Raw genomic sequence first — 54,574 nt, 5'->3', positions numbered from 1 at the left:
TGAAGGATTACCGTTCGGCCGTACAGGCGCTGCCGGCGCCAGCGACCGATGCGGCGCTCGCATCCGCCCCCGTCGCCGCCTGGATGCAGCTGCGCGCGGCAGCGACGGCGCGCAGTTGGTTGTTTCGCGGCCGAGCGCTGAAGCATCTGCGCCGCGGGATCGAGGCTCAGCTGGGCTGGCCGCAGTCAGAATCGACGGAGGCGGCGATCGAGGCCCTAGCCGCGGCACAGGCGCGGGCATCGGAGGCGAGGAAAGTACTGGCCGGGATGCCGACGAGCGTTCCCGCACATGGCCTCGATACGGATCCGGCTCGCCTGGCCCTAGTGGCTGAAGCCGGCGCGGAGGCGCGCGCAGCGCTGCTTGCGCTAGCCGGAAACGGCGGCGATCTCGTCGCGCTGCGCGAGCGACTCCGGCGCCTTCTGTCCGAAGGGCGTGAGCTGCTCGAACCGGGCATGGCGATCCCGTCTGCCGCCATGGCCTTCCGAGCGGCCGTCGGCCCATTCCTCGACGCTCTCGGGACCCTCCGGGTAGAGGCAGCGCTGGCGGAGGACGCAACCCCGGGCGATGCGGAGCGGGTTGCCGCTGCCTTGTCCGATCGGACAGCCCGGCTCAACTTCTGGTGCACCTGGATCGCCGCGCGGCGCGCGGCAGAACACGCCGGCCTCGGCCGCCTGATCGAGGCGCTGGAGGCTGGCTCGGTCGCTTCGGACCGGGCCGCCGAGGCCTTTCGTACCGCTTATTGCCGCTGGGCGGCGCCGTTGATGATCGATCAGCGGCCGGAGCTGCGTGGCTTCTCAGCGGTCGCCCACGAAGCGCTTATCCAGACGTTTCGCGCCCTTGATAGTGAGCTTGCCGACATTACCGCTGGTTATGTCCGCGCAACACTATCCCAGGCGATCCCGCGCAAGGATTCGCCGGTGACGCCGGCGGGGCTCGGCGTGCTGTCACGCGAGCTGCAGAAGAAGGCGCGCCACAAGCCCGTTCGCCAGCTCGTCTCCGAGATGCGCGACAGCCTTCTGAGCCTGTCACCCTGCCTGATGATGAGCCCGCTGTCGGTAGCGCAGTTCCTGCCCGCAGATCAGTCGATGTTTGACCTCGTGGTGTTCGACGAGGCGTCGCAAATCACAGTCCCCGACGCTATCGGCGCCATTGCGCGGGGTAGGCGGGTGATCGTGGTCGGCGATCCCAAGCAGATGCCGCCCACCAGCTTCTTCGACAAGGCGGCTGGCGACGAAGAGGGGGATGGCGACGCGCAGGACCTCGAGAGCATCCTCGATGAGGCGCTCGCCGGGCGCGCGCCGCATCACCGCCTGGTCGGTCACTACCGGAGCCGGCACGAGAGCCTGATCGCCTTCTCTAACCACGCCTATTACGACGCATCGCTGGTGACCTATCCTGCGGCCGATACGCGCGAGAGCGCCGTCAGCTTGCGTCGGGTGGAAGGCGTCTATGCCAAGGGCAAATCGCGCACAAACCCAATCGAGGCTCAGGCTCTGATCGCCGAGCTGGTCCGCAGGTTGCGAGACCCAGGGGAGGCAGGAAAGTCCATCGGCGTTGTGACGCTCAACAGCGAGCAGCAGCGGCTAATCGAGGACTTGCTCGATGCGGAACGTCGTGCCGATCCGGACCTAGAGCGTTTCTTCGGCGAGGGCGCGGCTGAGCCCGTATTCGTCAAGAATCTGGAGACGGTGCAAGGCGATCAACGCGACGTGATTCTGATCAGCATCGGCTACGGACCGACCGAGCCTGGTGCGCGGACCATGTCGATGAACTTCGGCCCGCTGAACCGGCAGGGCGGCGAGCGCCGCCTGAACGTCGCCATCACACGCGCCACCAGCGAGGTGATGATTTTCGCGAGCTTCGGGCCGGAAATGATTGACCTTACGCGTAGCTCGGCTCGCGCGGTCCAGGAGCTGAAGCACTATCTAGACTTCGCCGAGCGCGGCCCACGGGCTCTCGGCGCTTCCGTGACGGCGACAGCCGGCCTGTACGGCTACGACAGCGACTTTGAAATGGCAGTGGCCGATGGCCTGCGCCGACACGGCTGGGAGGTGCGCACGCAGGTGGGCGTATCGAAATTCCGCATTGATCTGGGGATAGTGCATCCCGATACGCCAGGTCGTTTCCTCGCCGGCATCGAGTGCGATGGGGCGACATACCATTCCTCGCCCTCGGCGCGCGACCGCGACCGGGTTCGGCACGTCATCCTAGAACAGCTAGGCTGGCACCTTTTGCGGTTGTGGTCGACTGATTGGTTCCTCGATCCCACAGCATGTCTTGTTCGGCTCGACGGCCAGTTGCATGCACTACTGGACGCCAACCGTGCGATGGCAGAGGCGGTAGCCCCGAAGGCGGATCTGCCTGCGGATGTGGTTGAACCTCGCGAGGAGCCCGGGGCGGAGATCATCGTCGTACGGGAGGCGTATGGCGATGCTCCTGCCCTTTCGACACGTATGCCCGCTGAATCGGTGCTCGTCAGTGCAGTTCGGGCTGGGGGGATCATCTCGATGGAGGAAGTCCCAGCGCCCGATCCCGCCAGGTTCTACGACCCGGAATACGCCCCCGTGCTCGCGGCCATGATCGCCCCGATCATCGCATCGGAGGCACCGGTGATGCTACGCCGCCTCGCGCGGCTAGTAGCGAGACGGCACAGCTTCCAAAGAACCGGACGGGAAATTGTCCGGGTCGTGCGCGATGTGGCGACAGAGTTGGGGCATATCGCCATTGCTGGCGATGGCGAGGAGACGGTCTGGATCGCGGGCGCAGTTGAAGCGTCAATCGTTCCATTCCGCGGTCGTGCTATTTGCGGGGAGCCGCGCCCGTGGGCGGAAACGCCTTATCCGGAAAAGCTCGGCTTTGCAAAGGCCTTCCAGGCTCAGCCTGATGCAATACGTGCCATGGCCGAGGCTCTTGGTCTTGGAAGGCTAACGGGTTCTACTCGGGAGGAACTTGAAGGGCTTCTAGCCGCGGCCCTTGAAGGGGATACGAAATAGAGAGACCGAGAACACGCCGCCGCGACCGGTGTACGGCCGCGCATGCCGCTCCCGAATGAGGATCTGCGCCACGTCGCGCCCCTGCCGATCGCACCACGGCAAGCAACCGGTCGTGGCGATCCCGGCCGTGTGGCTCCAGAATGGTGCACGAGGCTGAGAGTATGCGACGTCATTTCTTTTCGGGGTCGCACAATGTGACGGTCCACCACTCCCGTCTCTCGATCTTTTCCTCGTGCTTAATTGCTTTTTGTTCTACTTTTGTCTTTTTATGGTGCCATTGATCAATGATCGCCCAAGAATCTCCGCTGACCGAGACAAAGATCGCGACGTGGTTGCCGTGTTCCTTGCTTTCGTATTTCCCCTGGTTGCTGAAACCGTATCCCACGACGGTTCCCGGCAGGAGTTTAGCGACGTTCGCTTTGGTGACCCGTTCAAGCATGCACCAGCCCGACGAGGGACCGAGCGCCGGCACAACGGCCTTTACAAGTGCTACACATTGACGAGAACCCGCGTCTGGTCCGGTCGAAACGAAACCCGCCTTGTCCGCCATGGCGACAATTTCGTCCGCCGTCTTCGGGCTGATGAAGGGCTTGCCGGGCACGTTCAGTTCCTTGCTCACTGTCTGCTGCTGGACAGATGCGCAGTAGGAAGAGTCAAGCGTGCCCCCGACAGCTTTGAAGCTAAAACCAAAGAACATTCCAGCGCAAATAACGCTGTCCATCGTCCAGCCCATTGTCTTCGCTCCGCGCAAACTCGGCGAGTTCAAGACTATAGCGCCTCGGCACCTTGACGAAGCGAAACCTGTCGCTCTGTCACTTAACAAACTTCCTCCGCATCCTATGGTGCTCCGTCACGGAGCAATACCTGCGGATCAGCGATGTCGTGCTCTGGCAGCGCCGGCTGCCGGGCGCGCGCTCCAGGACCGTGTGATGCCGTGGCAAGCGGACGGAGGGCGGCCGCCCAATAGCGCCCGCCTCACGGAGTCCAAGGCGGCCATGAGGCGCTTGGATCGGATCGGGCCGCGCGTCGGGAACAGACCGACCGCCTCCGTCGCCGCGTCGCGCAGATCATCCAGCATCACGCCGGCCTTCATGTACCGGCCGGCGCGACATCGCTTGCTTGTTTAGGGCAGCCCAGCCTACAGTTTCCATCCAGGTTAGACCCGACAGGCAAAGAAGGTCACAATGCGCCATTCTAGGATTTTGGCGACATTAGATTTTTTGCTACTGACCTTTGCCGTCATTTGGCCAACAACTTCGAGCGCACAAGCATCGAATAGCTTGGATGGCCAATGGTCGATGGTCTTGAGTTGCGGTTCGGCGCAACTGATGGGCGGAAGCCCATTTTCCACCGGGAATCCATTACTCCCTCCAGAACTTGAGCGCACACACACCTTTTCTGTGCAAAATGGCTCCGGTTCGTGGGAAAATAGCCAGAGGAGATGGACTTTCCGAAGCGACGGAACGCGCATTTCGGTTTGGGCCGAAGATACTATGCGCGCATTTACCATAAATTTGTCCGGTAGGTCCGTGGCGTCTACCGAAATTCGCATTTCCGGAGAAGAACTTGATCGGAGTAATATTTCTCTCAGGTTGTGCAGTGCTCGACTCATGTTGAGCAGAAGCGATCCTTCGTTCCGCGGCGTAACACAGCCTTCGGCAACAGCCGTCGAAGGTACGAGCCCCGGCAGCACTCAAGTAGAACCCCGTCAGCGCATGGACACGGATGATTTGACGGCTCGGGCAAGAGAAGAGAGTCAACGTCGCATTGATGTGCAGAGGGAGCTGAGACGGGTGGGTCTGTATCGAGGTCCGTTGAATGGCACGGTCACACCACAGACTCGAACGGCGATTATCGAGTTTCAACGTCGTTCCCAAGTAACCCAGACCGGGCTTGTATCTCAAGAATTGTTAACTTCTCTGCGTAACTCGGCGCCACTGCCCGATCCTCAACGATCAGAGCATTTCGGTCAGTCGGGGACTACGGGCCGACCCGCGTTGTCCGGAGGGGCGCCTGTCTCCGGTAGGCCTCAGACGGCGGTGAACGATCAGCCAAGAGTGAATACCGAACCGACAATAAACCAGACCGCTCAAGGACCTCCCCCGGTAGTGCGGCATAGGCCACACGTTCCATCACTGCCACAGTCGTCGATACAAAATAATCCCGCGAACACCAATCCGATCCGAGTTAATCGAGTTGCGCTGGTAATCGGCAATGGGAATTACAGGTTCAGTTCCTCGCTACGAAATCCAGTTAATGATGCTCGGAGAATGGCTGGCATTATTTCATCTGCGGGCTTCGATGTTGTCACTGGATATGACACTGATCGCGCGACATTGGAATCTTTGATTCGACAGTTTATATCGAAACTGGACGGCACGGCAATTGGGCTGGTTTTTTACGCAGGTCATGGTATACAAGTGAATGGAGATAATTATTTATTGCCTATAGATGCGAAACTTGAAAGAGAAAGTGACTTGGCATTCGAGGCCGTTCCCCTCTCGGCGATACTTCGGGCCATGGAATCTTCCTCTTCTGCGAATATAATATTTTTGGATGCGTGCCGGGATAATCCTCTTGTACGAAGTTTCTCTAGGGCAATGGGGACCAGATCCGCTACAGTTGGTATCGGACTTGCTCCGGTTCAGAGCGGGCTCGGGACCTTGGTGGCCTACGCAACACAGCCCGGTAATGTCGCGCTGGATGGAAATGGCGACAATAGCCCCTTTACCAATGCTCTGGCCGATCACCTGCTTACCCCTGGGTTGGAAGTCGGCTTGATGATGCGGCGGGTGAGAGAAGCGGTAGTTTCAAACACCGGTAGCCGCCAGGTACCTTGGGATCATTCATCTTTGACGGGCGAATTATTTATGGTCCCAGCATCGCAGACGCCGGTCAACTCGGTGACCATAGAAAATCAGAATATTATAGGCAACATAAATGTCGAGGCATTGTTCTGGCAATCTGCCGTATCTGGCGGTCGGCCGTCTGACTTTGAAGCATATCTGGCAGCCTTCCCGAATGGCTTGTTCGCGCCACTCGCACGATCACGCCTAGGCCGCTAATGCACTGATGCAAAAGGCTGATTCACGCACTATTAGGGCGTGACACCGACTGGGGCGCACCTTTACCGGAGCGGTCACCGCCACCGTCCCGGAGCCGCCATCGATCCTGAGCTTCGGGATCGCCCTACCGGGTTTGCGCCTAGCGACACGTCGGCGCGCTTCGCAGTGGGTGTGGCGCTGGGGGCTATCAGAACGCCAAGATCCTGCCCGCCTATGATGCCTATAGTGCCTATGGTTTCCCGGGCGGAGCGGCCGACGTGTGCACCTGTGCGTGTGTCCGATCCTAGCTACGCCCTCTTTGCCCGCTCGGCAGCAGCGGCCCCAGCTCCCGTGCACCACCTCGCCCGAGCCTCTCCATCATCGGCCGCGGCTCCTCGTAGGGAGGGTTTTGGGGATTTTGGGGAACGCTTCCAAATCGAGAAACGCGGTCAGGCTGACGCCACCCTCTTCGCCCGCTCGACATCCAGATCGGCAAGCTGGCTCTTTGGCTCGTTGCCGGCGATAGCTGACGCCAGGATGGCCCCCCAAGCCTCCATCGCCGCCTTCCGTTCTCCCCACCGCTCCGAGCGCTGATAGACGCCCAGCACGCCCCCACGGGTGGCCGTCTGCCTGTGGTTCAGCACCGCGTCCGCGACCGCTTCCGAAAAGCCGGTCTCGCCGAGCGCCGTGGCGAAGGTTCGGCGCAGATCATGCCAAGACCATGCCGAAAAGTCCGCCAGCCTACTCAGCTCGGCGCCGATCTCGCTGAACGTGGTCAGGGCCTTTCCGCTCCTCGGCGCGGGGAACACGAGGCCTGCCCGAGGTTCGCCGGCCCGCTTATGCCGGCGGCGCAGGATTTCGAGCACAAGCACCGGAAGATGGATGCGGTGCGGATCGCCATTCTTCGTCAGCTTGTCCGGCTGGTCCCAGGTCGCCGAGTCCAAGTCGATATGTGACCAATCCATCCTGGCTGCCTCACTGCGCCGGCAGGGCACCACCAACATGAACCGCGCATAATCGCGATGTACGTCCAGATCCATGGCCTCGGCCGCTTTCCAGAGTGCGGCGACTTGGATCGGCAGCAGGAACCGGCTGCGCGCCTGCGCGGCCTTCGGGCGCTTCGCTCTGCTGACGCCAGCGCAGGGGTTCGCCTTCAAATGCCCCTCGTCCAGGCACCAGTCGAGGAAGCGGGCCGTTGCTCCGAAGCGATGAACCGCGCGAGCCTGCTGCGTCCCGCCGGCTCGCAACAGTGTCCGCAGATGAAAGGTCGATATGTCGTCGGCAGGATTGTCGCCCACTCGCATGATCGCGATGGCGGCGCGGAGGTGCGCCAACTCGTTCAATATATAGCGGGCCGATGGCGCGCCGTGTCCGCGAAGCTTTGGCCGCTTGGGCAGATCCTTGGCGTAGAGTTCAACGAGACGCGTTGTCGTAGATGCCCTGCGGGTCGCCTCCGCGGCCTGCTTGGCCTTCTTCTCCGCTGCTGGGTCAGACCCACCCTTTGCGCGTTCCTTCGCCCTATTGGCCTCCATGCGAGCCTGTTCAGGTGAGTGGGTAGCGGGACCACCGATCGTCACGCTCTTGGTCGAGAAGCGCCGTCCGGTCAGAGTGTCCACCCCGCGCGGCTTATAGCTGAAGGTCCACGACATGCTGGTCGAGTTCACCACCAAGGCCAGGCCGCGACACTCGGCGTCCCGGATCACCAGTCGGGCATTCGGCGCGCGGCGGCGCCATGCCCCCTCAATTGTCGTGCGAGTGATCCTTACAGGCCCCTCACTGACTACCTGCAGCCCCATGTCCGGCCCTCCCGACCGGACACTGACCGGACATTCGTGCCGTAGTCAACCGTTTATAGGCGTAGCTTGCCGTCCCTCTACATCCCGCCAAATCCCGGCGTATCCCGCTATGCCCGTCGTTCCTCGTATCTGAACGCGAATGACCGTAAGCGACCAATCTCTGATTCGACATCAGCGGGCGATCGGCGCGGCATCGCTGGAGGTGGCGGCGCAAGGGCTGGCGCGGCTGCACCAGGCGGCGCCGCTGCGCGTGCTCTTCCCGACGCCCGATCCGGGCCAGCCGCTGGAGGCGGTGCTGGTGAATGTCGCCGGAGGACTCGCCGGCGGCGACGCGCTGGAAGCCCGGCTCGCGCTACGGGAGGGCGCGCAGGCGCTCGTGACGACGCCGGCGGCGGAAAAGATCTACCGCAGCCTCGGCGAGAAATCCCGCATCACCGTGCGCCTCGAAGTCGCTGATGGAGCCGTGCTGGAATACCTGCCGCAGGAGGCCATCCTCTTCGACGGCGCCCGCCTCCGCCGCCGGATGGACGCGCAGGTGGCGCCTGGCGGCACCTTGCTGGCGGCGGAATCGGTCGTCCTCGGCCGCATCGCGCGCGGCGAGATCTGGAAAAGCGGTGCCCTGCACGATGCTTGGCGCCTGCACCAGGGCGGCCGCCTTCTCTGGGCCGATGCGCTGGCGCTGGACGCCGCCCGGCGCGACGCGCCCTTCGGCCTGGATGGCGCTGAGGCCCTCGGCATGGTCCTGCTGCTGGCGGAGGATGCCGCCCGCCATCGCGAGCTCGCCCGCGAGCTGACACAGGGCGCGGCCAGCCTCGTCCGCCCCGGCCTGCTGCTGCTGCGCTTCCTCGGCACGGCCGGCGGGGTGCGTGGCGCCATGGCCACGGCGATCATGGAGATGCGCTCGGCGGCGCTCGGACGCCCTAAGTCCCTGCCAAGACTGTGGACGTGCTGAGGCGCCCCGCGCCATGATGCTGCAATGCAACTCACGCCCCGCGAGAAAGACAAGCTGCTCATCGCCATGGCCGCGCAGGTGGCCCGAAGGCGGCTGGAGCGCGGCGTGAAGCTGAACCATCCGGAGGCGATCGCCCTGATCACCGACTTCGTGGTGGAGGGCGCGCGCGACGGCCGTTCCGTGGCCGACCTCATGGCCGCCGGCGGCGAGGTCATCCGGCGCGATCAGGTGATGGAGGGGATCGCGGAGATGATCCACGACATCCAGGTCGAGGCCACCTTCCCGGACGGCACCAAGCTCGTCACCGTCCACAACCCGATCCGATAGGTCAGCCAGATGATCCCCGGCGAAGTCATCTGCCCCGAAGGCGAGATCGAGCTGAACGCGGGCCAGCCCGTGACGGAGCTGGAGGTCGCCAACACCGGCGACCGGCCCATCCAGGTCGGCAGCCACTACCATTTCTTCGAGACCAACGCGGCGCTGTCCTTCGACCGTGAGGCGGCGCGCGGCCAGCGGCTCGACATCGCGGCCGGGACCGCGGTGCGCTTCGAGCCCGGGCAGTCGCGCAAGGTGAAGCTGATCCCGCTGCTGGGGCTGCGCGTGGTCCACGGGTTCCGCGGTCTCGTGGAAGGCGAAGTCTGATGGCCCGCCTCTCCCGCTCCGCCTATGCCGGCATGTACGGCCCCACCGTCGGAGACAAGGTGCGGCTCGCCGACACCGAGCTGTTCATCGAGGTCGAGAAGGACCTGACGATCTATGGCGAGGAGGTGAAGTTCGGCGGCGGCAAGGTGATCCGCGACGGCATGGGCCAGTCGCAGCTCACGCGCGCCCAGGGCTCGGCCGACACGGTCATCACCAATGCGCTGATCCTCGACCATTGGGGCGTGGTGAAGGCCGACGTGGCCCTGCGCGACGGGCTGATCGCCGCCATCGGCAAGGCCGGCAATCCGGACACCCAGCCGGGCGTGGACATCATCATCGGCCCAGGGACCGAAATCATTGCGGGGGAAGGAAAAATCCTGACCGCGGGCGGCATCGACCCGCACATCCACTTCATCTGCCCGCAGCAGATCGAGGAGGCGCTGGCCTCCGGCGTCACCACCATGTTCGGCGGCGGCACCGGCCCCGCGCACGGCACGCTCGCCACCACCTCCACGCCGGGGCCCTGGCACCTCGCGCGCATGATGCAGGCGGCCGAGGCCTTCCCGATGAATCTCGGCTTCCTCGGCAAGGGCAATGCCTCCAAGCCCGACGCGCTGGAGGAGATGATCCGCGCCGGCGCCGCGGGCCTCAAGCTGCACGAGGACTGGGGCACCACCCCCAAGGCCATCGACACCTGCCTCGACGTCGCGGACCGCTTCGACGTGCAGGTCGCCATCCACACCGACACGCTGAACGAATCCGGCTTCGTCGAGGAGACGATCCGCGCCATCGCCGGCCGCTGCATCCAGGCCTTCCACACGGAGGGCGCGGGCGGCGGCCACGCGCCGGATATTCTTCGTCTTGTCGGCGAAGCCAACGTGCTGCCGTCGTCCACCAACCCGACGATGCCCTACACGGTGAACACGGTCGACGAGCATCTCGATATGCTCATGGTCTGCCATCACCTGGACCCGCGCATCGCCGAGGACGTGGCCTTCGCGGAATCGCGCATCCGGCGCGAGACCATCGCCGCCGAGGACATCCTGCACGACATCGGCGCCATCTCGATGATGTCGTCCGACAGCCAGGCCATGGGCCGCGTCGGCGAGGTGATCATCCGCACCTGGCAGACCGCCCACAAGATGAAGGTCCAGCGCGGGCGGCTCCCCGGCGAGACCGGCGACAACGACAACCTCCGCGCCCGCCGCTACATCGCGAAGTACACGATCAACCCAGCGATCTCCCAGGGGATCGCCACGCATGTCGGCAGCGTCGAGGTCGGCAAGATGGCGGACCTCGTGCTGTGGAATCCCGCCTTCTTCGGCGTGAAGCCGGACATGATCCTGAAGGGCGGCAGCATCGCCATGGCGCCGATGGGCGATCCCAACGCCTCCATCCCCACGCCGCAGCCGGTGCACTACCGCCCGATGTTCGGCGCCTTCGGCCGAGCCAACCTGTTCAGCTCCGTGACCTTCACCTCGATCGCGGCCATCGAGGCCGGGATCGACCGCACGCTCGGGCTCACGCGGCCGCTGCTGCCGGTGTTCAACACGCGCGGCGGCATCACCAAGAAGAGCATGGTCCTGAACGATGCCACGCCCGTGATGGAGATCGACGCCGAGACCTACGAGGTCCGCGCCGACGGCGAGCTGCTGATCTGCGAGCCCGCAAAGGTGCTGCCCATGGCGCAGCGCTACTTCCTGTTCTGAGAGGAGGCCACGTGATGCACGACTCCCTCCCACGCGCCACGAAGGTGCTCCCCCCGGGCAGCTTCACGGCCGATGCCGAGGTCATGCTCGACTTCGACGACCGCTTCCGCCGCCGCAAGCGCTACGAGACCGCCGGCGGCATCCCCTTCGTGCTCGACCTCGCCGAGGCGCAGGTGTTGCGCGACGGCGACGGGCTGCTGCTCGACGACGGCCGCGCCGTGCTGGTCCGCGCCGCGGACGAGCCGCTGGTCGAGGTGCGCGCGGCCAGCACGGCGGCGCTGGTCCGCCTCGCCTGGCATCTCGGCAACCGGCATCTGCCGGCGGAGCTCCAGGCCGGCCGCATCCTGATCCGCGAAGACCATGTGATCGAGGCGATGCTGCGCGGGCTGGGCGCGCAGCTCACCCGGGTGCGCGCGCCCTTCAACCCCGAGGGCGGTGCCTATGGCGAGCACAACCGCAGCTCGCACCAGCACCACCATGAACACAGCCATCACGATGGGCATGGCCACGATCATGACCACCATGACGAGAAGCACCTGCACCACCATCATGGTGACTGACGCCGATCTCTTCCGCCTGATGGCCTGGACCTCGCCCGCCTATCCCGTGGGCGGCTTCAGCTACAGCCACGGCATTGAGATGGCGGTAGAGGAAGGGCGCATCCCGGATCGCCATGCGCTGGTGCGCTATGTCGAGGCGGCGCTGCGCCGCGGCGCCGGCCATGTGGACTCGGTGCTCTTCGCCCATGCCCATCGCGCGGCGGACGACACGGCGCTGGACGAGGTCGCCGAACTCGCCGCCGCCTGGCGCGGAACGGCGGAAACGGCGCTGGAATCCACGCAGCAGGGCGGCAGCTTCGCCAGCGTGACGGCGGCCGTCTGGCCAGACGCGCGCTTTGCCGCTTTCGCGAAGCGGCATCGCGGGCGGCTCGCGCATGCGGTCGCCTTCGGCGCGGCGGCGGGGATGGCAGGAATTCCATTGCGGCCCGCGCTGCTCGCCTATCTGCAGGGCTTTGCTGCCAACTTGGTCAGCGCCGGCGTGCGGCTGGTCCCTCTCGGCCAGACGAACGGGCAGCACGCGACATCAGCGCTTTTGCCCATCGTCGCGGAATGCGCGACCATCGCGGAGACCGCATCGCTCGACGATCTCGGCACCGCGGTCCCCCTGCTCGACATGCTCTCCATGCGTCACGAAACCCAGTACACGAGGCTCTTCAGATCATGAGCACAGGTCCCTTCCGTGTCGGCGTCGGCGGCCCCGTGGGCTCGGGCAAGACGGCACTGGTCGAGCGGCTCTGCCGCCTGCTCCGCCGCACGCACGACATCGCCGCCATCACCAACGACATCTACACCAAGGAGGATGCCGAGTTCCTCACCCGCGCCGGCGCGCTGGAGCCCGAGCGCATCATGGGCGTGGAGACCGGCGGCTGCCCGCACACGGCCATCCGCGAGGATGCCTCCATCAACCTCGCCGCCGTGGACGAGATGGCCGAGCGCTTCCCAAAGCTGGAGATTCTCTTCATCGAGAGCGGCGGCGACAACCTGGCCGCCACCTTCAGCCCCGAGCTCGCGGACCTCACGATCTACGTCATCGACGTCTCGGCCGGCGACAAGATCCCGCGCAAGGGCGGGCCCGGCATCACGCGGTCGGACATGCTGGCGATCAACAAGATCGACCTGGCGCCGCTGGTCGGCGCGGACCTCTCCGTCATGGACCGGGACGCGCGGCGCATGCGCGGCGCGCGGCCCTTCATCTTCTCCAACCTGAAGATCGACCTGGGCGTGGCCGAGATCGCGGACTTCATCCTGGCTCAGGGCGGGCTGGCCTCGCGCGAATCGCGCCTCGCTACCGCCTAGACAGGCTCGCGACCCCGGACATCACCGCCAGCACCGAGCCGCACAGGAAGGCCAGCCAGGGCCCGGCGAGCGTGAAGCAGGCCGCCGCCACGGTCGCCCCGAAGGCCTGGCCCAGCACCCGTGCCGTGGATTGCAGCCCGCCGGCCCCGCCGGCCCGCGCGCGCGGCGCGTTGATCACGATCGCCCGGTTGTTGGGCGCCTGGAAGAAGCCGAAGCCGATGCCGGCCAGCAGCAACGCCGGGCAGATCAGCTCCGGCCGTTCCGGCGGCAGGAAAGCCAGCAGCACCATCGCGACCGCCAGCGTCCCGCCGCCGATGGCGCAGGGAATCGCCGAAGGCAGCCGGTCCGACAGCCGCCCCGCGATGGGCGCTAGCAGGCCGATCGCGATCGGGTAGGGCGTGATGATCAGCCCGATCTGCACCGGCGTGAATCCCGCCGAGGAGAGATGGAAGGGCATGTTGATCGCGACCAGGATATGCACCGCGAACATGCAGGTGGAGGCGATCACCGCGAGGCGGATGGAGCGCACCCGCAGCAGGTCGAGCGGCAGCAGCGGCGTGGAGCGCGACATCTCGCGCCAGACCAGCGCCGCGCCGCAGGCGATGCCCGAGGCCAGCAGCAGCACGCCGACGGCCGGCCGGTGCAGCAGCAGGTCGAGCCCGAGGAAGGCGAGCCCGAAGGCCGCGACGTTGAGCCCGGCCGAAAGGAAATCGAAAAGCCGATGCTGCCGCGGCACGTCCGGCAGGTGCCGCACGCCGAAGACCAGCACGGCCACACCGATCGGCACATGGGCCGCGAAGACGAAGGGCCAGGGCGCCACCGCCAGCACCGCCGCGCCGATCGAAGGCCCCGCGGCCGAGCAGATCGCCACCGTCATCGCATTGTTGCCGATGGCGCGGCCGAGCTGGTTCGTTGGATAGCTATGGCGGATGAGCCCGGAGAGCAGGCTCATCACCGCCGCGGCGCCGAAGCCCTGTATCACGCGCGCCGCCAGCAGCAGGCCGAAATCCGGCGCCAGGGCCGAGCCCAGCGCGCCGAGGCTGAACATCGCGAGGCCGAAGCCCCAGACGCGCTTGAACCCCAGGATCTCGCCCAGCGCGGAGAAGGGGATCAGCATGCCGACGACGGTGATCTGGAAGGCGTTGACCACCCAGACCGCCTCGGCCGGCGTCAACCCGAGCGAGCGCGCAGCAGAGGGCAGCGCGATGTTGACCATGCTGGCGTCGAGCACCGCGATGGCGATGCCCGCCGCCAGGCAGATGGTGGCATAGGTCCGGCGCGGTTGCGGCAGGCCGTCGGGCTCGGCCCTCGCGGCTTCGGACATGTCAGTCCCTGGTCCGGTTTCGATGACCGTCGTTCGCACGCCGAAAGCGCAACGAAAAGACCCGGGCCGTCACGCCAGCCCTGCGGATCACGCGGCGCGCGACGCCTTTCGGCCGGCATCCGGCAGCGAGACGCCGACCAGGTGGTCGCGCGTGACGAGGGCGGTGAGCTGGTCCTCGCTCCAGCCCTCGGTGCCCTCGGGGCGCAGTGGCAGGACCATCCAGCGGAAGTCCGCCGTGCTGTCCACGACGCGCACCTGGATGCCCGCCGGCAGCACCGTGCCGAACTCGGCCAGCACCGCCCGCGGCTCGCGCACGGCGCGGCTGCGGTAGGCGGAGGATTTGTACCAGTGCGGCGGGTAGCCGATGATCGCACGCGGGTAGCAGCTGCAGAGCGTGCAGACCACGAGATGATGAACGCTCGCCGTGTCCTCGAGCACGCCCAGCGGCGGATTGCCGCGCATGGAGATTCCCATCGCCTCGGCGGCCGCCGTGCCGTCGCGCAGCAGCAGGGCGCGCCACTCCGGGTCGATCCAGGCCCGCGCCACCATGCGGGCGCCGGTCATGGGATTGGCACGGTCGGCGGAGGCCTGCTTCTGGGCGATCTCCTCGTCGCTGACGATCCCGCGGCGCTTCAGCGCGGCTTCCAGTTTCTCCAGCAGCGCGAGGCTTTCGGCGCGGGGCGGTTGGGTGGCCATGTCACGCTTCCTCCAGCCAGTGTTCGAAGAGCTCGATCAGCAGGGTGTCGCCTTCCTGGCCCTCGCCCCAGACGGGCTGCTGCTCGAACAGCACGTGGTAGAGCACGCGCGGCTCGGCCGGCCGGTTGAAGGCGATGTCCTCGGGATTGGGGAAGGTGCCGAGCACGCGCTCGACGCGGCCCATCCGGCCGCGCACGTAATGCGGCGTCCGCAGATGCATGCGCGCCACCCGCTCGGGCTTCGAATCCTTCACGCGCACCGCCTGGCCGGTGGAGAAGCGCGCCGTCCCGGTCTCTCCGACGCCGAGGCTCACTGGAGCTCCTCCCAGGTGACGGCGCCTTTGGCGATCATCACGGCCGCGACGGCCCGCAGCCATTTCTCATAATAGGTGAGATCGAAATATTCGGGCTCGGGCAGGCTCTCGATGTTGAAGCGCTGCTCGTCGGTGGTGATCAGGCCCTTGTCGCGCAGGACGGCGCGCAGCGCGTCCACCCGCTTGCCGAAATCATCCGGCGGCGCGTTCTCGTCCGTCTCGACGGGCGTGCAGCGGAAGCGCGGATTCCCGCCGAGGTCGTGCTGCGCCGGGAAGGGCGCGAGGTTGGGCGTGTCCATGCGGTGAGGTTAGGCCGCAAGGACACGCCGCCGCAACAGCGGCTAGTTGGTGAAGACCCGCGCCGCCAGGGCCGCCTGGAACAGCACCTGCATGATGTCCGTCGCGAGCTGAAGGTAGCGCCCGTCCAACCGAGGCAGCGCGATCACCTCGTCTCCCGGCCGCAGCGGCGCGTTCGGGTCGAGCACCACCTCGCCCGAAGCCCGGCGGATCATGATGTTGCTCAGGCTGCCGCGGGCCGTCAGGCCGCCGGCCTCGCCCACGAGCCGCTCGACCGTGATTCCCGGACGCCAGACGATAGCCCGCGGCGAGCCGATCTCGCCCGCCACCAGCACCGTGTCGCGCCGCTCGGGGATGACGATGGTGTCGCCGTCCAGCAGGCGCACGCCGGAGCAACGGCCGTCGCTGAAGACCACGACCCGGCCTTCCGGCTGGATACGTCGCGCACGCTGCAGGTAGGTCGAGACCATCTGCGCCTCGGCGGAGCGGATGGCAGCCACGCCCGCGGTGGGCGAGACCGTGAGGAAGAGGGCGCGCTCCAGCCGGTCGGCCGCCTCGTTCAGCGAGCGCGTCTGCTGTGCGGCGACGCTCGGTCGCAGCAGGTAGATGCTGGACGTGTCGGCGAGCACCGGATCGACAGCGATGTAGTCCAGCATCTCGCAGAGCTGCGTGTCGCGATCGACCACGAGCACCGAGGGTCCGATCCGGCTGCCTTCCACCGACACCTGGACCGTCTGCGCGGGCCGGTCCGTGATGAAGGTCACCACGTCCTGGTCGCCCAGCGTGACGCCGGGGAGCTCGGACAGACCCACGTAGCGCGAGTAGGGCCGGCCGCCCCGGCTGCCCTGGATGATGGCGTTGGTGGCGCTGGGGAGCGGGCGGGAATACTCGACGATCTCGCGCCCGCTCATCACCCGGTTCGGCACCTCGAACAGGAAGTTGTTGCGCACGGCTCCGCCCGCGCCCACCAGCGCGCGCTGGCGGCCGACAACGAGGGTGTCGCCTTCCTGCAAGCGAACGACCGGAAGGCGCCCGTCCAGCAGGAAGCTGTAGAGATCCACGTTGACGACCTGCCGGCCGCCGCGCAGGACCGAGATCTCCCGATAGCTGCCGCGCGAGGCATCGACGCCGCCCGCCCGGACCAGGAAGTCCAGCACGCTGTCCGCCGCGCTGCCGGCGAAGCGGCCAGGGGTCCGCACGAAGCCCGTCACGAAGACGCCGATGCGTTGGGTCGACAGCACGACCGAATAGACCTGGACCTGCTGGTTGTAGACGCGGCCCACCTCGGTCTGGACCTTGGTCTGCAGATCGCCGGACCGCGTGCCGGCCAGCGAGATCGGCCCGATATTCGGCAGGAAGAAATTGCCCGAGGGGTCGACGACGCCGTTGGCCTCGGAGTCCACCGCGCCCCAGACCCGAACCGAGACCCTGTCGCCGGGTGCCAAGATATAGTTGGGGTTGGGCGCGTCGGAGGTGATGTCCGCGCCCCGCGTGAACAACGCCGCCCCGAAGACGGCGGTGGGAGCCCCGGCCGGCCGGGACGTCTCGCCGAGCGGGGTCACGACGGTCGCGCCCGCCTCCGCCTCGGTGGTCGAGCCGAGGCGACTCGTGCCGGGGTCGCCGGGGCTGGAGCCCGAGGTTGCCGCCCCCGCCCCCCCGCCGCCGGCAGCGCCCGCATTGAAGGACGGAATGGCCTGCCTGTTGGTGAAGAGGGAGCTCATGCCCAGCAGATTCTGCGCATGGGCACCGCTGCCCGTCATGAGGAGGGTCGCCAGGGCGATCCGGATCAGCCTGTCAGCGCGCATGTTCCCTCATACCGGCCAGCATCAACCAGGCCAGACCATACAGGAGACTCAGGGAAAGAAATACATAGAGCGTCGCCCAGTAGGGCAGGGGGAAGAGCGACCGCTCCGCCAGGTTGGGCTCGACCACCCGCAGCAGGAAGATCTGCTGCCGCTGGGCGTCGCCGGCCGCGCGGTCGGAGGTCACCCGGGCCGCGGAGAGCTGCTGCGTCGCCAGGTCCACCTCCGCCTGCAGGCGCGTATAGGTCGCGAGCTGCTCGGTGACGCCCGTTCCGGCAGCGGCAAGCCGCCGCCGCTCCTCGGCCGCCTGGGCCTCGAGCGCTTCGACGCGGTTTCGGATGTTCTGAACCTGCGGGCTGTTGGGCCGCGTGAAAGCAAGAAGGGTCTGCATGTCGCTGCGCGCCCTGGCGGCATCGGCTTCGAGCTGGCCGATCGTGCCCACGGCGATGTTCGACGATTGCCCCGGATCGAGCGATTGCGAGGTCTGGCGGAACAGGGTCATCGCCGTCTGCGCGTTCACCAGCCGCTCCTCGGCGCGCTGGAGCTCGTTGCGCGAGGCGCGCAGCGCCTCCTCGCGGACGTTGAAGTTCATCTCGTTCACCAACTCCTCGCCCAGCCCCAGCAGCCGGCGGGAAATCTCCTGGCTGTCCGACGGCCTGAAGGTCCAGACGCGGAGGTCGGTGATCAGCGTGGAGGCGTCGATGTCGGCGGTGATCTGCCATCGGTAGAACATGCGCAGCCGCTCCGCCGTCGGCTGCGCCCACCAGAGGCGGAAGACAGGGTCCGCGAAGGAGGGGCGGAAGACCTCCAGCAGGTCGATCTGCTCGCGCACCCGGCGAATGGCGTCGTAGGAGAGGAGGAAGTCCTTCACCGCGGCGATGTTCTCGGGCGAGGTGATGAAGCCGGCGGAGCCCAGGACCTCGCCGCCGACCGTGTTGTTCGCCGCGCGTGGCATCTGCGAACGCACGGTGAAGCGGGATTCGCTCAGGTATTGCGGGGTTGCGACGAAGAACAGGTAGAGGCCGGCCAGCAAGGTCGGGAGCAGCACCCAGCAGGTATAGGGATGCTCGCGCATCCAGTCGCCCAAGGTGCGCCGGCGGCGCATCCCTTCGCCGATCGAGCCCAGCAGCGGGCGCTCCCGCGGCCGCTCGCGCAGCGCCGAGGGCCGCTCCCGCAGGGCGGTCGGCCGCGCGGCGGCGACCTGGCTGGGCGGCGTCGCGACGGCGGGCCGGCTAGAGGTGCTGGTATTCGGTGAAAGCCTGGTCCAGATCTTCATGGAATTTGAGCCTTCCATCGCTCAGGATCGCAGCATGGGTGCAGAGCGAGCGCACCGTCTCGATATGATGCGACACCAGGATCAGAGCGCTCCGCCCGCGCCGCGAGAGCAGCGACTGGCGGCACCGCTCCGCGAAACGCGCATCGCCCGCAGCGATGACCTCGTCGATCAGATAGCAGTCGAAATCCACCGCCATGGAGAGCGCGAAGATGAGGCGCGCCCGCATGCCGGCCGAATAGGTCTTCACCGGCTGCCGGAACTGGTCGCCGATCTCGGAATATTCCTGGACGAAGCTCTCCACCCAGTCGATGCGCCGGTCGTAGAGCCGCGCGATGAAGCGGGCATTGTCCGCGCCCGAGAGCGCGCTGTGCACCGCCCCGTCGTAGCCCATGGGCCAGGAAATGCTCATCCGGCGCCGGATCCTGCCGGAGGTCGGGTGCTCCACCCCCGCCATGATCTTGATGAGCGTGCTCTTGCCCGATCCGTTGCGGCCGAGGATGCCCACCGCGTCTCCCGGCCAGAAGGTCGCATCCACGCCCTTCAGCACCTCGCGGGTGACGCCGTTGCGCGTGAAGCTCTTGCGGACGCCGATCAGTTCCAGCATCGCGCCTCACGACTCGAAATGCGGTTTGGCCGCCTTGAGCGCGCAGAGGCCCAGGAAATTCAGGCAGAAGATCCAGAGCAGCACGTAGTTGATGCTATAGTGATATGGCACGCCCAATCCGAACTGTCCCTCACGCGTGAATTCCATGATGTGGATCAGCGGCACCCAGAGCAGCACCTCCTGATAGGGCCCAGGCATCCACCAGATCATATAGAACATGCCTGAGAATGGTAGGATCAAATATGTGAAAGGATGGATCAAGCGGTCCACCAGCTGCGATCCCATGGCCGTGGCCGAGAGCGCCAGCAGGGCCGTGCCATGGGCGACCCCGAACATCATCAGGACGCCGGCCGCCATCTGCAGCGGATCCTTGGGCCATTCGCCCTCGAACAGGCCGATCAGGACGGAGAAGACGGCCACGCAGATCATCACCGCCGCCGTGTCCAGCAGGCTGCGGGCCAGCATCACCGCCTCGACCGTCACCCTGGAATGATAGAACAGCTGGAAATTGGCCTCGATTCCGCCCGGCGAGCGGTTCACCAGCGTGCGGTAGAGATAGAACACGATGTAGCCGATGACGAAGAAGCTGAACTTGTTCAGCCCGCCCGGCATGTTGGAATCGCCGCCCGCGAGGGCCTTCCAGAGCGCAACGCCCACGCCGAGCATCGCCGGCTCCACGAAGAGCCATATGTAGCCGAGGTTCTCCCGCCCGAAGCGCGTATGGATCTCGCGCAGGATGAGGGCACCGATGACCCGTCCCCGCGCCCGGATGGCATGGAACAGGCTGACCTCATGCGGGATGTACCGCATGGAGCTCATCAGCGGAGCGACCCACGCAGCAGGGGGCGCGACGAGGCGAAGGTGCCGTCGGGCCTGCGGCAGGCCACCGCCACGCGCTCGTTGCTGCCGGAGCCGAGCGCGATCTCGCGGCACTCCCGGCCGCTCGCGGCATTGTAGGAGCGGGTGAGGCGCGCCGGCTGCCCGTTCACGATCCCGGTCTGCCCGGGCGAGGCCGAGGCCGCGAAATCCCCGAGCGGGTCCGCGCCGCGCGGCAAGGACGCCACCTGCGCCGCCGGATCCGCGATCGGGCCGGAGCCGGGCGAGGACAAGCTCGGCATCTCCATTCCGCATCCGGCCAAGGCTGCCGGGAGAAGGATCAACATCATCCGCATCAGACCCGTCAAAGGCGGAACCCCTCTTCGCTCTGCGGGCCCGGCCGAACGGGACCCACCCCCGCCGCTCTTCTATCGTGTCTGCCGCGCAGCAACAAATCATTGTCAAACGCGGGTATTAACCGCTTTCGTGCCGTGGGATCCCTTTCCGACCAGAACCTCACCGGACCGGCCATGAAGCACCGCGCCATCCTCGTCACCGGCGCCTCGCGGGGGCTCGGGGCCGCGCTGGCGCGGCGCTTCGCGGCGCCCGGCGTCACGCTGCACCTTGTCGCGCGTGATCCGGCCGGCCTGGCCCGGACGGCGGAGGCCTGCGCCGCCCGAGGGGCCGCGGCCCATATCGCCGCGCTCGACGTGCGGGAGGCCGGGCCGCTGGCCGCGCAGATCCTGGCCTGGGACGACGCGACGCCGCTCGATCTCGTCATCGCCAATGCCGGCGTGACCGGCGGCACGCCTGATGGCGGCGGGCTGGAGGGCTGGGCCAGCGCCGACCGGGTGCTCGGGGTGAACCTGCTGGGCACCGTGAACACCGTGGCGCCGCTGCTGCCGCGGCTGGTCGCGCGGCGGGCGGGGCGGCTCGCCTTCATCGCCTCCGTCGCGGCCTTCCGCGGGCTGCCGGACAGCCCGGCCTATTGCGCCTCCAAGGCGGGAATCTGGGCCTATGGCGAGAGCCTGCGCGCCCGGCTGCTCTCGGAGGGCGTCGGCGTCACGGTCTGCGCGCCCAGCTTTTTCACGAGCGACATGAGCAGGAAGTTCAGTGGCCGCCACCCCTTCGAGCTGAGCGTGGAGGCGATGGCGGAACGGCTGGCCCGCGCCATCGAGGCGGGACGCGGGCGCGCCATCGTCCCGCGCCGGATGGGCTGGCCGCTGCGGCTGCTGGAGCTGCTGCCCTCGCGTTGGGCGGACATCGCCACCCGCCGCTTCCGCTTCACCATCGCGGACTGACGCCGAGGGGGCGATTCACGGCTTCAGCGATCCCCCCGATCGGGCCTTAACGATAGGCCCGCGCCGCCTTGGCATAGCCCACGCGCCGCTCGGGCGGCGTGGGCCAGCGGCCGGCCACGCGCTCCAGCAGCAACTGCGCGTCCGAGGCCATTCCCGCCTCCACCGCGCAGTCGAGGAAGAGCTGCTCCAGCACGTCCTGCTGCGCGTGGCTGCCGCCGAGCTCGTAGAGCCCACCGATCGCCGGACGCATCGCCCTGACAGCCTCGGCATATTGCCCCCGGGCCCGGAGCAGCAGCGCCTCGCAGCACGGCACCGCGGCGTCCCGGACGATGCGGGCGTTCTCGCCGGTGTTGGCGCGGCCGTAGTCGCGCATCGCCTCCAGCATCCGTTCCGCCGCGTCGAGGCGGCCGTCGGCGGTCAGCGCCATCATCCAGTGCGGCAGGGTGAAGGCGGAGAGGCAGTCGCCGATGCGGCCCTCCGCCTTGTCCGCCAGCTCCAGCCAGCGCTCGCCCACGTCGACGCCCTGGCGCTCCAGCCGGAAGAGCATGGAGGCGGCGTTCTGGCAGTCGATATAGAGGTCCGGCTGCATCTGGGTGATCGGGCTGTCCAGGTCGCGGAAGCCGGTGTCGTAGAGCCGCAGCACCTCGTCGAACTCGCCGCGCTCCATGTGGAACATGGCCTGGTGCCAGGAGAGGTGGTGCAGCAGGTTGTTGCCGCCCGCGAAGTTCTGCGAGAGCCCGGTGATCCAGCCGATCCCCTCGGCGCGGCGGCCCTGCATCTCCAGCACATGGGCCACGGCATGCGCGGCCCAGAGGTCGGCGGGGTCGCGGCGGATGGCCTCGCGGCCGGCGGCTTCGGCAACGACCAGGCTGCCGCATTCCTCATGGGCGAAGGCGCGGCAGGCGAGGATGGAGCCATAACCGGGCACCTCGCCGTCCCAGTGCGGCAAAGCGCGCTCGACCGAGGCCATCATCTCCGGCGCCTTGCCCATCCAGAAGGCGGCGAAGTGGTGCAGGCGGAAGGCGAGGATGTCGCGCGGGTGCTCGGCGAGGAGGTCCTCCCAGATGGCGATGGCGCGGTCCTGCCCGCCCTCGGCCCAGGCGCCGAGGGCGGACATGTGCATCTGCTCGCGCGGATTGCCGCCGAGGGCCCGCGCCTGGTCCAGCGCGGCCTTGGCGGCGGGGACATGCGCCGATTTGTAGGCCAGCATGGCGAAGGCCGCCTTCATGGCGTGCAGCATCGGCGCCTCGCCGTCGAGCTTCAGCGCGGCCTTGAGGCGCAGGGGCGTGTCGGCGCGGTATTTGAGAAAGCCCTCGATGGTGTGGTCGAAGGCGCGCGCGGCCTCCTCGGAGGCGAAGGTGGCGCGGTTGCCCTGGGCGTCGTGGGCCATGGTCAGACTCCGAATTCGGCGAGGACGGCATCGGTATCCTGCCCGAGCGCCGGCGCGGGCGGCTCCCAGGCGCCGAGGCCTGGGATGGCCGGGAAGGGCAGCGGCCCGAGTCCCGGCTGCTGCAGGATCGGCGCGGCCTGGATGGCCTGGACATGCGCCTCCGCCAGGTATTCCAGCGGCGTGTTCACCCGGTCGCAGAGCAGCCGCGCGGCCTGCAGCAGCACAAGCCATTCGGATGAGGTCTTCGTGAGGAAGACCTCGCGCAGGATGGCGACCAGGGCGGGCTTGTTGGCGAAGCGGGTGGGAAAATCGGCGAAGCGCGGGTCCTGCGGCAGGTCCGGACGGCCGATCACGTCGCAGAGCGTCACCCATTCGGTCTCGCGCACCAGGGCGAACATGACGGAGACGCCGTCCTTCGCCGGATAGGCGCCGGCCGGCGTGTTCACCTCGTCCGGCATGCGGCCGAGCAGGCCGGATTCCGCGATGGGCAGCACCAGCATCGAGGCGGCGCCCTGCATCAGCGAGATGTCGAGGTGCCGGCGCTTCGGCGGCGCGCCGGAAGCGCGGTCGCGCGCCTGCTCGGCCAGCGCGGCCTGGCAGGCGGCGAAGGCGGAGAGGCCGGTGAAGACGTCCACGATCTGCGTGCCCACCCGATGCGGCAGCCCGTCCATGCCCGGATTGATCGCGACCACACCGCAATAGGCCTGGGCCACGCTGTCGGTGCAGGGGCGCTCGCTGTGCGGGCCCTGCTGGCCGAAGCCGGAGACGGAGATGCAGACGGCATCCGGCTTCGCGCTTTCCGGCCCCAGGCCGATGCGCCGGGCGACGCCGGGCCGGAAGGCCTCGATGAGCACGTCGGCCCTGGCGGCCAGCTTCGCCGTCCTCGCGCGATCTGCCTCGTCCGTCAGATCCAGCACGATGGCGCGCTTGCCGCGGTTGAAGGCGGTGTGCATGACGCTGTGACTCTCCGCCCGCGTGCTCAGCCCGCGCGACCAGTCGCCCTTGGGCGGCTCGAGCTTCACGACATCGGCGCCGCATTGCGCCAGCAGCATCCCGCAATACGGCCCCGCGATGCCCTGCGCGGCGTCGAGCACGAATAGTCCCTCGTAGGGCTTCAGCATTGCTTCCTCCTGATGGGCGGCATCATCGCGGAAAAAACCGGCGGGGCGAAGGGCACCTGGTTTCCGTGGACGTCATATTCATGAAATGGCATGATTTAGCGAAGCAACGGAGGCACGCACCATGGAACTGCTCCTCACACGGCAAGTGACCGTCGGCGAAGCCACCATCGGCACGCTCGAAGTCGACGGAAAATTCCAGTGCCACACGCTCGAGGACCTGGAGCGCGCGGAGAAGATCCACGGCAGGACGGCCATCCCGCCCGGCACGTACAACGTCACGCTGGCGGAGAGCCCGAAATTCTCGAAGCGCTACGAGCAGGCGGGCCGCAGCCGGCTGATCCCGCGCCTGCACGACGTGCAGAATTTCTCTGGCATCCTCATCCACATCGGCAACAAGGCCGAGGACACCGACGGCTGCATCCTCGTCGGCAGCTGGCGCCCAAGCATGGGCGCCTTCATCGCCAGCTCCGGCAAGGCCTATGACGCCCTGCATGTCAGGCTCTCCGAGGCCACGACGATCCGGATCACCGTGAAGAACCACATGTCCGAGGCCGATGCGCGGATGCGGCACCCACCCAAGCTGCTCTTCGACAGCGTCCGGCCCGGCTTCGGCGAGACCGAGACCCTCTCGACCTGAACCCGGCATGGCCGGCCCGGGCGGTTGCGCTATCATCGGCGCAACCACGAAGGAACGTCCATGACCGCCACCCGCCGCGCCCTGCTGGGCGCCGCCCTCGCCGCGCCCGCCGTCGCGCAAGCCCAGGACTGGCCAGGCCGTCCCGTGCGCGTGATCGTCCCCTACCCGCCCGGCGGCCCGACCGACATCGTGGGCCGCGTCACGGCGGCCGGCCTCCAGGCCGAGCTCGGCTCGCCCTTCGTGGTCGAGAACCGCGCCGGTGCCGGCGGCTCCATCGGCGCGGGCGAAGCATCGCGGGCCGCGCCCGATGGCGCGACCTTTCTGGTCAATGCCTCCGCCCATGTCATCACGCCGCACCTCATGCGCGGCCTGCCCTTCGACGCGCTGGCCGATTTTTCGCCCGTCACCGAGATCGTGAAGGTGCCGCTCATCCTGGTGGTGAACGGGGCGGTGCCGGTGCGATCCGTGCAGGACCTCATCAATCTGGCGAAGGCGCAGCCGGGGCGGATCTCCTACGCCTCGTCGTCCATCGGAGGCGCGCCGCACCTGGCGGGCGAGCTCTTCAAGCTGATGACGCGGACGGACATCACCCACATCCCCTATCGCGGCTCGGGCCCGGCGCTGCAGGATCTGCTCGGCGGCACGGTGCAGATCATGTTCGACAGCCTCGCCTCCTCCGCCGAGCACGTGCGCTCCGGCCGCCTGCGCGCCATCGCGGTGACGACGACGCAACGCCTGCCGAGCCATCCGGAGCTGCCGACCATCGCGGAGTCCGGTGTCCCCGGCTACGAGATGACCACCTGGTACGCCATGTGGGGCCCGAAGAACCTGCCGCCGGCGCTGGCCACGCGCATGCAGCAGGCGGTGGCGAAGGTCTGCCAGCGCGAGGATGCGAAGGCGCGCTTCGCCTCGATGGGCGCCGACCCCATCGCCAGCACGCCGGCCGATTTCGCGCGGTTCTCCGCAAGCGAGTATGAGCGCTTCGGACGGCTCGTCCGCGACGCTGACATCAAGGGGGAATGATGCGCGCTCTTCTCTGCGAATCCTGGCGCGAGTTCGACCAGCTCGAGATCAAGGACATCCCGCCGCCGCCGATGCGGCCCGGCGCCGTGCGGATCAAGGTGGAGGCGGTCGGCGTCTCCTTCGCGGTCCAGCTCGTCGTCGCCGGAAAATACCAGCGCAAGCCGCCGCTGCCCTTCGTGCCCGGCACCGAGGTCGCCGGCACCGTGCTGGAAGGGCCACTACCGAAGGGCACGCGCGTCTTCGCCGCGCTCGACTGGGGCGGCTTCGCGGAAGAGGCGGTGGTGGATGCGATCCACGTCACGCCCATCCCCGACGGGCTGCCGCTGGCGCCGGCCGTGGCCTTCCCGATCAGCTACCCCACCGCGGCCTCGGCACTCATGTGGCGCGGCCATGTGAAGGCCGGCGACTGGGTGCTGGTGCATGGCGCGGCCGGCGGCGTGGGGCTCGCGGGCGTCGAGATCGTGAAGGCGCTGGGCGGCAAGGTCATCGCCCGCGCGGGCGCGGCGAAGCACGCCATGCTGCACGCCCGCGGCGCGGATGCGGTGCTCGACAGCGCGGCGCCCTTCCGCGACCGGGTGCGCGAGATCACCGGCGGCGCGGGCGTGTCCTGCGTGCTCGACACGTTGGGCGGCGACATCTTCGACGACTCCCTGCGCTGCCTCGGCGACGGCGGCACGCTGGTGACGGTGGGCTACGCGGCCGGCGGGATTCCCACCGTGCCGGCGAACATCCTGCTGCTGAAGAACATCGGCGTCGCCGGGCTGAACTGGGGCACCTATATCGGCTGGTCGCCGGGCGACAATCGCGAGGTTCACGCGCCGCGGACCCGGGCGTTGTGGGACCAGCTCATGGGCTGGTGGGCGGAGGGCAAGCTGAAGCCCGAGGTCCACGCCAGCTTCCCGCTGGAAAAGTTTCGCGAGGCGATGGCCGAGGTGCGCGAGCGACGCTCGGCGGGGCGCGTCGTGCTGGTGCCTTAGGACCCGCGCGCCCGGAGCCGCCGCTGCTCGGCATCCGCCAGCTTCCGGGCGACCCAGGGCCCGGTCAGGATCACCAGGAACATGCGCGCGGTCTGCATGGCCATGATGAAGGGCAGGTCGACCTGGCTCGAGGCGGCGATGATCGCCACCGTGTCCGAGCCGCCCGGGCTGGTCGCCAGATAGGCCGTCAGCGGATCCACCCCCGCCACCAGCACCAGCCCGGCGGCGATCAGCCCGCAGAGTGCCACCAGTGCGGCATTGGCCGCCAGGAGCCGCGGCAGGGCCTTCGCAGCATGCCACAGGATCGCCCGGTCGAAGCGGGCCCCGATCTGCCAGCCCGACAGCGCATAGGCGCAGGCCAGAAACCAGGGCGGAAGCTCGATCGTCATGAGCCCCGCTGTGTTCAGCGCGGTGCCGATGACGAGCGCGACGAGCATCGGGCCGGCCGGAATCCGCGCGTAGCGGCCGATGAGCGCCGTGCCGGCGACCAGCAGCAGGGTGGCGCCGAAGGCCGGCGCATGCAGGGGCGGGAACCAGTCGACCGCCGCGACGGCGCCGCCTTCCACCCCTGTCCCGATCCTCGCCACGGCGGTCGCCACCAGCGCGACGAAGACCAGGCGAAGATATTGCATGAAGGCCACCAGGCGCATGTCGGCCCCGTAGCTCTCGGCCATCAGGATCATGGTCTGCGACGCGCCCGGCGAGGTGCCCCAGACGGCCGTGGTGCCCGGCAGGATCTGCCACCGCATCAGCACCCAGGCGACCAGCGAGCTGGCGGCGAGCACCGAGACGATCCCCACCAGGATGATCGGCCAGTCGCGGGCGAGCTCCGGCAGGGTGGAGGCCGGGATCGCGCGCGCGATCATGCTGCCGATCGCCGCCTGGGCCAGCAGGAAGGCCGGGGCAGGCACCCGGGGCATCGCCCGCGCCACTGCCATGGCGACCGCGACGATCAGCGGGCCGAGAAGCAGCGCGGCCGGCAGTTGCAGCGCCTCCAGCGCCGCGGAGACGAGGAGCGACGCCAGGATCAGCAGGGCCCATCGGGCGCGGCTGTCTAGGAGCACATCGGGATCCGCGTGAGCCCGCGTCCAGCCTTAGCGCTCATGATCTGCACGCCTCTTGGCAAGGTGAAGCACTCTCGTCAGGTCACGTTCTCTGACCTGATCCTGACCGGGATCATCGGGACCGGGAAGCCGCCGACTGCCCGACTTCCGTCAGCGCAGCGGCTCGGTCCGGAACAGAATCACGCGCAGCCCGCCATGCGGCACAGGCGCTTCGGTCGGCAGGAAGGGCAGCCGGGTCGCGCGCGCCATGGCCGGATCGCTTGCGATGAGGCCGACGCGCCAGCCGGCGAAGCGGCTCGTCAGCGTCTGCCCGAGCGCGCTGTACAGCGCCGACAGCTTCGTCTTGTCCCCGAGCCGCGTGCCGTAGGGCGGATTGACGATGACCAGGCCCGGCGGCCCTTCGGGCGGGGCAATCTCGCTGATCGTGGCCTGCCGGAACTCGGTGCAGTCGGCGACGCCGGCACGCTCGGCATTCGCCACGCTCATCGCGATGGCGCCGGCATCCCGGTCGCTGCCGTAGAAGCGGGCCGCCGGGACGCGCCGGCTCTTCACCTCGCGCATGACCTGCCACGCCTCCGGATCGAAGGTGGCGAGCTGCTCGAAGGCGAAATGGCGGAAGCGGCCGGGATTGAGCCGGCTCGCGATCTCCGCGGCTTCGATGACGAAGGTGCCGGAGCCGCACATCGGATCGAGCACGGGCTCGCTGCCGTCGAAACCGCATTGCTGCAGGAAGAGCGCGGCCATGGTCTCGCGCATCGGTGCGCGGTTCACGGCCTCCTTGTAGCCGCGCTTGTGCAGCAGCTCGCCGGAGGTATCGAGGCTGATCGTGCAGACATCGTGGTCGATGCGCACCATGACGGTGACTTCGGCTTCCTCCACATGCGGTGCGCCAAGCGTTTTCTGGATCGCCGTCACGATCCGCTCGGCCGCCGCGCCGGAGTGGTAGATCTTGGATCCCGTGCAGGAGGCCTCGACCCGGAACGGCATGTCGGCGCGCAGGATATCGCCCCAGGGCACATGGCGCGCGCGGAGATCGAGATCCCGGAGATGCTGGACGCGAAAGCTCGCGACCCGCGCCAGGACACGTCCGGCGCCGCGGACCCACAGGTTGGCGCGCCAGACTTCCGGCCAGCCCCCGCGGATGGTGACGCCGCCGGGTACGGCCTTCGCCAGCTTGAAGCCCTTGCCGCGGACCTCCGCGAAGAGCGCGGGCTCCAGGCCAGGCAGGGCGGCCAGGAAAATCTCGAAATTGTCGGCAGAGGGGAACATCGCCCCTGCCTATCACCACCGGGTGAGCGCGCCTATTTCTTGAGGAAGCTCGCGAAGGCCGCCTGCGCCTCGGCGGTGCGCAGCCGCTCGGCGAAGGCGACGCGCTCAGCCGCCATGGCCTCGGCCACCGCCGCCGCATGCGGCGCCTTGATCAGCCGCTTGGTCTCCGCGACCGAGCCTGGCGGCAGCGCGGCCAGCGTTCTCGCCATCTCCATCGCCACCGGCTCGACCTCGTTGTCCGGCACGGCGCGCGAGGCCAGCCCGGCCGAAGCGGCCTCGGCCCCCGAGATCGGTGAACCCGACAGGAACCACCAGTTCGCCCGTGCCGGGCCCACGCGCGCCGGCAGCAGGAGGGAAGAACCCGCCTCTGGCACCAGCGCCAGCCGGGTGAAGGGCATCTGCAGCCGCGCCGTCTCGCTGGCCACGACCACGTCGCAATGCAGCAGCATGGTCGTGCCGATGCCGACGGCGTAGCCGCGCACCGCCGCGACCACCGGCTTGGCGAAGCCGACGATGTTCTCCAGGAAGTTGAAGGCCGCGCCCGGCTCGGTCGCGGGACGGTCGCCCACGGCGGCGAAATCCTTGATGTCGTTGCCGGCCGTGAAGTCCGTGCCGCCGGCCAGCATCACGACCCGCACGCTCTCGTCCACCGCGGCGAGGCTCAGCGCCTCGCCCATGGCGTTGTACATCTCGCGGGTCAGCGCGTTCTTCTTGTCGGGCCGGTTGAGGCGGATGGTGAGCACGGCATCGGCGCGCTCGGTCAGCACGTGTTCGGACATGATTTCCTCCGGATTTGCGCCGATTAGATCAGAACTTCTCCGCGTGGCGTAGGGCCGCCTCGGCGACGGCCGCGATGTCGTCCAGATGCACCGAGGGCGGCGCGCCCTCCGGCACCGGCACGTCGGAGGCGACGGCGCGGATCAGCGGATCCTCGGGGTAGAGAAACGGCTTGCCGTTGGCACTCCGAAAAATCTCGATCTTCGGCACGGGGTCGCGCTTGAAGCCCTCGACCACCACGAGGTCCACCGGGCTCAGCCGCCCCAGCAGTTCCCTCAGCGGCGGCTCCGGCGCGCCGCGATGCTCGGTCATCAGCGCCCAGCGGTTGGCCGAGGAGACCAGCACCTGCGCGGCGCCCGCCTGGCGGTGCTCGAAGCTGTCCTTGCCCGGCTGGTCCACATCGAAATTGTGGTGCGCGTGCTTCACCGTGGAGACCGAGACGCCGCGCGCGATCAGCGCCGGGATCAGGCGCACGACCAGCGTCGTCTTGCCCGCTCCGCTCCATCCCGCGAGGCCGATGACCTTCATGGGACGAAGCTAGCGCCGATCGAGGCTCCACGACACCGCCCAGATGACCAGCCCGGCCAGCGCCAGCCCGACGCCGACCCAGGCCGTCGAGGTCCAGCCGTAACCGGCCGCGATCGCCATCCCGCCCAGCCAAGGCCCCAGCGCATTGGCGGTGTTGAAGGCCGAGTGGTTGAGCGCGGCCGCCAGGGTCTGCGCATCGCCCGCCACGTCCATCAGGCGGGATTGCAGGATGGTCGCGAGCCCGCCGCTGCAGCCGATGAGCAGCACCACCGGCACCAGCGTCCAGAGGCTCTGCGCGGCGGAGGGGTAGAGCGCCAGCATGGCCGCGTTGAAGACGAGGGTGATCCCTGCCGCCGGCATCAGCGCCCGGTCCGCCGCCCAGGCACAGACCAGGTTGCCGAGGGTCAGCCCCACGCCGAAGACGGCGAGCACGAGCGGCACCAGCGCCGGCGCGGCCCCCGTCACCTCGACCAGCGTGGTCGCGAGATAGGTGTAGACGGCGAAGAGCCCGCCGAAGCCGATCGCGCCCATGCCAAGCGCCAGCCACACCTGCGGCCGGCGCAGCGCGCCGAGCTCGCGAAGGGGGCTCGCGCCCCGGTCGCCGGGCGCATGCGGCATGAAGGCGAGGAGCAGCGCCGCGGTCGTTGTCGCCAGGATCGCCACCAGCCCGAAGCCCCAGCGCCAACCCACGAGCTGACCCACGCCATTGGCCAGCGGCACGCCGACCACCGTCGCGAGCGTCAGCCCCAGCATCATGCGCGACACCGCCTGGGCGCGGCGCTCGCGCGGGACCAGCGACGCGGCGACCAGCGCGCCCACGCCGAAAAAGGCGCCGTGCGGCAGGCCGCTGAGGAAGCGGAAGCCCAGCATCCAGCCGTAGTTCGGCGAAAGGGCGGAAAGCCCGTTGGCCAGGGCGAAGACCGCCATCAGCCCGATCAGCAGCGAGCGCCGCGGCAGCCGCGCGCCGAGCACCGCGATCAGCGGCGCGCCCACCACCACGCCCAGCGCATAGGCGCTGATGACATGGCCCGCCGTCGGCTCGTCGATGCCCAGCGCCGGCGCGAATTGCGGCACCAGGCTCATCGCCGCGAACTCCGTGGTCCCGATGGAGAAGCCGCCCATGGCCAGCGCGACCAGGACGAGGCGCGGATCCGCCGCCGAGCGCGGGATGGCCAAGGGGGAGGAAACGGCGGCGGGCTGGGTCATGCGCAGGTCCTCGTCGGCCGGGGAGCCCGGCCGGGATCAGGTCTGGATTTCCTGGAGGTCGCATCCCCGGGGCTTCGGCCCCGGCGTTTCCCATCGCCTATCCTCGCCCAGATGGGCGGGCCGGTTCAATCCGCAACCAGCTCGGCCGGCGCGCCGCAGTAGTCCATCAGCACGGCCATGTCGCGCTCGGCATGGCAGGCCACGTAGCGGCCGGGCGCCTTGGGGTCGGGCAGGGTCTGCAGCCCGGTGTCCGCATAGACCCGCAGATAGGCCGGCCCCACGCCCACGAAGGCCGAGCGCGCCCCGTTGCGCTCGCAGAGGTCCCGGAAGCGCCAGATGGCCGAGACGGCGTCCCGCACGTCGCCCGCCGGATCGCCATGGCCGATCCAGATCGGACCGGCCTTGGTGAAGGCGAAGCCGGCACGCCCCGCCTCGCCCCAGAGCACGCCGTCGGCCTGCGCCGGCAGGGTGGCGCCCAGCGCCGCGAGCACCGCGCGCTGGGCGTCGTCATAGGGCACCGGCCGGATGCGCGCCGGCCGCAGCAGCCGGAACAGCCCGGCCAGCAGCAGCAGCACCGTGATGCCGACGGCGAAGCGCAGCTGGATCGGCGGTCCTTCGGTCAGCACGACTTCCCACCAATAGGCGTCCTGGAGCCGGCTCGCATTGGCGAAGAGCGCCAGCGCCATGCCGCTGATCGCGACGGCCGCCAGCGGCAGCAGCATCTCCTGCGAGAGCGGCTCGGCCCGCAGCCGGCTGTTGCGGTAGAAGGCCGGGCGCATGGTGGCCAGCACGGCGGCCACCAGCAGGAAGACGCCCCAGGTCCACCAGGCTTCGTTGCGCAGCCAGGAGATGAAGGCGCCGGCGCCCAGCAGCACCAGCGCCGCGCCCCAGGCGATGTTGAGCCGCCGCGCCAGGCCGAAGGCCATCACCATCAGCAGCGAGCCCACGAGGGAGGCGGCGAATTGCGAGGCGATCGCCGCCTCGTAGCCGGCCCATTCCTTCAGCTCGTCGACCGGCAGGGAGCCCAGGAAGATCAGCAGCGCGCCGCCCAGCGCCACGAGGCCGGACAGCACCGGCACCTCCAGCGGCATGGCGCCGGAGCCCAGCGCGGTGAAGCGCCCGAGCGTCCCGCGCCGCTGGCTGATCTCGAAGCCCGCGAAGAGCAGGCCGGAGATGAAAAGGGGCACGATGTAGTAGTAGAGCCGGAAGACCAGCAGCGCCCCGACCACCTCGGCCGCGCCCATGTACGGGCCGAGGCCGATGACGATCGCCGCGTCGAAGACACCGAGCCCGCCGGGCACGCTGGCCACGATGCCGGCCGAATAGGCCGCGAGGTAGATGCCCACGAAGCGGATGAAGGTCAGCCCCTCCACCGGGGGCAGCAGCACGTAGAAGATCGCCGCGGTCACCGCCACGTCCACCGTGGCGAGCAGGCTCTGCGCGATGGCCATGGTGGTGCCGGGCAGCTCCACCACATGGCCGAAGAGTTTGACGGTGCGGCGGAAGCGGCTCAGCAGGATGTAGGAAAGCACCACGCCGAAGAGCGGGATGGCCAGCGACTGCAGCGCCCAGTGCGGCAGGTGCGTGCCGAGCCAGGGCAGCACCTCGGGCTCCAGGATCAGCACCGCCCCGCCCAGCGCCATGCCGCCCAGGCCGAAGGTCAGCGAGGTGAAGCCGATGACCTTGCCGATCTCGAGCGTCGAATAGCCCCAGGCCGAGTAGAGCCGGAACCGCACCGCCGCCCCCGAGACCGCCGCGAAGCCGAGGTTGTGCGCCAGCGCGTAGCCGCAGAAGGAGGCGACCAGCGCCCGCCCCCAGCTCGATGGCTTTCCCGCGTAGCGCGCCCCCAGCCAGTCATAGGCGGCGAGCACGAGATAGGCCGCCACCGTCAGCCCCGCGCCCTGCCAGAGGGAGGAGTCCGGAATCTCGCCCATCGCACGCATCACGTCGGCGAGGGAGAGGTTGCGGAACTCGCGCTGCACGACCCAGATGGCGGCCACCAGGAGGATCAGGCCGAAGCCCGTCGCCCCGTGGCGCTTCAGGAACGGCAGCAGCGCTTTCACGCCGTGGCGCTCTCCCGGGCGAGGGCGTTTTCGATGAGCGCGCAGGCCTCGACCACGCCCATGACGGCGATGGTGCCGCCGAAGCGCGGGCCCTCGGACTTGCCGAGCAGCACCTCGTAGAGCGCGCTGAACCAGGCCCGGCCCACGCCGGGCCGGCCGCCGTCCTTGGCGGGCGTCTGGAAGGCCGGGAATTCGCGGCCGGCGTCGTAGACGGCCTCCTGCATGGCCGCCTCGCGCTGCGGGCCGGCCGGGAGCGCCTCGAATTCCGGCGCACGGTCGCGCAGGATCTCCACCAGCCGCCGCATGGCCGCGGCCTCCTCCGCCGTCGCCTCGCGGAATTTCCGCTCCGGCGCGATGAAGTCGCGCCAATAGGCGCAGGCGTTGCGGACCATGCGGTCGAGCACGGGCTCGGCCTCCGGCGTCAGCTCCGGGTGATACTTCTTCAGATAGGCCCAGAGCCGGTCCGGATCGTCCGTGTTCGCGATGCCGGCGAGGTTGAGCAGCGTCGCGTAGGAGACCGGCGGCGGGGCAAAATTCGGTGCCTGCCCCCGATGGATGTGCCAGGCGGGGTTCGCCGGGTCCGGGTTCTCGCGCAGCTTGGCGAGGCCCGCCAGCCAGTCGTCCACCGCGCGCGGGATCACCTCCTTGTGCAGCCGCTTGGCGCTGCCGGGCGAGGCGAACATGAACCAGGCGAGGCTTTCGGGTGGCCCGTACTCCAGCCACTGTTCGATGGTGAGCCCGTTGCCCTTGCTCTTGCTGATCTTCTGGCCCTGGGCGTCATTGAACAGCTCGTAGGTGAAGGAGACCGGCGGCTCGCTGCCCAGCACCTTGCAGATGCGGGACGAGAGCTTGACGCTGTCGATCAGGTCCTTGCCGGACATCTCGTAGTCCACACCCAGCGCGTGCCAGCGCATGGCCCAGTCGGCCTTCCACTGCGCCTTGCAGGCGCCGCCGGTGACGGCTGTCTCGAAAACTTCACCGGTCTCGGGGTCGCGCCAGACGATGGTACCGGCCTCGGGGCGGGTTTCCTCCATCGGCACCTGCATCACGATGCCCGTCTTCGGGTGGATGGGCAGGAAGGGCGAGTAGGTCGCGCGGCGGTCCGGCCCGAGCGTGGGCAGGATCACCTGCCGCACCTCCTCGTGCAGCGCCAGCATGCGCAGCAGCGCCGCGTCGAAGCGGCCGGAGGCGTAGTAGTCGGTGCTGCTCGCGAACTCGTAGTCGAAGCCGAACTCGTCGAGGAAGGCGCGCAGCCGCGCGTTGTTGTGCTGGCCGAAGCTCGGATGGGTGCCGAAGGGATCGGGGATGCGGGTCAGCGGCTTGCCGAGGTGCTGCGCCAGCATCTCCTTGTTCGGCACGTTGTCCGGGACCTTGCGCAGCCCGTCCATGTCGTCGCTGAAGGCGAGCAGGCGCGAGGGCAGCCCGGTCAGCTCCGTGAAGGCCTTCCGCACCCAGCTGGTGCGCGCGACCTCGCCGAAGGTGCCGATATGCGGCAGGCCCGAGGGGCCGTAGCCCGTCTCGAACAACGCCTCTTTTTTCCCGGTCGCGGCCAGTCGGTCGGCGAGCTTGGCGGCTTCCTCGAAGGGCCAGGCGCGGACGGTGCGGAGCGATGGATCGGCGGACATGGGCCTCCGGATGGCAGGGGGCGGGAGTATGGTCAATGTGTCACTGCCCATTGCGGCGGCAAGCCTGCCATCCGAAAGCGCAGGATTTGCAGGATTGTCGCCGTGGGAGGGCGGATTGGACCTTCCTTGAAGGGCCGGCTTCGGGCCCCAATCGGGATGGAGGGACCACCCCATGGCCGATTTCGATCCCGCAACCTACGCGCCGCAGGTCGCCGCCGCCCTCGGGCTGCCGCTGCACGAGGAGCATCTGCCCGGCATATTGATGAACCTGGCCCTCGCGAAGCGCATGGCGGCGCTGGTGGAGAGCGTCCCCCTCGCGCCGCAGGACGAGCCCGCGCCGGTCTTCGTCGCGGGGCCGCCCAAGTGAGCGTCGCCGCCCTCGCCGCCGAGGTCCGGACTGGGACGCGCAAGGCCGCCGAGGTTGTCGAGGAGCGGCTGGCCGATATCGCCGCCCGCGACCCGCTCTACAACTGCTTCACCGAGGTCACCGCCGCCCGCGCCCGCGCCGAGGCCGCCGCGGTGGACGCCAAGGTCGCGGCCGGCATCGACCCCGGACCACTGGCCGGGGTGCCGGTGGCGGTGAAGAACCTCTTCGACCTGGAGGGGATCGCCACCCTCGCCGGCTCCAAGATCGAGCGCGACAGCCCGCCCGCCGCCCGCGACGGCTTCCTGGTCCGCAGGCTGACCGAGGCCGGCGCCATCATGCTCGGCGCGCTCAACATGGACGAATACGCCTACGGCTTCTCCACCGAGAACGAGCATGAGGGGCCGAGCCGCAACCCGCATGACACGACCCGCATCGCCGGCGGCTCCTCGGGCGGCAGCACGGCGGCTGTCGCGGCGGGGCTGGTGCCGATCACGCTCGGCAGCGACACCAATGGCTCCATCCGGGTGCCCTCCTCGCTCTGCGGCATCTGGGGGGTGAAGCCGACCTATGGCCGGATGTCCCGGCACGGCAGCTTTCCCTTCGTGGGCGCCTTCGACCATCTCGGGCCCTTCGCGCGGGAGCTGTCGGACCTGGCGCTGGCCTACAACGTTCTTCAGGGCGAGGACCCGGAGGATCCGCACCAGACGTTTCCGGGGGTGCAGCCCGCCCTGCCGGACCCGGACATCGCCGGCCTGCGCATTGTCGTCGCGGACGGGCATTTTTCCCGCGGCGGCCATCCCGAGGCCTTCGCGGCCGTCGCCACCGTGGCCAAGGCCCTGGGAACCGCGCGGACCGTCACCATCCCCCACGCCGCCGAGGGGCGAGCCGCGGCCTTCCTCATCACCATGGCCGAGGGCGCCAACCTCCACATGGCGAACCTGCGCGCCCGGCCTGATGATTTCGACTTCGCCACCCGCGACCGCTTCCTGGCCGGCGCCCTGCTGCCGGCCCATTGGGTCACCCAGGCGCAGCGGTTGCGAGCGCTCTATCGGGCTGAAGTTCTCCGTCTTTTCAAGGACGTGGATGTCATCCTGGCCCCGTCGACACCCTTCGTGGCGCCGAAGATCGGCCAGACCATGATCGAGGTGGATGGGGAGAACATCCCCGTCCGCCCCAATCTCGGCGTCTACACCCAGCCCATCTCCTGCATTGGCCTGCCGGTGATCGCGGCCCCGCTCGCCGATCCGGCGGCGCTCGGCACGCCGGGGGGCATGCCGATCGGCGTGCAGCTCATCGGCGCGCCCTGGGCCGAGGCCACCCTCTTCCGCGTCGCGGCTGCCCTCGAGAAGATGGGGGTCTGCGCTGCGCCCCCCGTAAGGAATTCCTGATGCACGAGGTGAATATCCCCGAGGTCCATGCCGAGGTCTCGGCGGCCTTCTACCGTTACGAAGCGGCGCTGGTGAGCAACGACGTGGCCGTGCTGGACGAGCTCTTCTGGAACAACGAGCACACGCTGCGCTTCGGGGCGACGGAGAACCTGTTCTCCTATGCCGAGATCGCCGAGTTCCGCGCCGCGCGCGCCCCGGCAGGAGGCCGGAAGCTGCTCCGCACCGTCGTCACCACCTATGGGCGCGACTTCGGCACGGCCAACACGACCTTCATCCGCGACGGCTCGGACCGGATCGGCCGGCAGAGCCACACGTGGCTGCGCACGCCGGAGGGCTGGCGCATCGTGGCGGCCCATGTGTCGCTTCTTCCGCCGGGGGTGGGCTAGCCTCCCCTCCGAAGAGGAGGAGGGCGGCGATGAGGAGATCCTGGGCCTGGATGGCCCTCGTGCTGGCCGCGCCGGCCTGCGCGCAGCCGCCCCCGCCCGCAGGCCCGACGCGCGAGGCGCTTCCCCCGTCCGGCAAGGGCGGAGACCACTTCCACCGCGAAGACCTCGAATGCCGGGCCATGGCGGCGGACAACCTCGCCCTCGGCCCGGCCGCGGGCGATGCGCTCATCGCCGGGCTGCGCGAGCGGCAGGTCGCGCGGGTCGACGGCAACCTGCGCGCCGCGCCCTGGGCGCGCCTCAGGCCGCAGGAGCGCTACGACGCCGTCTATCTCCGCTGCCATTCCAGCCTGGGCAACGGCTTCTGAACCGCACAATCATGCAACGAAATTTTGTAACCGCCGCTCCCCCGCCACGTTTGCCAAGCCATATGCCTGGGCTGAATTCGGGCAGACGAGGATAGCCATGAAGAATGTCGTGATCCTGGGCCTGGCGGGCATCGGCCTCGCGGCGTGCGCCGTTCCGCCGCCCTCCGGGCCGACCCTCATCGCCCTGCCGCCCCAGGGCAAGGACTACGCGCAGTTCCAGCGCGAGGACATGACCTGCCAGCAGAACGCCGCCGCCAGCATCGGCTACGCCAACCCCTCGGCCGCGGCGACGAACGCGGCGGTGGGCAGCGCGGCCGTCGGGACGGCGGTGGGCGCGGCCGCGGGCGCGCTGATCGGCGCGGCGGCGGGCAATCCGGGTGCGGGGGCGGCGATCGGCGCGGGCGCCGGCCTTGTCACGGGCGGTGCGGTCGGCGCGAACAACGCGGCTGCCGTCGGCTACGACATGCAGGGCCGCTTCGACACGGTCTACGCCCAGTGCATGACGGCCTATGGCAACACCATCCAGGCCGCCCCGCAGACGCCGCCCACGCTGCCCTACTACGCGGCGCCGTATTACCCTTACCCGTTCTATCCCTACCCTTATTACTACGGGCCGCGCGTGGGCTTCTACGGTGGATACGGCTACGGCTGGGGGGGCTATCGCGGCGGATACTGGGGCGGATACCGCGGTGGCTGGGGCCGGCGCTGGTAGGTCAGGCCTTTACCAGACGCACGACGAAGAACCCGTCCATGCCGCCCCGGTCGGACCACATGTCGGGCCGGGTGCGCAGCGCGCCCTGCGCGGTGACGCCGATCTCCGACGCCTCCTCGTCGTGGATCGGGTCGATCCGCAGCCCGTCGGGCAGGCTGGCGAGATGCGCCTCCCCCTCCTCCGCCTGGAGCGAGCAGGTGGCGAAGACCAGCCGCCCGCCCGGCTTCAGCAGCTTAGCCGCGGCCCCGAGCAATTGGCGCTGCTGCTCCGCCAGTTTGGGGATGTCCTTGGATTGCTTGAGATAAGGCAGATCCGGATGGCGGCGGATGGTGCCGGTGGCCGTGCAGGGCGCGTCGAGCAGGACGGCGTCGAAGAGCCCGTCCGGTCGCCATTTCAGCACGTCGGCATTCACCAGTTCCGGGGCGAGCTTCAGCCGGACCATGTTCTCGCGCAGCCGGACCATGCGGCCTGAATCCCGCTCCACCGCCACGACCTCGGCGCCGAGCGCTGCCAGCTGTGCTGTCTTGCCGCCCGGCGCGGCGCAGAGATCGGCCACGCGCTCGCCCGGCCGAACCTGCAAAAGCTTCGCCGGCAAGGCGGCGGCGGCGTCCTGGGCCCAGAACTCGCCCTCGGCGAAGCCCGCCAGCTCGGTGATGCGCGTCCCGGCCGGCAGCCGGGCCGTGCCGGTGGGGAGCATCACCGCCCCCTCCGGCGCCGCCGCGCCTGGCTTGAGCGAGAGGTCCAGCGGTGCCTCGACCCGGTGCGCCGCCGCGATGGCCCTCACCGCCGAGCCATGCGCCGCATGCCAGCTCGCCCAGAGCCAGGCCGGCGTGTCGAGCCGCGGATCCAGCCCCCCCAGCGCCTCCGGCCCGGCCTCGGCGACCCGCCGCAGCACCGCATTCACCAGCCCGGCCAAGGGCTTGGGCGCCAGCGACACCGCCGAGGCCACCGCCGCATGCGCGGGCGTGCCGAGCAGCAGCAGCTCCGCGGCCCCGATCCGCAGCGCCCGCTGGGCCGGCTTGGGCGGCGCACGGCGCAGCCAGGGCTCCATCACCGCGTCGAGGCTGCCCATCCGGCGCAGCACGGCGGCGGCGATGCGGTGGCCCGCCGCCTTGTCGCGCGCCTCGATGTTGGACGGGATGGCGTCGAGCGCCTCCTCCATCGCGCGGTGCTGCTCCAGGACGGATTCCAGCAGCAGGGAGGCGACACGGCGGCCAGGGGAGATGCCAGGCGAGATGCTCATCCGGCGGTTTATGGCCGGGCGCCTCCCCGCATGCTAGACGCGCCGGATGTTTAGCCTGCCCTCAAACGCCGGGCGCCGCCTGCAGCGGCTTGGCTCCGCCGCGCCGCCGATGCGCCGGGCGGCGTTGTCGGTTGGGCGGCGCCGGCCGCTTTGCGGCCGGATCCCCGAAGCCCGGTGCTCCCCTTCCGAATGACGGCTTTGCGACTGGACTCCTGGCTGGACACCGCGAGCGGGGCGGCGCAGCGCTGGCCCCGGCTGGTCCTGGTCCTCCTCTGCCTGGCGCTCTTCCTGCCGGGCTTCTTCGCCATCCCCGCCACCGACCGCGACGAGAGCCGCTTCGCCCAGGCCACGCGCCAGATGGTCGAGACCGGCGACTACGTCCATATCCGCGTCGGCGACGAGGAGCGGAACAAGAAACCCGTCGGCATCCACTGGGCGCAGGCGGCGAGCGTCCATCTCCTGGAGACGGCCGGCCTCGCCGACCGCAGCGAGATCTGGGCCTACCGCGTCCCGTCGCTGCTGGGCGCGATCCTGGCCGTCCTCGCCACCTTCCAGTTCGGCCGCGGCCTCGTGGGCCGGCGCACGGCGATGCTGGCGGCGGCCATGCTGGCCGGCTGCATGGTGCTGATGGTCGAGGCGCATATCGCCAAGACCGACGCGGCCCTGCTGGCCAGCGTGACCGCCGCCATGGGCCTGTTCGGCCTCGCCTATCTCCGGCCCGACGGCTTCACCAGGCGACAGGCGGCGGCCTTCTGGGTGATCCTCGGCATCGGTATCCTGCTGAAGGGCCCGATCGCGCCCATGATGCCGCTGCTGACCGGGCTGACCCTGGCCTTCTGCGACCGCCGCGCCGGCAAGGGCTGGCTGCATGCGCCCTGGCTCAGATCGCTGCGTCCGTCCTGGGGCATCCCGCTGATGCTGGTCCTCGTGCTGCCCTGGATGATCGCGATCGGCGTCGCGACCGAGGGGCGCTTCTTCTCCCAGGCCATCGGCGGCGACATGCTGGGCAAGGTCGGCGCTGGCGACGAAAAGCACTGGGGCCCGCCCGGCTATTACCTCCTGACCTTCCTCGTCGCTGCCTTCCCGGCCGGCTTCCTGGTGATCCTCTCCCTGCGCCAGAGCTGGGCCGAGCGGCGCAAGCCGGCCATCCGCTTCCTCCTCGCCTGGATCGTGCCGACCTGGCTGGTCTTCGAGGCGGTCGCGACCAAGCTGCCGCACTACACCCTGCCCGCCTTTCCGGCCCTCATGCTGCTCGGCGCCGTCTGGGCCATGGACCCGCTGCGCCGCGAGCCGCCGCGCTGGCTGCGCTGGGCGGCTCAGCTCGCGGTGGCGGGCGTGGCCCTGGGCCTCGCGGCGGTGGCCATTGCGCTGCCCTGGTTCGTCACCGGCCATGAGCCGCTGGGCGCGCTGCTGGCCCTCCCGGCGGCGGCGCTGCTGATCTGGCTCACCTGGCGCGAGATGGGACGCGGGCACTGGGCGCGCAGCGCGGCCGTCGCCGTGGTCGCGGCCATTCCCGTCTATGTGAGCGTCATGCAGCTCACCTTCCCGCGCATCGAGGCACTGTGGATCGCGCCGCGGATCGAGGCCTTGCTGGCGCAGCGTGCGCCCGGCCTGCCCTCGCAGAACTTCGGCATCACCGGCCATGCCGAGCCCTCCACGCTGTTCCATGTCGGCGGCGGGCTGCAGCTCCTGCGCCGCGGCGACGACGCTGCCATCTTTCTGGCCGCCGATGCGGGCAGGGTGGTGGCGGTGGGCGACCGCGCCGAGGCGGATTTCCACCGAGAGGCCGCGCGGCTCGGGCTGCGCCTGGAGGAGATGGGTTCCGTGGATGGACTGAACTACACGCGCGGGCGCCGCGTGACGCTGCGCTTCTACCGGGTGGCCGCGCCATGATGGACCTCATCACGAGCTGGGTCGCCGCCGCAGGCTATCTCGGCGTCTTCGGGCTGATGTTCCTGGAGAACCTGTTTCCGCCGATCCCCTCCGAGCTCATCATGCCCTTCGCGGGCTTCGCCGCCGCGCGGGGCGAGCTCTCCGTCACGCTGGTGATCGTGGCGGGCATCGCCGGCACCATCGCGGGCAACATGTTCTGGTACGAGCTGGCGCGCGCCATCGGCACGGCCCGCACCAAGCGGCTCTGCGAGCGCTTCGGCCGCTGGATCGGCGTCCGGGCGGAAGACCTGGACAAGGCGGAGGAGACGCTGCGCCGCTGGGGCCCGCTCGCGGTCTTCCTGGGGCGCATCATGCCGGGCATCCGCACGGTGATCTCCATCCCCGCCGGCCTCATCGAGATGCCGCGCGCCACCTTCTACGCCTGGACGACGCTCGGCACGGCCATCTGGGTCGGTGCCCTGACCATGGCCGGCTACGTGCTGGAGGAAGGCTACAACCGGTTCGAGCCCTGGATCGACCCGATCGGCAAGGTCCTGGTCCTGCTCGTGGGTGTGCTGTTCCTCTGGCAGCTCTGGCGGATCTGGCGGCGGAGCAGGCAGGATCCCCGGTGACGATCCCCGCTGCTCCGTGCGCCTTGACGACGCGCCTCGCCTGCCCTTCACTCCGCCGCGTGACGACGATCCTTCCCCTGTCAGGGCTGTATTACGCGCCGCTCTCCTAGCGGCGGGATGATCCTTGTCATCTTTCAACCGCTGCCTGGCCAGCGGTTGAACCCACGACATTCCGTTGGCCTCGCAGAATCTGCAGAGGCTCCACCGTGTTCCACGACAGCGATATCGGCATCATCGGCTTCGGCGCCTTCGGGCGGCTGATGGCGCGGCATCTCCACCCGCATTTCCGCCTCCGCGCCTACGACCCCGCGCTGCCGCCCGGACTCCATGGGACCGTGAAGCTGACAGGGCTCGCGGAAGCGGCCTCCTGCCCGATCGTGATCCTGGCCACGCCTGTCGGCGCGATGGAGGACACGGTCCGCGCCATCGGCCCGCATTTGCCGCGGGGGGCGCTCGTCCTCGACGTCGGATCGGTGAAGGTCCTTCCGGCGGAGATCATGAGGCGCGGCCTGCCCGACCATGCCGACATCGTCGCGACCCACCCGCTCTTCGGCCCGCAGAGCGCCCGCGATGGGATCCGCGGCCTGAAGATCGCCGTCTGCCCGATCCGCGGCCGCCGCGGGCTTGTTGTCGCCGCCTTCCTGCGCAAGGTGCTGGGCCTCGATGTCATCCTGACCACCCCCGCGGCGCATGACCGGGAGGCCGCGATGGTCCAGGGCCTGACGCATCTCATCGCCAAGGTGCTCGTCCAGATGGAGCCCCTGCCGACGCGCATGACCACGCGCAGCTTCGAGCTGATCCGGCAGGCCGTCGGCATGGTCCGCGACGACGCGCCCGAGGTCTTCCGCGCCATCGAGCGCAGCAATCCCTACGCGCCGGAAGTCCGCCGGCGCTTCTTCGACCTGGCCTCCGCGCTCGATGCCGAGCTCGCCGGTGGTTGACGCCGCGCCGCTCCCGCGCCCGAATGCGCCCATAAACCTCGGGAGGGAATCATGGCAGGACGTCTGGCGGGCAAGCGGGCCTTCGTGACCGCGGCGGGACAGGGGATCGGGCGCGCGAGCGCCATCGCCATGGCGGCGGAGGGCGCCTCGGTCATCGCCACCGACCGCGACGGGGCCAAGCTGGCGGGGCTGGAAGCGCATGGCATCACCACGAAGGCGCTGGACGTGCTGGACGACAAGGCGGTCGAGGCCGCCGTCACCGGCGCCGGCACGCTCGACATCCTCTTCAACTGCGCGGGCTTCGTGCACCAGAACACGGCGCTGACCTGCACGGACGAAGAGTGGGACTTCGCCTTCGCGCTGAACGTGCGCGCCATGTGGCGCTGCCTGCGCGCGGCGCTGCCGGGCATGCTGGCGGCCGGGCATGGCAGCATCATCAACATGGCCTCGGCCGCGGGCAGCATCAAAGGCGCGCCCAACCGCTTCGTCTACGGCACGACCAAGGCCGCGGTGATCGGCATGACGCGCGCCGTCGCGGCCGACACGGTGACGCAGGGCGTGCGCTGCAATTGCCTCGCGCCCGGCACGGTGGACACGCCGAGCCTCGGCGACCGCATCGCGGCCAATGCGACGGCGGCCGGCGGGCTGGAGGCTTCGCGCGCGGCCTTCATCGCGCGGCAGGCGATGGGGCGGCTGGCGACGGCGGAGGAGATGGCGGCGCTGGTCGTCTATCTCGCCAGCGACGAGAGCACCTTCGTCACCGGCCAGGCCATGGTGATCGACGGCGGCTGGACGCTGTAGCGCATCCCGTTTGACAGCCGGCGCGGCGCGTTCCGATACTTCCGGAAAATCGTCCCGGGAGGACAAGATGAACACGTCGCGCCGCGCCCTGCTCGCCACGCCCGCCGCCTTGCTCGCCACACCTGCCCTGTCGCAGGGCACCTGGCCCAACCGGCCCGTCCGCATCTTCGTGGGCTTCCCCGCCGGCGGTACCACCGACATCCTCGGCCGCATCGCCGCGCAGATCCTGCAGGAGGAGCTGGGCCAGCCCTTCGTGGTCGAGAACCGGCCCGGCGCCGGCTCCAACATCGCCGCCCAGGCCGTGCTGCGCAGCCCGGCCGACGGCTACACCCTGCTGCTGGGCTCGCCCGGCACCAACGCCATCAACCCGCATCTCTACAGCAATTCCGGCTACGACCCGCGCACGGACTTCCTGCCGATCTGCCAGATCGCGGAAGTGCCCAACCTCATCGCCGCGCATCCCTCGCTCGGCGTGCGCGACGCGGCGGCGCTGATCGCGCTGGCGAAGCAGCGGCGCCTCTCCTACGGCGAGACGAGCATCGGCGGCTCGACCCATCTCTCCGCTGAGCTGTTCCGGCTGATGGGCGGCTTCGAGGCCACACATGTCTCCTATCGCGGCAGCTCGCCGATGATGGTGGACCTGCTGCCCGGTCGCATCGACTTCGGCTGCGACAACCTGCCGTCCATCCTGCCGCACATCCGCTCGCGCGCCCTGGTGCCGATCGGCGTCACCTCGACGGCGCGCTGGGCCGGCGCGCCCGATATCGCGGCGATCGGCGAGGCGCTGCCGGGCTACGAGGTCACCGCCTGGTTCGGCATCGTGGCGCCCAAGGGCACGCCGGCCGAGGTGATCCAGCGCGCCAATGCGGCGTTGCGCGCGGGCCTCACCAAGCCCGAGACGGTGGCGCGGCTGCAGGAGCTGGGCGCGACGCCGCTGCCCGGTCCGCCCGAGGAGTACCAGGCGCGCAATGTCGCGCAGTTCGACCGGATGGGCGAGCTGATCCGCCGCGCCGGCATCCGCGCGGAGTAGCGTGCCGACCGCGCTGACCTTCGCCTTCGACGCCACGACGCGGCACCGCATCGAGGCGCTCTGGGCCAGGCTCGACGCGGCGGGCATCGGCGACCCGTCGCTGCGCGCGGGCCACCCGCCGCATCTGACGCTTGCCGTCGTCGATGGAGAGGTGACGGAGGCCGATGTCGCCCCGTCCGTGCCCCTGCTGACGCTGACGCATCTGGGATTCTTCGCCGCACCGGTGCCGGTGCTCTTCCTCGCACCGACGGTCACCTTCGAGCTGCTGGAAGCGCAGGCGCTCGCGGCCACGGGGCTGTGCGGATTTCCACTGCGGCCGCATTTCGCCCCGGGCCACTGGGTCCCGCACGTCACCCTCGCGCAGGGCTTCGCCGATGCGTCGCGCGCCCTGGCTGCGCTCGGCCCCATCGACCTGCCGATGGAGGCGATCGTCGAAGCGGTGGAGCTGGTGGCCTTCCCGCCCGCGCGCGTCGTCGCGCGCTACGCGACCGGCTGACCGGGACTTCGCGCCGCGGAGTTTCCCGTGCACTCTCCGCCCGTTCGTCTGGAGGAACACGATCCATGAAACTGCTCCGCTACGGCCCCAAGGGCCAGGAAAAGCCCGGCCTGCTCGACGCATCCGGCACCATCCGCGACCTCTCCGCGCTGGTCCCCGACATCAACGGCGACACGCTCGCGCCCGGCGCGCTGAAGAAGCTCGCCTCGGTCGATCCCGCGACGCTGCCGGCCGTCAGCGGCAATCCGCGCCTCGGCTCGGCCGTCATCGGCATGAAGAACCTGATCTGCATCGGGCTGAACTACGCCGACCACGCCGCCGAGACGGGCGCCGCGCTGCCGAAGGAGCCGATCGTCTTCATCAAGTCGCTCGGCGCGCTGAACGGCCCCTTCGACGACATCATCATCCCCAAGAACTCGGTGAAGACCGACTGGGAATGCGAGCTCGCGGTCATCATCGGCACCACGGCCCGCTACGTGACGGAAGAGGCCGCGCTGGACCATGTGGCCGGCTACGCCGTCGGCAACGACGTCTCCGAGCGCGAGTGGCAGGCCGAGCGCGGCCCGACCTGGGACAAGGGCAAGGGCTTCGAGACCTTCGGCCCGCTCGGTCCCTATGTCGTCACCAAGGACGAGGTCGCGGACCCGCAGAACCTGAAGATGTGGACGGACGTGGATGGCGTCCGCCAGCAGGACGGCAGCACCAAGACCATGATCTTCGGCGTGAAAACGCTGGTGAGCTATGTCAGCCAGTGCATCACGCTCTTCCCGGGCGACGTGATCTTCACCGGCACGCCGCCGGGAGTGGGCCTCGGCAAGAAGCCGACGCCGTGGTTCCTCAAGGCCGGGCAGCAGCTGAAGGTCGGCATCGAGGGGCTGGGCGAGCAGGTCTCGAACACGGTCGCCTACAAGGGGTGACGTGACAGGCCGGCGGGATGGCCCTCCGAGGAGGCATCCCGCCGGCTTCGCGTCATTCCTCCGCGATGGACAGGGCCGAGGGCGCCAACCCGGATCGATGGCGGTCCACCATCCCCGAATAGGCCGTCTCCAGGTTCCGGACGAAGCGCGGCGTGTCGAACAGCGGCGCCGTGTCGCGCATTGCCGCGAGCTTCGCCCGCAGCGCCGCACGCGCCCCTTCATCCGCGCAGAGCCGCAGCAGCAGGGCCTCATGCGCCGCCAGACCAGGCGAAGCGAGCTCCGGCACGCCCGCGGCGGTGACGATGCTGGTCGAGACGCGTGCGGCGAAGACCTCGCCGGTGATGGCGAGCTGGGGACAGCCCGCCCAGAGCGCGTCCGACGCCGTGGTGTGGCTGCCGTAGGGAAGGGTGTCCAGCGCAAGGTCGGCCAGCCTGTAGCGCGCCAGGTGCTGGTCGAGCGGCAGCAGCGGCGCGAAGATGAGCCGCGCCGGATCGATCCCGCGGGCGGCCGCCTCGCGCCGGAGGTTGCCGGCCGCCGCCTCGATCGGCTCCAGCAGCCAGAGCACGGCGTCCGGCACCGCCGCCAGCGCCCGCATCCAGATCCCGAACACCTCCGGCGTGATCTTCATCGACTGGCAGAAGCAGGCCAGCACCAGGCCGGAGGGCGGGAGGCCAGCCGCGGCCCGATCCGGCGTCTCGGCGATCCTGCGCTGGCGGTCGTTCGGTTGGTAGCAATGCGGCAGGCGCACCAGCTTCTCGGTGTAGTGCGTGTCGGCGCCCGGTGGCGCGATGACGGGGTCCACGATCGCATAGTCGATCCAGTCCGCGCCCAGCGTGGCAGGGAAGCCCAGCCAGGTGGCCTGCACCGGGGCCGGCCGCCGGGCCATCGCCGGCTGGCGATTGTTCTCGGTCCAGCCCTTCAGGTCGACGAGCAGGTCGATGCCGTCGCCGGCGATGCGCTCGGCGAGGGCGCGGCAGGACAGCGCGGCAACGTCATGGAACGCCTCCACCCCCTCGCGCAGCCTTCGGCGCGTGGCGCTGCCGTCATCCCGGCCGACCGTATAGGCCGAGACGTGGAACCGGCCGCGATCATGGCGTTCCAGCGCCTCGGCGATCAGGTAGGCGGTGGCGTGCTCGTGGAAATCGGCGGAGAGGTAGCCGAGGCGGATGCGGTCCCCCGCCTGCGCCGAGCCCACCGCCGGCGCGGGCAAGGGCGACCGGCGCTGGGTCGCGGCGAGCGCTTCCAGCACGCGGCGCATGTAGGCCGGCGAAGCCTCCTGGTACAGCAGGTCGGAGGGATCCGGCGGCGGCCCGCCGGCGGTCTTCATCCGGGCCCGCAGCGCATCGCGCCCCCGCCATTCGCAGGCCATGGACCGCGCACCGAGCAGCATGCCCAGCATCGGGCCGGGACCCCGGCCGGCGCCGGCCTCCACCGGGCCGGCGAGCAGCCGGATCGCCTCCGGCACACGGCGCTGGTGCATCAGCAGCTCCGCGAGGTTGGTCAGCGCGGCGGCATGCTCCGGCTCCAGATCCAGGGAGGTGCGGAAGGCTGCCTCCGCCAGATCGAGGCGCCCGAGCTGCCGCAGAACGACGCCCAGGCTGTTGCGCAGGCAGGGATCGCCGGGCCGGAGCGCCACCGAGCGCCGGACCAGCGGCTCGGCCTCCGCTTCGCCGCCCATCTGGCCCAGCAGGCTGCCCAGGAGGCCGAGAGCCGTGGCGTGGTCCGGCTCCAGCGCCAGCACGCGACGCAGCGCCTCTTTCGCGGGCAGGGGCTGGCCGCGCGCCCGCAGGGCCTGGGCAAGGCCCAGCCATCCGGCGGCCTGGTCCGGCCGGATCCGCGTGAGGGTGGCGAAGGCCTCGGACGCCTCGGCATGGCGCTCCAGCCTGAGCTGCGCCAGGCCCAGATTGTGCCAGGCCTCGGCATGGTCCGGCCAGGCCGCCACCGCGCGGCTCAGGAGCTTCACGGCCAGGCTGCGCTTGCCCAGCTGGAGCTGCAGGGCACCGGCCAGTCCCAGCAACGCCGGGTCCTGCGGCCGTGCCGCCAGGGCGCGATCATAGAGCGGCGCCGCCTCGGCCCACCGCCCCGACTGATGCAGCAGCAGTGCCTGCTCGGCGAGCTTCGTTACGCTGACCGACATTACCGATTCCCAAGCCGCGGCCCGGATTCAATAAAGTATCCTTAACAAAATCAATGGATATTCGTGGGGACGGAAAATCCGGCATATCGCCTGCGATCCCAGAAGAAACGCGACGTTTCGTAGCTTCTTGGGGATCTGTGGAATTTAATGATGGGTTATGAAACTCATAGATCTGATGATGCTGTAGTAATGATCTCGACCCTGCCAGCTCACCCCGTCATGGACAGGACACTTTCGCTCCGGAGCCCGGCCTTTCCCCATCCGATTTTCAGATGGCTCCATCCATCGCGCGCAGGCGGGGCGTTCCCCAGGTGCTGGCCCGGATCGAAGATGTCCCGCCTCCAGGCGCAGAGGCCGACGGGCTGGGATTCGGGAGGATGCGCGGATGAACTCCAGGCCTCCCGGGCCGTCGGTGATCCTGCAGATGGATTTCGCGGTGCCGCCCCGGCCGCCCGCTCGCGCTTTCCATCGCCGCCGAGACTCCCGGCGTCGTCTGGAAGATCTGAACCGGGGATCACGCCGCCGGCCGCGCCGGTGGTCTCTACGCCTTCGCCCCGCGGAAGGACGCACCCAGCCACCGCGCCATGCACGAGGTGAGCTTCGCCGCCCGCAGGGCCAACGACATCCGGGTCGCGCTGGGGGACAACGCGCCGCTCTCGGCGATCACGCGGGGCGCAGGTGGCTAGCTGATCCCCTCCATGTCGCCGACCAGGCGGCTATGGATGAAGACCGGGTTGCAGCGCCGCGACACCGGCCGCCCGCCGAACTTGAACTCGAAGGCCTCGCCGTAGATGCGGAAGAGGTAGAAGCCGGCCTGCCCCAGCACGGTCTGGAAGTCGCGCAACGGCACATGGGTCTGGTTGTAGTCGTTCGTCGCGGCCTCGACCTGTACGAAGTCGGCGATGTGCAGCAGCGGGCCGAAGCCTCTGACGACCTCGAGGTCGTGCCCCTCGGTGTCGACCTTGAGGAAGGAAATGTGGTCGATGCCCCGCTCGCGGCAGAAATCCGCGCCGGCGACGATGTCGACCTCCTGCCGCCGGACCTTCCGCGGCGGCGGCTCCGGAACCGCGGGCGGCGGGCCTCCCGGCGCCCGCCCCAGCGCCTGCGCGAGGGTGGGCCGTTCCGCGAGCGGCTTCGGCATGGTCAGCCGGTTGTCGAACGAGGTCCCGGCGGCGATCATGGCGCCGCGCTCCGTCGCCGCCCCGAGCGCGAGGTTCATCGCCTCGATGCCCGGATGCCCCGCGACATTGGCCTGGAGCTTCGCGAAGCTGCGGGCGGCGGGCTCGAAGGCGTAGATCCTTGCCCCGGGCAGCGCCTCCGCCAGCGGCAGGCAGGACTGGCCCAGATTGGCGCCGACATCGAGGATGGTGCGGAAGCTGTAGCCCGGCACGCGCGCCGAGATGTCGCGGATCACGCGTGGCGCATTCGCGAGCTCCGGTGCCGGCTGCACGATCTCCCTTACCATCCGAGAATCCCCTTCTGCGACGGCACGGTCATGCCGCCATCGCCTCGATCGTCCGCACCAGCTCCTCGACATCGATCTGGATGTCGGAATTGCAGCGGTTGCCCCTGCGGTCCGGCTTCACCTCCTTCGCGAAGAGTTGCGCATAGGGCAGGCCGAAGATGTCCGCGAGGCTGCGATAGGAGGTGACGCCCTGGTCGTAGCCCTCGGGCACCAGCTCCACCACCGGCGTCCCCGCGTCGCAATAGACGATGTTGGAGAGGCCCGCCCCATGCGGCGAGACGATCATCGCGGCGTCGCGGAAGGCCCGCACCTGCTCGCGCACGGGATGCACGGCATTGTCGAAGATCTCGAAGCCCAGCCGGCGCAGCGCCTCCTCCACCGCCGCCTCGTTGACCACGCGGCGCATGCCGACGTTGCGGCGCGGGACATAGAGCCTCCGCTTCGGGCCCCGCCAGAGCTCCAGCACGCGGGGATGGTCGCGCAACGTCTCGGTGATCAGCGGCGAGATCTCGTAGCGGCCGAAGGCCATGGGCGAGACCAGCACCAGGCGGTCGAAGACCGTCGGCGCCTCGAGATGGATCACCTCGTGCTGCGGCACGCCGAGGAATTCCAGCGTCTCCGGCACGTAGCGCTTGCGCGGCATCGGCACGGCGAGCTGCTCGACATCCGGGATGGCCTGGTACTGCGCCACGCGCGAGGCGTAGCGCAGGGTCCAGTTGAAGTAGTTGTCGGCCAGCCCGTAGCCGAGCAGGAAGCTCCGGCCGGGCACGCGATAGGCGGGCGGAACGGTGTCGTCGGCGATCGGCGTCGCCGAGGAGCCCATCGCGGCCCAGAAGCGCTCCAGCTGCCCCTCCGGGAAGACCGACTTCAGCATCTTCGGATTGCGGATCGTGTCGCGGACGAGATAGTCGCCCACGGCGACGATGCCGAAGGGCGGGTAGACGATCGCCTGCTCCAGCTCGACGACCCAGAAGCGCGAGAGGCGCGCCTCGCCGCGGTACTGCTCGTCATAGGTCCGCCAGCGCTCCGCCAGCTCCGGCTCGGTGATGCTCGGCCCGATGGGCGGCACGAGTTCCTGGCGGAGATCCGGCGCGTCGAGGACGGAGCGCCCGCCGAAGAAGGGCTGATGCGGGCCGATGATCTGCCGGGAAATCCGGCTGGTCGGCACCGGGGCGCCCATGATCTCGTTGATGCCGGTGATCCGGAAGGCTTCGCTCATCCGGCTGTCCGGGAGGTCGCGGCACGATCGCGGGGTGGCTGCAAGATGTCTCTCCGATGGCTTCGACGCGCCGCAAACGAGCCGGCTTTGCCGGCAATCGCATGCAGGGCATGATAAGCGGCAAACCTGCTCCGGGAAACTCCATGAAACGTCGTGCCATTCTTGCCCTCGCCGCGGCGCCGATCGTCTCCCCCCTGGCCGCCCCGGCGATCGCCCAGACCTTCGACCGGCCCTTCCGTCTCGTGGTGCCCTTCGCGCCGGGCGGGACGAGCGACATCCTCGGCCGCATCCTGGCGCCGGAGCTGACGCGCCTGCTGGGCCAGAACGTGGTGGTGGAGAACCGCAGCGGTGCGGCGGGCAACCTCGGCGCCCAGCTCGTGGCCCAGAGCAACCCGGACGGGCAGACCATCCTGCTCATCGATACGGGCGTGCTGGCGACGGCGCCCTCGCTCTACACGCGGTTGCCCTTCGACCCCTCGAAGGACCTCGCCACGGTCAACCTGCTGATCTACGCGCCCTATATCCTGGCGCTGCACCCATCGGTCCCGGCGCGCAACGCCGCCGAGCTGGTGGCCCGCGCCAAGGCGAATCCCAACTCCATCAACGTCGCCAATTCGGGCGTGGGCGCGGCGAACCACCTGACGGCGCTGATGCTGGGCGCGCATTGGGGCGCCGAGCTGATGCAGGTGCCCTATCGCGGCGGCGCCGCGGCGCTGGCCGCCGTCACAGGCGGCGAGGCGCAGCTCATCGTCAACGGCGCGACCGCCACCGCGCCCTTCGTGAAGGACGGGCGCCTGCGCGGCATCGCCGTCTCCGGCCCGCACCGCCTCGCCGACTTCCCGGAACTGCCGACCTTCTCCGAGCTCGGCTGGCCCGCCGGCGACAGCGGCACTTGGCAGGGCGCGCTGGTGACCGGCGCCACGCCCGCGCCGATCATCGCCCGGCTCGACGAGGCCTTCCGGGCCGCGCTGGCAGTACCCGACGTCGCGCGCCGCATGGGGGAGCTGGGCGCCGAGGTCCGCGCCATGGGCCCCGCGCCCTTCCGCACCTGGCTCGCCAACGAGACCGAGACCTGGGGCCAGGTGGTCCGCGCGAACAACGTGAAGCTGGATTAGACGTGGTCCGCTGACGTGGATCACGGCAGAACTTGGCCGAGGGGGCGATTCATCGCTGCGGCGATGATCGGGGTGAGCGAATGCAGGCGGACACCGCGCTGATGGAGACGCCGGCAGGGCTGCTGGCACGGCTGGCCGCCGCCGGCATCGAGGTCCGCACGGTGGAGCACCAGGCGGTCTTCACCGTCGCGGAATCGGAATCCGTGCGCGACGGGATGCCGGGCGCGCATTCCAAGAACCTCTTCCTCGCCCCGGCGAAGGGCGAGGGTCCCTACGCGCTTGCCGTCCTGGAGGCCGAGCGGAAGGTCTCCGTCAACGCCCTGGCCCGCGCGGCCGGCTGGGGCAAGGTGAGCATGGCGTCGGCGGAGGCGCTCGTCGCCACCCTCGGCGTCACGCCGGGCAGCGTCACCCCCTTCGGGCTGGTGAACGCGCCGCCGGGCTCCGTTCGGGTGGTGCTGGACGCCGCCCTGGCCGAGGCGCCGGACCTCGCCTGGTTCCACCCGCTGGTGAACACCGCTTCCACCGGCATCCGGCCTGCGGATTTATTGCGCTTCCTCAATGGCCTCGGCCATGAGGTGGCGGTGCTGAGGCTGGATCCTTGACGCGGGAGACAAGCCGCACGGCTTGTCTTATGCCCGACTCCACAACATCTCTCTGCTTTCGCCAGGACCGACCCCGATGGACGTGATCTTAGACCCCAACCAGCCGAATGCCGCGGGCCCGGACCCCGTGATGGACGGCGACCAGAAGACCTTCATGCAGGACGTGGTCGAGGCCTCGCGCCAGGTTCCCGTGCTCGTGGACTTCTGGGCGACCTGGTGCGGCCCCTGCAAGACGCTGACGCCGACGCTGGAGAAGGTGGTCCGCGCCTCGGGCGGCCGCGTGCGGCTGGTGAAGATCGACATCGACAAGAACCGCCAGCTCGTCCAGCAGCTGCAGCAGATCGGCCTGCCGATGCAGTCGGTGCCGACCGTCGCCGCCTTCTGGCAGGGCCAGATCGCCGACCTCTTCCAGGGCGCCCTGCCCGAGAGCGAGGTGAAGAAGTTCATCGAGAACCTGCTCAAGGTCGCCGGCGGCCAGATGCCCTCCGCCGAGCTGATCGGCGAGGCCAAGGAGCTCTTCGAGGCACAGGACTACACCGGCGCGCTGGAGATCTACGCCGCCCTCGCGCAGCAGGAGCCGGAGAATGTCGAGGCCCTCGCCGGCCTCGCCCGCTGCCTGATCGCCCTGGACGAGGAGCAGCAGGCCAAGGACATGCTCGACAACCTCGACGCCAAGCTCCAGGCCAGCCCCGAGATCTCCGCCGTCCGCGCGCAGATCGAGCTGGCCGAGGCCGGGCGCATCGCCCAGTCGAAGTTCGGCATCTTCGAGGAGCGGCTGGCCGCGGATCCGGACGACCACGAGGCCCGCATCGAGCTCGCCGTCGCGCTCAACGCCGCCGAGAAGCGAGTCGAGGCCGCCCAGCAGCTGCTGGAGGCCATCAAGCGCGACCGCGCCTGGAACGAGGAGGCCGCGCGCAAGCAGCTCCTCAAGTTCTTCGAGGCCTGGGGCTTCGACGATCCCGCGACGCTCAAGGCGCGGCGCGGGCTGTCGGCCTTGCTGTTCAGGTGATGAATCCCTTCCAGCCCGCGCCGGAGCAGCTGCCGGCCGAGATCGCGGTGTTTCCGCTCTCGGGCGCGCTGCTCCTGCCGGGCGGGAAGCTGCCGCTCAACATCTTCGAGCCCCGCTACCTCGCCATGGTGCTGGACAGCCTGGCCGAGGGCCGCATGTTCGGCATGGTCCAGGGCGACCCCGCCGCCGCCGGGACCGACCAAGGCGGCGGCCTCTACCATGTGGGATGCCTGGGCCGCATCTCCTCCTTCGCGGAGACGGAGGATGGGCGCCTGCTCATCACGCTGTCGGGCCTGCTGCGCTTCCGCGTCGCCGAGGAGCTGGCCCTGCGCCGCGGCTACCGGCGCGTGCGGGCGGACTACGCGCCCTATCTCGACGATCTCGACCCGCCCGAGCCCGGCGAGCTGCCGCGCGAGGCCATCCTGGCGGCGCTGAAGCCCTATTTCGTGGCCAAGGGCATCGACGCCAACTGGTCGGCCATCGAGCAGATGAGCTGCCCGGTGCTGGTCACCACCCTCTCCATGGTCTGCCCCTTCGCCGTGGCCGAGAAACAGGCGCTGCTGGAGGCCGCCACCCCGGTCGAGCGTGCCAACGACCTGGTCGCCCTGCTGCGCATGGCGGCGCATGGAACGTCCTGGGGGGGCGGGGAGCTTCCGCCGGGCGGACGGCCGAGCTAGGACTTCGCCATGACCGATACGCCCAAGACCGCCGGCGCCGTGGATCCCCAGCTCCTGGAGATCTTGGTCTGCCCGGTGACCAAGCAGCCGCTCCGCTAC

General features: G+C 69.3%; 54 protein-coding genes (2 of these 54 cut by a window edge). 30 read left to right on the top strand and 24 right to left on the bottom strand.

Annotation, left to right across the window (positions count from 1 at the left end; genetic code table 11):
• On the top strand, positions 1-2,993 hold the 3' portion of the coding sequence (gene proA / locus AC1ROY_RS04705) for an anti-phage protein ProA (RefSeq protein ID WP_493147421.1). The gene continues 2,875 nt to the left of window position 1, outside the view; only the last 2,993 of its 5,868 coding nucleotides appear in the window; its start codon lies off the left edge, out of view; it ends in the stop codon at positions 2,991-2,993.
• Positions 2,994-3,162: 169 nt separating this feature from the next.
• On the opposite strand, the gene AC1ROY_RS04700 is transcribed toward proA, so the two are convergent.
• On the bottom strand, positions 3,163-3,726 hold the full coding sequence (locus tag AC1ROY_RS04700) for a BPSL0067 family protein (protein WP_493147420.1): 564 nt from the start codon (positions 3,724-3,726) through the stop codon (positions 3,163-3,165).
• Between the two features lie 451 nt (positions 3,727-4,177).
• On the opposite strand from AC1ROY_RS04700, the gene AC1ROY_RS04695 reads away from it, so the two are divergent.
• Entirely contained in the window at positions 4,178-6,058 is a 1,881-nt protein-coding gene (locus tag AC1ROY_RS04695) for a caspase family protein (RefSeq protein ID WP_493147419.1), read from the top strand.
• Between the two features lie 428 nt (positions 6,059-6,486).
• On the opposite strand, the gene AC1ROY_RS04690 is transcribed toward AC1ROY_RS04695, so the two are convergent.
• Positions 6,487-7,833: a tyrosine-type recombinase/integrase gene (locus AC1ROY_RS04690; protein ID WP_493147418.1), complete on the bottom strand. Its 1,347-nt coding sequence runs from the start codon at positions 7,831-7,833 to the stop codon at positions 6,487-6,489.
• A gap of 139 nt (positions 7,834-7,972) precedes the next feature.
• Here AC1ROY_RS04690 and AC1ROY_RS04685 point away from each other — a divergent pair, with 139 nt between their 5' ends.
• The 7 genes from AC1ROY_RS04685 to ureG are packed head-to-tail and all read left to right on the top strand — an operon-like array spanning position 7,973 to position 12,992.
• Positions 7,973-8,785 (top strand): urease accessory protein UreD, encoded by an 813-nt coding sequence (locus tag AC1ROY_RS04685; protein WP_493147417.1) that lies wholly within the window; start codon positions 7,973-7,975, stop codon positions 8,783-8,785.
• Between the two features lie 24 nt (positions 8,786-8,809).
• A complete protein-coding gene (locus tag AC1ROY_RS04680; RefSeq protein WP_493147416.1) occupies positions 8,810-9,112 on the top strand; it encodes an urease subunit gamma in 303 nt (100 codons plus the stop codon).
• A gap of 9 nt (positions 9,113-9,121) precedes the next feature.
• Positions 9,122-9,427, top strand: a complete 306-nt coding sequence (locus AC1ROY_RS04675; RefSeq protein ID WP_493147415.1) for an urease subunit beta — start codon at positions 9,122-9,124, stop codon at positions 9,425-9,427.
• Positions 9,427-11,136, top strand: a complete 1,710-nt coding sequence (gene ureC / locus AC1ROY_RS04670) for an urease subunit alpha (protein ID WP_493147414.1) — start codon at positions 9,427-9,429, stop codon at positions 11,134-11,136. Before AC1ROY_RS04675 ends, ureC begins: the two co-directional genes overlap by 1 nt.
• A 14-nt stretch (positions 11,137-11,150) precedes the next feature.
• Entirely contained in the window at positions 11,151-11,696 is a 546-nt protein-coding gene (locus AC1ROY_RS04665) for an urease accessory protein UreE C-terminal domain-containing protein (protein WP_493147413.1), read from the top strand.
• Entirely contained in the window at positions 11,659-12,360 is a 702-nt protein-coding gene (locus AC1ROY_RS04660; RefSeq protein ID WP_493147412.1) for an urease accessory protein UreF, read from the top strand. The genes AC1ROY_RS04665 and AC1ROY_RS04660 overlap by 38 nt, the downstream gene beginning before the upstream one ends.
• The gene (gene ureG / locus AC1ROY_RS04655; protein WP_493147411.1) at positions 12,357-12,992 is read left to right on the top strand and encodes an urease accessory protein UreG; all 636 of its coding nucleotides are present in this window, start codon (positions 12,357-12,359) and stop codon (positions 12,990-12,992) included. Before AC1ROY_RS04660 ends, ureG begins: the two co-directional genes overlap by 4 nt.
• Here ureG and AC1ROY_RS04650 read toward each other — a convergent pair.
• The 9 genes from AC1ROY_RS04650 to AC1ROY_RS04610 form a co-directional block, all read right to left on the bottom strand.
• A complete protein-coding gene (locus AC1ROY_RS04650) occupies positions 12,982-14,316 on the bottom strand; it encodes an MFS transporter (protein WP_493147410.1) in 1,335 nt (444 codons plus the stop codon). The genes ureG and AC1ROY_RS04650 overlap by 11 nt on opposite strands.
• Before the next feature lie 87 nt (positions 14,317-14,403).
• Complete coding sequence (locus tag AC1ROY_RS04645) at positions 14,404-15,012, bottom strand: nitrile hydratase subunit alpha (protein WP_493147409.1); 609 nt, start codon at positions 15,010-15,012, stop codon at positions 14,404-14,406.
• 1 nt (position 15,013) lies between these two features.
• Complete coding sequence (locus AC1ROY_RS04640) at positions 15,014-15,325, bottom strand: SH3-like domain-containing protein (protein ID WP_493147408.1); 312 nt, start codon at positions 15,323-15,325, stop codon at positions 15,014-15,016.
• On the bottom strand, positions 15,322-15,624 hold the full coding sequence (locus tag AC1ROY_RS04635; RefSeq protein WP_493147407.1) for a nitrile hydratase: 303 nt from the start codon (positions 15,622-15,624) through the stop codon (positions 15,322-15,324). Before AC1ROY_RS04635 ends, AC1ROY_RS04640 begins: the two co-directional genes overlap by 4 nt.
• A 42-nt stretch (positions 15,625-15,666) precedes the next feature.
• Positions 15,667-17,427, bottom strand: coding sequence for a polysaccharide biosynthesis/export family protein (locus AC1ROY_RS04630; RefSeq protein WP_493147406.1), 1,761 nt, complete (start codon positions 17,425-17,427; stop codon positions 15,667-15,669).
• On the bottom strand, positions 17,417-18,700 hold the full coding sequence (locus AC1ROY_RS04625) for a KpsE/RkpR family capsule polysaccharide export protein (RefSeq protein ID WP_493147405.1): 1,284 nt from the start codon (positions 18,698-18,700) through the stop codon (positions 17,417-17,419). Before AC1ROY_RS04625 ends, AC1ROY_RS04630 begins: the two co-directional genes overlap by 11 nt.
• Positions 18,657-19,304, bottom strand: a complete 648-nt coding sequence (locus AC1ROY_RS04620) for an ABC transporter ATP-binding protein (protein ID WP_493147404.1) — start codon at positions 19,302-19,304, stop codon at positions 18,657-18,659. The genes AC1ROY_RS04625 and AC1ROY_RS04620 overlap by 44 nt, the downstream gene beginning before the upstream one ends.
• A gap of 6 nt (positions 19,305-19,310) precedes the next feature.
• Complete coding sequence (locus AC1ROY_RS04615; RefSeq protein ID WP_493147403.1) at positions 19,311-20,123, bottom strand: ABC transporter permease; 813 nt, start codon at positions 20,121-20,123, stop codon at positions 19,311-19,313.
• Entirely contained in the window at positions 20,123-20,422 is a 300-nt protein-coding gene (locus AC1ROY_RS04610) for an RT0821/Lpp0805 family surface protein (protein ID WP_493147402.1), read from the bottom strand. Before AC1ROY_RS04610 ends, AC1ROY_RS04615 begins: the two co-directional genes overlap by 1 nt.
• A gap of 228 nt (positions 20,423-20,650) precedes the next feature.
• Here AC1ROY_RS04610 and AC1ROY_RS04605 point away from each other — a divergent pair, with 228 nt between their 5' ends.
• The gene (locus AC1ROY_RS04605) at positions 20,651-21,421 is read left to right on the top strand and encodes an SDR family NAD(P)-dependent oxidoreductase (RefSeq protein ID WP_493147401.1); all 771 of its coding nucleotides are present in this window, start codon (positions 20,651-20,653) and stop codon (positions 21,419-21,421) included.
• Positions 21,422-21,467: 46 nt separating this feature from the next.
• Here AC1ROY_RS04605 and AC1ROY_RS04600 read toward each other — a convergent pair whose 3' ends face one another.
• Together AC1ROY_RS04600 and AC1ROY_RS04595 are read right to left on the bottom strand one after the other, a co-directional pair.
• Positions 21,468-22,811 (bottom strand): tetratricopeptide repeat protein, encoded by a 1,344-nt coding sequence (locus AC1ROY_RS04600; protein ID WP_493147400.1) that lies wholly within the window; start codon positions 22,809-22,811, stop codon positions 21,468-21,470.
• A gap of 2 nt (positions 22,812-22,813) precedes the next feature.
• A complete protein-coding gene (locus AC1ROY_RS04595; RefSeq protein ID WP_493147399.1) occupies positions 22,814-23,932 on the bottom strand; it encodes a CaiB/BaiF CoA transferase family protein in 1,119 nt (372 codons plus the stop codon).
• 121 nt (positions 23,933-24,053) lie between these two features.
• On the opposite strand from AC1ROY_RS04595, the gene AC1ROY_RS04590 reads away from it, so the two are divergent.
• Genes AC1ROY_RS04590 through AC1ROY_RS04580 form a run of 3 tightly spaced genes read left to right on the top strand, consistent with a single transcriptional unit; the run spans position 24,054 to position 26,569 of the window.
• Positions 24,054-24,569, top strand: coding sequence for a DUF5675 family protein (locus AC1ROY_RS04590; protein ID WP_493147398.1), 516 nt, complete (start codon positions 24,054-24,056; stop codon positions 24,567-24,569).
• A gap of 60 nt (positions 24,570-24,629) precedes the next feature.
• Positions 24,630-25,592, top strand: a complete 963-nt coding sequence (locus tag AC1ROY_RS04585; RefSeq protein WP_493147397.1) for a tripartite tricarboxylate transporter substrate binding protein — start codon at positions 24,630-24,632, stop codon at positions 25,590-25,592.
• A complete protein-coding gene (locus tag AC1ROY_RS04580) occupies positions 25,592-26,569 on the top strand; it encodes an NADPH:quinone oxidoreductase family protein (protein ID WP_493147396.1) in 978 nt (325 codons plus the stop codon). The genes AC1ROY_RS04585 and AC1ROY_RS04580 overlap by 1 nt, the downstream gene beginning before the upstream one ends.
• Here the strand turns inward: AC1ROY_RS04580 and AC1ROY_RS04575 are convergent.
• From AC1ROY_RS04575 to AC1ROY_RS04545, 7 genes are all read right to left on the bottom strand, one after another.
• Entirely contained in the window at positions 26,566-27,633 is a 1,068-nt protein-coding gene (locus tag AC1ROY_RS04575; RefSeq protein ID WP_493147395.1) for an AbrB family transcriptional regulator, read from the bottom strand. The genes AC1ROY_RS04580 and AC1ROY_RS04575 overlap by 4 nt on opposite strands.
• A gap of 150 nt (positions 27,634-27,783) precedes the next feature.
• Positions 27,784-28,902: a THUMP domain-containing class I SAM-dependent RNA methyltransferase gene (locus AC1ROY_RS04570; RefSeq protein ID WP_493147394.1), complete on the bottom strand. Its 1,119-nt coding sequence runs from the start codon at positions 28,900-28,902 to the stop codon at positions 27,784-27,786.
• A 32-nt stretch (positions 28,903-28,934) separates the two neighbouring features.
• The gene (locus AC1ROY_RS04565) at positions 28,935-29,681 is read right to left on the bottom strand and encodes an enoyl-CoA hydratase-related protein (protein ID WP_493147393.1); all 747 of its coding nucleotides are present in this window, start codon (positions 29,679-29,681) and stop codon (positions 28,935-28,937) included.
• A 28-nt stretch (positions 29,682-29,709) separates the two neighbouring features.
• Positions 29,710-30,207, bottom strand: a complete 498-nt coding sequence (mobB, locus tag AC1ROY_RS04560) for a molybdopterin-guanine dinucleotide biosynthesis protein B (RefSeq protein WP_493147392.1) — start codon at positions 30,205-30,207, stop codon at positions 29,710-29,712.
• 9 nt (positions 30,208-30,216) lie between these two features.
• Positions 30,217-31,413: an MFS transporter gene (locus AC1ROY_RS04555; protein ID WP_493147391.1), complete on the bottom strand. Its 1,197-nt coding sequence runs from the start codon at positions 31,411-31,413 to the stop codon at positions 30,217-30,219.
• A gap of 125 nt (positions 31,414-31,538) precedes the next feature.
• Positions 31,539-33,476, bottom strand: coding sequence for a lysylphosphatidylglycerol synthase domain-containing protein (locus AC1ROY_RS04550; RefSeq protein WP_493147390.1), 1,938 nt, complete (start codon positions 33,474-33,476; stop codon positions 31,539-31,541).
• Positions 33,473-35,101: a lysine--tRNA ligase gene (locus AC1ROY_RS04545; RefSeq protein WP_493147389.1), complete on the bottom strand. Its 1,629-nt coding sequence runs from the start codon at positions 35,099-35,101 to the stop codon at positions 33,473-33,475. Before AC1ROY_RS04545 ends, AC1ROY_RS04550 begins: the two co-directional genes overlap by 4 nt.
• Before the next feature lie 172 nt (positions 35,102-35,273).
• On the opposite strand from AC1ROY_RS04545, the gene AC1ROY_RS04540 reads away from it, so the two are divergent.
• The 5 genes from AC1ROY_RS04540 (at position 35,274) to AC1ROY_RS04520 (ending at position 38,319) form a co-directional block, all read left to right on the top strand.
• Positions 35,274-35,468 (top strand): DUF4089 domain-containing protein, encoded by a 195-nt coding sequence (locus AC1ROY_RS04540; protein ID WP_493147388.1) that lies wholly within the window; start codon positions 35,274-35,276, stop codon positions 35,466-35,468.
• Positions 35,465-36,856 carry an AtzE family amidohydrolase gene (locus AC1ROY_RS04535; RefSeq protein WP_493147387.1) on the top strand — a complete coding sequence of 464 codons (1,392 nt, stop codon included), beginning with the start codon at positions 35,465-35,467 and terminating at the stop codon, positions 36,854-36,856. Before AC1ROY_RS04540 ends, AC1ROY_RS04535 begins: the two co-directional genes overlap by 4 nt.
• On the top strand, positions 36,856-37,242 hold the full coding sequence (hpxZ, locus tag AC1ROY_RS04530; RefSeq protein WP_493147386.1) for an oxalurate catabolism protein HpxZ: 387 nt from the start codon (positions 36,856-36,858) through the stop codon (positions 37,240-37,242). The genes AC1ROY_RS04535 and hpxZ overlap by 1 nt, the downstream gene beginning before the upstream one ends.
• Positions 37,243-37,271: 29 nt before the next feature.
• Positions 37,272-37,607 (top strand): hypothetical protein, encoded by a 336-nt coding sequence (locus AC1ROY_RS04525; protein WP_493147385.1) that lies wholly within the window; start codon positions 37,272-37,274, stop codon positions 37,605-37,607.
• 97 nt (positions 37,608-37,704) lie between these two features.
• Complete coding sequence (locus AC1ROY_RS04520) at positions 37,705-38,319, top strand: glycine zipper family protein (protein ID WP_493147384.1); 615 nt, start codon at positions 37,705-37,707, stop codon at positions 38,317-38,319.
• Position 38,320: 1 nt separating this feature from the next.
• Here AC1ROY_RS04520 and AC1ROY_RS04515 read toward each other — a convergent pair whose 3' ends face one another.
• Positions 38,321-39,562: an RsmB/NOP family class I SAM-dependent RNA methyltransferase gene (locus AC1ROY_RS04515; protein ID WP_493147383.1), complete on the bottom strand. Its 1,242-nt coding sequence runs from the start codon at positions 39,560-39,562 to the stop codon at positions 38,321-38,323.
• Between the two features lie 189 nt (positions 39,563-39,751).
• Between AC1ROY_RS04515 and AC1ROY_RS04510 the strand changes: the two genes are divergently transcribed.
• From AC1ROY_RS04510 to AC1ROY_RS04480, 7 genes are all read left to right on the top strand, one after another.
• On the top strand, positions 39,752-41,455 hold the full coding sequence (locus tag AC1ROY_RS04510) for an ArnT family glycosyltransferase (protein WP_493147382.1): 1,704 nt from the start codon (positions 39,752-39,754) through the stop codon (positions 41,453-41,455).
• Entirely contained in the window at positions 41,452-42,066 is a 615-nt protein-coding gene (locus AC1ROY_RS04505) for a DedA family protein (protein WP_493147381.1), read from the top strand. The genes AC1ROY_RS04510 and AC1ROY_RS04505 overlap by 4 nt, the downstream gene beginning before the upstream one ends.
• Positions 42,067-42,272: 206 nt before the next feature.
• Entirely contained in the window at positions 42,273-43,007 is a 735-nt protein-coding gene (locus AC1ROY_RS04500; protein WP_493147380.1) for a prephenate dehydrogenase/arogenate dehydrogenase family protein, read from the top strand.
• Positions 43,008-43,058: 51 nt separating this feature from the next.
• Entirely contained in the window at positions 43,059-43,808 is a 750-nt protein-coding gene (locus AC1ROY_RS04495; protein ID WP_493147379.1) for an SDR family oxidoreductase, read from the top strand.
• Positions 43,809-43,875: 67 nt separating this feature from the next.
• Positions 43,876-44,838, top strand: a complete 963-nt coding sequence (locus AC1ROY_RS04490) for a Bug family tripartite tricarboxylate transporter substrate binding protein (RefSeq protein ID WP_493147378.1) — start codon at positions 43,876-43,878, stop codon at positions 44,836-44,838.
• A 1-nt stretch (position 44,839) separates the two neighbouring features.
• The gene (locus AC1ROY_RS04485) at positions 44,840-45,334 is read left to right on the top strand and encodes a 2'-5' RNA ligase family protein (RefSeq protein ID WP_493147377.1); all 495 of its coding nucleotides are present in this window, start codon (positions 44,840-44,842) and stop codon (positions 45,332-45,334) included.
• Positions 45,335-45,399: 65 nt separating this feature from the next.
• The gene (locus AC1ROY_RS04480) at positions 45,400-46,251 is read left to right on the top strand and encodes a fumarylacetoacetate hydrolase family protein (protein WP_493147376.1); all 852 of its coding nucleotides are present in this window, start codon (positions 45,400-45,402) and stop codon (positions 46,249-46,251) included.
• 52 nt (positions 46,252-46,303) lie between these two features.
• Here the strand turns inward: AC1ROY_RS04480 and AC1ROY_RS04475 are convergent, their stop codons facing one another.
• The 3 genes from AC1ROY_RS04475 to AC1ROY_RS04465 form a co-directional block, all read right to left on the bottom strand.
• A complete protein-coding gene (locus AC1ROY_RS04475; RefSeq protein ID WP_493147375.1) occupies positions 46,304-48,388 on the bottom strand; it encodes an O-linked N-acetylglucosamine transferase, SPINDLY family protein in 2,085 nt (694 codons plus the stop codon).
• A gap of 682 nt (positions 48,389-49,070) precedes the next feature.
• Positions 49,071-49,853 (bottom strand): FkbM family methyltransferase, encoded by a 783-nt coding sequence (locus AC1ROY_RS04470; protein WP_493147374.1) that lies wholly within the window; start codon positions 49,851-49,853, stop codon positions 49,071-49,073.
• Positions 49,854-49,881: 28 nt separating this feature from the next.
• A complete protein-coding gene (locus AC1ROY_RS04465) occupies positions 49,882-51,072 on the bottom strand; it encodes a glycosyltransferase family 61 protein (RefSeq protein ID WP_493147373.1) in 1,191 nt (396 codons plus the stop codon).
• Between the two features lie 143 nt (positions 51,073-51,215).
• Between AC1ROY_RS04465 and AC1ROY_RS04460 the strand changes: the two genes are divergently transcribed.
• The 5 genes from AC1ROY_RS04460 to AC1ROY_RS04440 all read left to right on the top strand — a co-directional run.
• Entirely contained in the window at positions 51,216-52,187 is a 972-nt protein-coding gene (locus tag AC1ROY_RS04460) for a Bug family tripartite tricarboxylate transporter substrate binding protein (protein ID WP_493147372.1), read from the top strand.
• Positions 52,188-52,267: 80 nt separating this feature from the next.
• Positions 52,268-52,789, top strand: a complete 522-nt coding sequence (locus AC1ROY_RS04455) for a prolyl-tRNA synthetase associated domain-containing protein (protein WP_493147371.1) — start codon at positions 52,268-52,270, stop codon at positions 52,787-52,789.
• Positions 52,790-52,865: 76 nt separating this feature from the next.
• Positions 52,866-53,798, top strand: a complete 933-nt coding sequence (locus AC1ROY_RS04450; protein ID WP_493147370.1) for a tetratricopeptide repeat protein — start codon at positions 52,866-52,868, stop codon at positions 53,796-53,798.
• On the top strand, positions 53,798-54,475 hold the full coding sequence (locus tag AC1ROY_RS04445) for an LON peptidase substrate-binding domain-containing protein (RefSeq protein ID WP_493147369.1): 678 nt from the start codon (positions 53,798-53,800) through the stop codon (positions 54,473-54,475). The genes AC1ROY_RS04450 and AC1ROY_RS04445 overlap by 1 nt, the downstream gene beginning before the upstream one ends.
• Positions 54,476-54,484: 9 nt before the next feature.
• On the top strand, positions 54,485-54,574 hold the 5' end (the start) of the coding sequence (locus AC1ROY_RS04440) for a Trm112 family protein (RefSeq protein WP_493147368.1). The gene runs 105 nt beyond the window's last position; the window shows 90 of its 195 coding nt (coding positions 1-90); the start codon lies at positions 54,485-54,487; its stop codon lies off the right edge, out of view.

Source organism: Roseococcus sp. GW821-FHT12F05 (assembly GCF_058806835.1).
This window is presented reverse-complemented; position numbering and strand designations above follow the sequence as displayed.

What these genes read in the sequence shown, in the direction of transcription:
- AC1ROY_RS04700 (WP_493147420.1), bottom strand. Translation starts at nt 3,726, where the DNA reads ATGGGCTGGACGATGGACAGCGTTATTTGCGCTGGAATGTTCTTTGGT.
- AC1ROY_RS04695 (WP_493147419.1), top strand. Translation starts at nt 4,178, where the DNA reads ATGCGCCATTCTAGGATTTTGGCGACATTAGATTTTTTGCTACTGACC.
- AC1ROY_RS04690 (WP_493147418.1), bottom strand. Translation starts at nt 7,833, where the DNA reads ATGGGGCTGCAGGTAGTCAGTGAGGGGCCTGTAAGGATCACTCGCACG.
- AC1ROY_RS04685 (WP_493147417.1), top strand. Translation starts at nt 7,973, where the DNA reads ATGACCGTAAGCGACCAATCTCTGATTCGACATCAGCGGGCGATCGGC.
- AC1ROY_RS04680 (WP_493147416.1), top strand. Translation starts at nt 8,810, where the DNA reads ATGCAACTCACGCCCCGCGAGAAAGACAAGCTGCTCATCGCCATGGCC.
- AC1ROY_RS04675 (WP_493147415.1), top strand. Translation starts at nt 9,122, where the DNA reads ATGATCCCCGGCGAAGTCATCTGCCCCGAAGGCGAGATCGAGCTGAAC.
- ureC (WP_493147414.1), top strand. Translation starts at nt 9,427, where the DNA reads ATGGCCCGCCTCTCCCGCTCCGCCTATGCCGGCATGTACGGCCCCACC.
- AC1ROY_RS04665 (WP_493147413.1), top strand. Translation starts at nt 11,151, where the DNA reads ATGCACGACTCCCTCCCACGCGCCACGAAGGTGCTCCCCCCGGGCAGC.
- AC1ROY_RS04660 (WP_493147412.1), top strand. Translation starts at nt 11,659, where the DNA reads ATGACGAGAAGCACCTGCACCACCATCATGGTGACTGACGCCGATCTC.
- ureG (WP_493147411.1), top strand. Translation starts at nt 12,357, where the DNA reads ATGAGCACAGGTCCCTTCCGTGTCGGCGTCGGCGGCCCCGTGGGCTCG.
- AC1ROY_RS04650 (WP_493147410.1), bottom strand. Translation starts at nt 14,316, where the DNA reads ATGTCCGAAGCCGCGAGGGCCGAGCCCGACGGCCTGCCGCAACCGCGC.
- AC1ROY_RS04645 (WP_493147409.1), bottom strand. Translation starts at nt 15,012, where the DNA reads ATGGCCACCCAACCGCCCCGCGCCGAAAGCCTCGCGCTGCTGGAGAAA.
- AC1ROY_RS04635 (WP_493147407.1), bottom strand. Translation starts at nt 15,624, where the DNA reads ATGGACACGCCCAACCTCGCGCCCTTCCCGGCGCAGCACGACCTCGGC.
- AC1ROY_RS04630 (WP_493147406.1), bottom strand. Translation starts at nt 17,427, where the DNA reads ATGCGCGCTGACAGGCTGATCCGGATCGCCCTGGCGACCCTCCTCATG.
- AC1ROY_RS04625 (WP_493147405.1), bottom strand. Translation starts at nt 18,700, where the DNA reads ATGAAGATCTGGACCAGGCTTTCACCGAATACCAGCACCTCTAGCCGG.
- AC1ROY_RS04620 (WP_493147404.1), bottom strand. Translation starts at nt 19,304, where the DNA reads ATGCTGGAACTGATCGGCGTCCGCAAGAGCTTCACGCGCAACGGCGTC.
- AC1ROY_RS04615 (WP_493147403.1), bottom strand. Translation starts at nt 20,123, where the DNA reads ATGAGCTCCATGCGGTACATCCCGCATGAGGTCAGCCTGTTCCATGCC.
- AC1ROY_RS04610 (WP_493147402.1), bottom strand. Translation starts at nt 20,422, where the DNA reads ATGCCGAGCTTGTCCTCGCCCGGCTCCGGCCCGATCGCGGATCCGGCG.
- AC1ROY_RS04605 (WP_493147401.1), top strand. Translation starts at nt 20,651, where the DNA reads ATGAAGCACCGCGCCATCCTCGTCACCGGCGCCTCGCGGGGGCTCGGG.
- AC1ROY_RS04600 (WP_493147400.1), bottom strand. Translation starts at nt 22,811, where the DNA reads ATGGCCCACGACGCCCAGGGCAACCGCGCCACCTTCGCCTCCGAGGAG.
- AC1ROY_RS04595 (WP_493147399.1), bottom strand. Translation starts at nt 23,932, where the DNA reads ATGCTGAAGCCCTACGAGGGACTATTCGTGCTCGACGCCGCGCAGGGC.
- AC1ROY_RS04590 (WP_493147398.1), top strand. Translation starts at nt 24,054, where the DNA reads ATGGAACTGCTCCTCACACGGCAAGTGACCGTCGGCGAAGCCACCATC.
- AC1ROY_RS04585 (WP_493147397.1), top strand. Translation starts at nt 24,630, where the DNA reads ATGACCGCCACCCGCCGCGCCCTGCTGGGCGCCGCCCTCGCCGCGCCC.
- AC1ROY_RS04580 (WP_493147396.1), top strand. Translation starts at nt 25,592, where the DNA reads ATGCGCGCTCTTCTCTGCGAATCCTGGCGCGAGTTCGACCAGCTCGAG.
- AC1ROY_RS04570 (WP_493147394.1), bottom strand. Translation starts at nt 28,902, where the DNA reads ATGTTCCCCTCTGCCGACAATTTCGAGATTTTCCTGGCCGCCCTGCCT.
- AC1ROY_RS04565 (WP_493147393.1), bottom strand. Translation starts at nt 29,681, where the DNA reads ATGTCCGAACACGTGCTGACCGAGCGCGCCGATGCCGTGCTCACCATC.
- mobB (WP_493147392.1), bottom strand. Translation starts at nt 30,207, where the DNA reads ATGAAGGTCATCGGCCTCGCGGGATGGAGCGGAGCGGGCAAGACGACG.
- AC1ROY_RS04555 (WP_493147391.1), bottom strand. Translation starts at nt 31,413, where the DNA reads ATGACCCAGCCCGCCGCCGTTTCCTCCCCCTTGGCCATCCCGCGCTCG.
- AC1ROY_RS04545 (WP_493147389.1), bottom strand. Translation starts at nt 35,101, where the DNA reads ATGTCCGCCGATCCATCGCTCCGCACCGTCCGCGCCTGGCCCTTCGAG.
- AC1ROY_RS04540 (WP_493147388.1), top strand. Translation starts at nt 35,274, where the DNA reads ATGGCCGATTTCGATCCCGCAACCTACGCGCCGCAGGTCGCCGCCGCC.
- hpxZ (WP_493147386.1), top strand. Translation starts at nt 36,856, where the DNA reads ATGCACGAGGTGAATATCCCCGAGGTCCATGCCGAGGTCTCGGCGGCC.
- AC1ROY_RS04525 (WP_493147385.1), top strand. Translation starts at nt 37,272, where the DNA reads ATGAGGAGATCCTGGGCCTGGATGGCCCTCGTGCTGGCCGCGCCGGCC.
- AC1ROY_RS04520 (WP_493147384.1), top strand. Translation starts at nt 37,705, where the DNA reads ATGAAGAATGTCGTGATCCTGGGCCTGGCGGGCATCGGCCTCGCGGCG.
- AC1ROY_RS04515 (WP_493147383.1), bottom strand. Translation starts at nt 39,562, where the DNA reads ATGAGCATCTCGCCTGGCATCTCCCCTGGCCGCCGTGTCGCCTCCCTG.
- AC1ROY_RS04510 (WP_493147382.1), top strand. Translation starts at nt 39,752, where the DNA reads ATGACGGCTTTGCGACTGGACTCCTGGCTGGACACCGCGAGCGGGGCG.
- AC1ROY_RS04505 (WP_493147381.1), top strand. Translation starts at nt 41,452, where the DNA reads ATGATGGACCTCATCACGAGCTGGGTCGCCGCCGCAGGCTATCTCGGC.
- AC1ROY_RS04495 (WP_493147379.1), top strand. Translation starts at nt 43,059, where the DNA reads ATGGCAGGACGTCTGGCGGGCAAGCGGGCCTTCGTGACCGCGGCGGGA.
- AC1ROY_RS04490 (WP_493147378.1), top strand. Translation starts at nt 43,876, where the DNA reads ATGAACACGTCGCGCCGCGCCCTGCTCGCCACGCCCGCCGCCTTGCTC.
- AC1ROY_RS04480 (WP_493147376.1), top strand. Translation starts at nt 45,400, where the DNA reads ATGAAACTGCTCCGCTACGGCCCCAAGGGCCAGGAAAAGCCCGGCCTG.
- AC1ROY_RS04475 (WP_493147375.1), bottom strand. Translation starts at nt 48,388, where the DNA reads ATGTCGGTCAGCGTAACGAAGCTCGCCGAGCAGGCACTGCTGCTGCAT.
- AC1ROY_RS04470 (WP_493147374.1), bottom strand. Translation starts at nt 49,853, where the DNA reads ATGGTAAGGGAGATCGTGCAGCCGGCACCGGAGCTCGCGAATGCGCCA.
- AC1ROY_RS04465 (WP_493147373.1), bottom strand. Translation starts at nt 51,072, where the DNA reads ATGAGCGAAGCCTTCCGGATCACCGGCATCAACGAGATCATGGGCGCC.
- AC1ROY_RS04460 (WP_493147372.1), top strand. Translation starts at nt 51,216, where the DNA reads ATGAAACGTCGTGCCATTCTTGCCCTCGCCGCGGCGCCGATCGTCTCC.
- AC1ROY_RS04455 (WP_493147371.1), top strand. Translation starts at nt 52,268, where the DNA reads ATGCAGGCGGACACCGCGCTGATGGAGACGCCGGCAGGGCTGCTGGCA.
- AC1ROY_RS04450 (WP_493147370.1), top strand. Translation starts at nt 52,866, where the DNA reads ATGGACGTGATCTTAGACCCCAACCAGCCGAATGCCGCGGGCCCGGAC.
- AC1ROY_RS04445 (WP_493147369.1), top strand. Translation starts at nt 53,798, where the DNA reads ATGAATCCCTTCCAGCCCGCGCCGGAGCAGCTGCCGGCCGAGATCGCG.